33 protein-coding genes are annotated in these 42,628 nt (G+C 46.6%); 22 read left to right on the top strand and 11 right to left on the bottom strand.

The window, feature by feature from the left end:
* Nucleotides 1-220: 220 nt before the first annotated feature.
* Complete coding sequence (locus tag QUA34_RS12900) at nucleotides 221-1,087, bottom strand: HEAT repeat domain-containing protein (protein WP_333387032.1); 867 nt, start codon at nucleotides 1,085-1,087, stop codon at nucleotides 221-223.
* A gap of 215 nt (nucleotides 1,088-1,302) precedes the next feature.
* Between QUA34_RS12900 and QUA34_RS12905 the strand changes: the two genes are divergently transcribed.
* The 13 genes from QUA34_RS12905 (at nucleotide 1,303) to QUA34_RS12965 (ending at nucleotide 18,471) form a co-directional block, all read left to right on the top strand.
* The gene (locus tag QUA34_RS12905; RefSeq protein WP_333328007.1) at nucleotides 1,303-2,115 is read left to right on the top strand and encodes an ABC transporter ATP-binding protein; all 813 of its coding nucleotides are present in this window, start codon (nucleotides 1,303-1,305) and stop codon (nucleotides 2,113-2,115) included.
* A gap of 168 nt (nucleotides 2,116-2,283) precedes the next feature.
* Nucleotides 2,284-3,021, top strand: a complete 738-nt coding sequence (locus QUA34_RS12910) for an ABC transporter ATP-binding protein (protein ID WP_333387033.1) — start codon at nucleotides 2,284-2,286, stop codon at nucleotides 3,019-3,021.
* Nucleotides 3,018-3,878, top strand: coding sequence for an EamA family transporter (locus tag QUA34_RS12915; protein WP_333387035.1), 861 nt, complete (start codon nucleotides 3,018-3,020; stop codon nucleotides 3,876-3,878). Before QUA34_RS12910 ends, QUA34_RS12915 begins: the two co-directional genes overlap by 4 nt.
* Before the next feature lie 173 nt (nucleotides 3,879-4,051).
* The gene (gene cobN / locus QUA34_RS12920; RefSeq protein ID WP_333387037.1) at nucleotides 4,052-7,957 is read left to right on the top strand and encodes a cobaltochelatase subunit CobN; all 3,906 of its coding nucleotides are present in this window, start codon (nucleotides 4,052-4,054) and stop codon (nucleotides 7,955-7,957) included.
* 85 nt (nucleotides 7,958-8,042) lie between these two features.
* Nucleotides 8,043-9,677 carry a hypothetical protein gene (locus QUA34_RS12925; RefSeq protein WP_333387039.1) on the top strand — a complete coding sequence of 545 codons (1,635 nt, stop codon included), beginning with the start codon at nucleotides 8,043-8,045 and terminating at the stop codon, nucleotides 9,675-9,677.
* 394 nt (nucleotides 9,678-10,071) lie between these two features.
* Nucleotides 10,072-10,992, top strand: coding sequence for an NAD(+) kinase (locus tag QUA34_RS12930; protein ID WP_333387041.1), 921 nt, complete (start codon nucleotides 10,072-10,074; stop codon nucleotides 10,990-10,992).
* A 240-nt stretch (nucleotides 10,993-11,232) separates the two neighbouring features.
* Complete coding sequence (locus tag QUA34_RS12935) at nucleotides 11,233-11,718, top strand: hypothetical protein (protein ID WP_333082017.1); 486 nt, start codon at nucleotides 11,233-11,235, stop codon at nucleotides 11,716-11,718.
* A 169-nt stretch (nucleotides 11,719-11,887) separates the two neighbouring features.
* Entirely contained in the window at nucleotides 11,888-13,864 is a 1,977-nt protein-coding gene (locus tag QUA34_RS12940; protein ID WP_333328023.1) for a carbamoyltransferase, read from the top strand.
* A gap of 117 nt (nucleotides 13,865-13,981) precedes the next feature.
* Nucleotides 13,982-14,389, top strand: a complete 408-nt coding sequence (locus QUA34_RS12945) for an SxtJ family membrane protein (protein ID WP_333328029.1) — start codon at nucleotides 13,982-13,984, stop codon at nucleotides 14,387-14,389.
* Entirely contained in the window at nucleotides 14,390-14,554 is a 165-nt protein-coding gene (locus tag QUA34_RS12950) for a DUF5989 family protein (protein ID WP_190657062.1), read from the top strand. It abuts the gene before it with no gap.
* Nucleotides 14,555-14,558: 4 nt separating this feature from the next.
* Nucleotides 14,559-15,791: an SGNH/GDSL hydrolase family protein gene (locus QUA34_RS12955; RefSeq protein WP_333387043.1), complete on the top strand. Its 1,233-nt coding sequence runs from the start codon at nucleotides 14,559-14,561 to the stop codon at nucleotides 15,789-15,791.
* Between the two features lie 13 nt (nucleotides 15,792-15,804).
* Nucleotides 15,805-17,130: a hypothetical protein gene (locus QUA34_RS12960; RefSeq protein ID WP_333387045.1), complete on the top strand. Its 1,326-nt coding sequence runs from the start codon at nucleotides 15,805-15,807 to the stop codon at nucleotides 17,128-17,130.
* Nucleotides 17,131-17,136: 6 nt separating this feature from the next.
* A complete protein-coding gene (locus QUA34_RS12965; protein ID WP_333387047.1) occupies nucleotides 17,137-18,471 on the top strand; it encodes a hypothetical protein in 1,335 nt (444 codons plus the stop codon).
* A gap of 67 nt (nucleotides 18,472-18,538) precedes the next feature.
* On the opposite strand, the gene QUA34_RS12970 is transcribed toward QUA34_RS12965, so the two are convergent.
* Nucleotides 18,539-19,867, bottom strand: a complete 1,329-nt coding sequence (locus tag QUA34_RS12970; RefSeq protein WP_333082010.1) for a hemolysin family protein — start codon at nucleotides 19,865-19,867, stop codon at nucleotides 18,539-18,541.
* 416 nt (nucleotides 19,868-20,283) lie between these two features.
* Between QUA34_RS12970 and mfd the strand changes: the two genes are divergently transcribed.
* The 3 genes from mfd (at nucleotide 20,284) to QUA34_RS12985 (ending at nucleotide 24,929) form a co-directional block, all read left to right on the top strand.
* Complete coding sequence (gene mfd / locus QUA34_RS12975; RefSeq protein ID WP_333328042.1) at nucleotides 20,284-23,847, top strand: transcription-repair coupling factor; 3,564 nt, start codon at nucleotides 20,284-20,286, stop codon at nucleotides 23,845-23,847.
* A gap of 126 nt (nucleotides 23,848-23,973) precedes the next feature.
* Nucleotides 23,974-24,627 carry an S-layer homology domain-containing protein gene (locus tag QUA34_RS12980; RefSeq protein ID WP_333387050.1) on the top strand — a complete coding sequence of 218 codons (654 nt, stop codon included), beginning with the start codon at nucleotides 23,974-23,976 and terminating at the stop codon, nucleotides 24,625-24,627.
* A gap of 26 nt (nucleotides 24,628-24,653) precedes the next feature.
* Nucleotides 24,654-24,929, top strand: coding sequence for a hypothetical protein (locus QUA34_RS12985; RefSeq protein WP_333387052.1), 276 nt, complete (start codon nucleotides 24,654-24,656; stop codon nucleotides 24,927-24,929).
* On the opposite strand, the gene QUA34_RS12990 is transcribed toward QUA34_RS12985, so the two are convergent.
* Nucleotides 24,916-25,632: a heme oxygenase (biliverdin-producing) gene (locus QUA34_RS12990; RefSeq protein WP_333082007.1), complete on the bottom strand. Its 717-nt coding sequence runs from the start codon at nucleotides 25,630-25,632 to the stop codon at nucleotides 24,916-24,918. The genes QUA34_RS12985 and QUA34_RS12990 overlap by 14 nt on opposite strands.
* A gap of 235 nt (nucleotides 25,633-25,867) precedes the next feature.
* Nucleotides 25,868-27,808, bottom strand: a complete 1,941-nt coding sequence (gyrB, locus tag QUA34_RS12995) for a DNA topoisomerase (ATP-hydrolyzing) subunit B (RefSeq protein ID WP_333039081.1) — start codon at nucleotides 27,806-27,808, stop codon at nucleotides 25,868-25,870.
* Between the two features lie 257 nt (nucleotides 27,809-28,065).
* On the opposite strand from gyrB, the gene miaA reads away from it, so the two are divergent.
* A complete protein-coding gene (miaA, locus tag QUA34_RS13000; RefSeq protein ID WP_333387054.1) occupies nucleotides 28,066-28,968 on the top strand; it encodes a tRNA (adenosine(37)-N6)-dimethylallyltransferase MiaA in 903 nt (300 codons plus the stop codon).
* Between the two features lie 105 nt (nucleotides 28,969-29,073).
* Here miaA and QUA34_RS13005 read toward each other — a convergent pair whose 3' ends face one another.
* Together QUA34_RS13005 and msrP are read right to left on the bottom strand one after the other, a co-directional pair.
* On the bottom strand, nucleotides 29,074-29,736 hold the full coding sequence (locus QUA34_RS13005; protein ID WP_333387056.1) for a Uma2 family endonuclease: 663 nt from the start codon (nucleotides 29,734-29,736) through the stop codon (nucleotides 29,074-29,076).
* Between the two features lie 262 nt (nucleotides 29,737-29,998).
* A complete protein-coding gene (gene msrP / locus QUA34_RS13010; RefSeq protein ID WP_333387058.1) occupies nucleotides 29,999-30,982 on the bottom strand; it encodes a protein-methionine-sulfoxide reductase catalytic subunit MsrP in 984 nt (327 codons plus the stop codon).
* A 496-nt stretch (nucleotides 30,983-31,478) separates the two neighbouring features.
* Between msrP and QUA34_RS13015 the strand changes: the two genes are divergently transcribed.
* The gene (locus tag QUA34_RS13015) at nucleotides 31,479-33,530 is read left to right on the top strand and encodes a serine/threonine-protein kinase (RefSeq protein WP_333328063.1); all 2,052 of its coding nucleotides are present in this window, start codon (nucleotides 31,479-31,481) and stop codon (nucleotides 33,528-33,530) included.
* Here QUA34_RS13015 and QUA34_RS13020 read toward each other — a convergent pair.
* A complete protein-coding gene (locus QUA34_RS13020; protein ID WP_333387060.1) occupies nucleotides 33,505-33,669 on the bottom strand; it encodes a hypothetical protein in 165 nt (54 codons plus the stop codon). The genes QUA34_RS13015 and QUA34_RS13020 overlap by 26 nt on opposite strands.
* Before the next feature lie 219 nt (nucleotides 33,670-33,888).
* On the opposite strand from QUA34_RS13020, the gene QUA34_RS13025 reads away from it, so the two are divergent.
* From QUA34_RS13025 to QUA34_RS13035, 3 genes are all read left to right on the top strand, one after another.
* Entirely contained in the window at nucleotides 33,889-34,458 is a 570-nt protein-coding gene (locus QUA34_RS13025; RefSeq protein ID WP_333387062.1) for a tetratricopeptide repeat protein, read from the top strand.
* A gap of 55 nt (nucleotides 34,459-34,513) precedes the next feature.
* Nucleotides 34,514-35,422, top strand: coding sequence for a hypothetical protein (locus QUA34_RS13030; RefSeq protein ID WP_333328071.1), 909 nt, complete (start codon nucleotides 34,514-34,516; stop codon nucleotides 35,420-35,422).
* A 163-nt stretch (nucleotides 35,423-35,585) separates the two neighbouring features.
* A complete protein-coding gene (locus tag QUA34_RS13035) occupies nucleotides 35,586-35,879 on the top strand; it encodes a DUF3288 family protein (protein WP_333387064.1) in 294 nt (97 codons plus the stop codon).
* 86 nt (nucleotides 35,880-35,965) lie between these two features.
* Here the strand turns inward: QUA34_RS13035 and QUA34_RS13040 are convergent, their stop codons facing one another.
* The 3 genes from QUA34_RS13040 to secA form a co-directional block, all read right to left on the bottom strand.
* Nucleotides 35,966-36,235: a DUF2442 domain-containing protein gene (locus QUA34_RS13040; RefSeq protein ID WP_333108088.1), complete on the bottom strand. Its 270-nt coding sequence runs from the start codon at nucleotides 36,233-36,235 to the stop codon at nucleotides 35,966-35,968.
* Nucleotides 36,198-36,452 (bottom strand): DUF4160 domain-containing protein, encoded by a 255-nt coding sequence (locus QUA34_RS13045; protein WP_333288196.1) that lies wholly within the window; start codon nucleotides 36,450-36,452, stop codon nucleotides 36,198-36,200. The genes QUA34_RS13040 and QUA34_RS13045 overlap by 38 nt, the downstream gene beginning before the upstream one ends.
* A gap of 154 nt (nucleotides 36,453-36,606) precedes the next feature.
* Nucleotides 36,607-39,423: a preprotein translocase subunit SecA gene (secA, locus tag QUA34_RS13050; RefSeq protein WP_333328077.1), complete on the bottom strand. Its 2,817-nt coding sequence runs from the start codon at nucleotides 39,421-39,423 to the stop codon at nucleotides 36,607-36,609.
* Nucleotides 39,424-39,947: 524 nt separating this feature from the next.
* Here secA and QUA34_RS13055 point away from each other — a divergent pair.
* Nucleotides 39,948-41,858: an ABC transporter ATP-binding protein gene (locus QUA34_RS13055; protein ID WP_333387067.1), complete on the top strand. Its 1,911-nt coding sequence runs from the start codon at nucleotides 39,948-39,950 to the stop codon at nucleotides 41,856-41,858.
* Between the two features lie 192 nt (nucleotides 41,859-42,050).
* On the opposite strand, the gene QUA34_RS13060 is transcribed toward QUA34_RS13055, so the two are convergent.
* A partial coding sequence (locus QUA34_RS13060) for a sister chromatid cohesion protein PDS5 (protein ID WP_333387069.1) occupies nucleotides 42,051-42,628 on the bottom strand: 578 nt, incomplete at its 5' end.

The following is a 42,628-nucleotide window of genomic DNA, read 5'->3' on the forward strand; positions in this document are numbered from 1 at the left end:
ACTAGCTGCGACACAACAGTTTTAGCTTCTGCACCAATCGTCCCCAAAGCAGAGGCTGCACTACCTACGCACATTTGCATTGGAGTCTTTCAGCAGCGGAACTAGCTGCGACACAACAGTTTTAGCTTCTGCACCAATCGTCCCCAAAGCAGAGGCTGCACTACCTACGCACATTTGGATTGGAGTCTTTCAGCAAGACAATTAGCTGCGGCAGTGCAGTTTAAGCTTTTGCACGGATTTTATTCAAAGCAGAGGCTGTACTACTACGCACATTTGGATTGGAGTCTTTCAGCAAGACAATTAGCTGCGGCAGTGCAGTTTTAGCTTCTGCACCGAAACTTCCCAAAGCATTGGCTGCACTACTCCGCACAGTTGCATCTGAGTCTTGAAGCAGGGAAATTAGCTGCGGCAGTGCAGTTTTAGCTTCTGCACGCATCCTTGCCAAAGCATAGTCTGCACGGCTACGCACCTTTGCATCGGAGTCTTTCAGCAACATAATTAGCTGCGGCACAACAGTTTTAGCTTCTGCACCCATCCTTCCCAAAGCATTGGCTGCACGGCTACGCACATTTGCATCGGAGTCTTTCAGCAACAGAATTAGCTGCGGCACAGCAGTTTTAGCTTCTGCACCCATCCTTCCCAAAGCATAGTCAGCACGGCTACGCACAGTTGCATCGGAGTCTTTCAGCAACAGAATTAGCTGCGGCACAGCAATTTTAGTTTCTGCACCAACCGACACATCTGAGTCTTTCAAGGTTTTGACAAAGGCAGGAATAGCAGGAAGACGAATTTGTCTTAGAACCTCAGCAGCACTCTGGCGGACTGACAAATTCTGATCATGCAATGCTTCCATCCTATCAGGGATGGCTGGTTCACCTATTTTTCGTAACAGCCTAATAGCTGGATTAAGTGCCATTTCATCGTTACTCTTTAACTTCTCGGTGAGGGAGGGAATCTCTTTGGGATTAGCTGTGGGTTCGTCCTTAATTCCAGCCGCAGCATTGCGAGTCAACAGCAAAGGGGATGTGAAAGATAGAAACGACAGGGCAATTACGGCAACTAATCTGTGTCGGTAGTGCTTCGTCATGGGCTAAAATCCTTGTGTTTGATGAGCCGTCTCAGCCATTTGAATAATTGTGTATACATTCTCATCAAACTGTTTCAGGACTCCAGGCGATCTAAATTTGTGCTTGTCTGTGGTGAAATCGATCGCCCTAAATACTGCTTAAAAAGGGTGACTTTAAGAACATTCGGCAGTCTAAGGCATAATTAGATATCTTATATTCGTTCTATGATGTGTTTATGATTTCCGAACCCCTTACCCTCTCAACAAGCAATCCTGTTTTAGCAGCCAAAGGATTAACTCGTCGTTTTGGTGGTTTAATTGCTGTAAACAACGTATCTTTTACAGTTGAAAAACACGAAATTTTTGGATTAATCGGCCCTAACGGCGCGGGCAAGACAACTCTATTTAATCTAATGACTGGACTGATACCTGCTTCTAGTGGCAACCTGATTTATCAAAATGAAAATATTTCCCAATTGAAGCCTTATCAAATTGCTAATAAAGGTATTGCCAGAACTTTTCAAAATATCCGGTTGTTTGGGGAACTTTCTGCTGTGGAAAATGTGGCGATCGCCCGACACATCCACAGTCGATCGGGCAATCCCGTTTTATCTGTGCTGGCGGGGATTTTCGGCTTGCCAGCGTCTAACGCAATGGAACGCAAAACCCAGCGAAAAGCCTTAGAATTGTTGGATTTAGTCGGATTGGGCGATCGCGCGGGCGAACAAGCCAAAAACTTGGCCTACGGCGACCAGAGGCGCTTAGAAATTGCCCGCGCTTTAGCCTTAGAACCGCAAATACTCTTGTTAGATGAACCGGCAGCGGGCATGAATCCCAATGAAAAGCACAAATTAAGCGAATTTATCCGAGAAGTACGCCAGCAATTCAATTTAACTGTAATATTGATCGAGCATCATGTACCGCTAGTTATGGGGTTGTGTGATCGGATTGCCGTGTTGCATTTCGGTCAGCTTATTGCTTTGGGAGAACCTGCTGTTGTGAGAAATGACCCGGCGGTGATTGAGGCTTATTTGGGAGATGAAACGTAGAAATTGTAAATGTTTGCCTGCTCTGACGGGGAACGAGTAAAATTAATAGTTAGCCTTAAATGAATCTTCCAGCCCTCTTAAGAGGAATTTAGCTATGAGCCAGGTTTCAACCCCTGGTTCACTGCTGGAAAAGAGACAGTTTTGTTATCAAAAATCCCGTCACACAAAATGCAAGATAGCCCACCTAAAACAAACCAAAACATCCTCTTAGAAATCAAAAATGTTTCTGTAAATTATGGCGGAATTCAAGCCATACAAAATATTAATCTCACGATTAATGCAGGCGAGGTTGTCAGTCTCATCGGTGCCAACGGTGCGGGCAAAAGTACCACCCTGAGAGCGATTTCTAAAATAGTTAATTTGCGGCAAGGACAAATTATTTATAGCGGGCGCGATATTAGCCGCCGCCAAGCTCACGAAGTTGTGAAATTGGGAATCGCCCACAGTCCCGAAGGGCGGCGGGTTTTGGCCCAGCAAACTGTGTTAACTAACTTGGAATTGGGGGCCTATATTCGATCGGACTCGGCGGCAGTAAAAGCCGATTTAGATCGCCAATTTGAGATATTTCCGCGCCTAGCAGAAAGGCGCCGCCAGCTAGCAGGAACCCTCAGCGGCGGGGAACAGCAAATGCTGGCGATCGCCCGTGCTCTGATGAGTCGCCCGAAGCTGCTATTATTAGACGAGCCTAGTTTAGGGTTAGCACCTGCGATCGTCAAAGAAATTTTTGTAATTATTCAAAATCTGCGCTCCACAGGCGTTACAATCCTTTTAGTCGAACAAAACGCCAGTTTAGCACTGCAAATTGCCGATCGGGGTTACGTGCTAGAAGCTGGTAATATTACTCTCACAGGTATTGGAGCGGATTTGCTAAACGACGAGCGAGTCAGGAGCGCATATTTAGGATGATGTGGTTAATTTTGGCGAGTTTGAGCGCTTTTTTTGAAGCAGTAAAAGATGTTTTTAGCAAGCACAACCTGAAAGCAAACGACGAATATGTCGTAACTTGGTCGCTAACATTTTTTACAGCAGCCTTTTTAACGCCGTTGCTATTTATCATAGAAATACCTCCATTAAACCAACAATTTTGGATAGCTTTGTTAATCGGAGGCACCATGAACGCAGTCATTGCTCTCCTCTACATTAAAGCCATCAAACTGTCGGATTTATCCCTCGCCGTGCCACTGGTAGCTTTGACGCCCTTATTCATGCTGCTGACTTCACCGTTAATTGTCGGCGAATATCCCAACTTTTTTGATGGTATTGGAGTTTTTCTCATAGTCATGGGCTCTTATCTATTAAACATCAAAGAAAAATCTCAAGGCTACTTAGCCCCGTTCAAAGCACTTCTGCACCAACCAGGGTCAAAATTGATGTTACTCGTAGCTTTTCTCTGGAGTATTACCACAAATTTTGACAAAATCGGCGTGCAAAACTCTTCCCCAATTTTTTGGGTGTTCGCTTTATTGACGACTATGAGTGTCCTATTGCTGCCAGTTTTACTGCACAAAACCTCTAACCCCAAGCGCCAAATTATCCAGTACTTACCGATGCTAATGGCAACGGGCTTTTTCAATGCTTTAGGAGTCATTTTTCAGATGCAAGCTTTGACAATGACTTTAGTCGTGCAAGTAATAGCACTTAAGCGTACCAGCGTATTAATGGGTGTACTGTTCGGCCATTTCATTTTCAAGGAAAAAGATATTCAGGAAAGATTTTTAGGGGCTGCTATCATGATGGGAGGAGTTTTATTTATAACATTATAAAATTTTCATATTTTATGTAATTTGGTTCGCGGCCTCGGAATGCAAGTCCTCTCCAAAATCCTACGACTTACATTCCGAGGCTGCGAACGCTTTTTTCGTGGCATAATTAAGCGAGAGGCTGTGCCTCTGAGACTTCGTTTAAGTTCGACTTGTTATATATAGAGGAAAAATTAATGCACAAAATAGCCGCCACACCGGGAGGTTGGAACCCTCAAGCAGAAGGAGTAATTTTTATTCAGCAAACCCCCGCACCAATAGTATTTATTAGTGCTGCTGACACAGACATTCAAACACTCGCAGCCGCCGCATCCAAAATGCCGGGAAAATTTCCCCAAGTGCGCGCAGTAAACCTGCTTCAGCTGCAGCAACAACTAACAATTGATACTTATGCCGAGGAAGTTTTAGAACGCGCAGAGGTCATAATATTAAGACTTTTAGGAGGGCGTTCTTATTGGTCTTACGGGTTAGAAATTCTGCGGGAAACTGTGCAGAAAACTAACGCCTCGCTCATTGTAATGCCGGGAGAAGACAGTCCCGATCCAGATTTAATCAGCCATTCCAATGTATCGCTGTCAGCAGTCAATAAACTGTGGCGCTATTTCACAGAAGGCGGAGTCCAAAACTTTGTTAATGCACTAAAATTTGCCGCCGATACTTGCCTCAAAACTGCTTATAATCCGCCCCTACCTCAAACAGTTTCCCGCGTCGGAATTTACGAATGGGGCGGAGAAGCGGGGGCGTGTTTTGCAACTTTACAACCAGATTCAGATCCCCCTAAATCCCCCTTAACAAGCGGGACTTTGACAACTTCTTCCTCCCCCCTTATTAAGGGGGGCTGGGGGGGATCTCCGGGTTTACCAACTACATCTAAAGTCGGAATTTTATTTTATCGCGCTCATTATTTATCAGGAAACTTAGCACCAATTGATGCACTTTGTCAAGCTCTAGCAGAGCGAAACTTAGTACCAGTTCCCGTCTTTGTGTCTTCTCTGCGGGAACCAGATTTGCAAATAGAATTGCTGGAATATTTCCAACCCAAAGAATCAGAACCAATTCAATTATTGCTAAACACTACAAGTTTTGCAGTCTCCGGTTTCAGCAGTCAAGAACCGGCACAAAACAGCTTAAAATCCTTAGACGTTCCAGTATTGCAAGCAATCTTCAGCGGTGGCGGTTTGGAACAGTGGGAAACGGAACTTCAGGGACTTTCGCCCCGCGATGTGGCGATGAATGTAGCATTGCCGGAAGTAGACGGAAAAATCATTACTAGGGCTGTTTCTTTTAAAGCGGTACAGACTTGGAACAGCGAATTAGAAACAGATGTAGTAGGCTATGTAGCAGCGGGCGATCGCATTTCATTTGTAGCAGATTTAACCGCTAATTGGGTGAAGATGAAACAAACCCCAGCCACTAACAGACGCATTGCCATAATTCTCGCAAATTACCCCACTCGCAACGCCCGCTTAGCCAACGGCGTCGGCTTAGATACGCCCGCTAGCTGTGTCGAAATCCTCAAAGCTATGCAGCAAGCTGGCTATCAAATTGAAAACATCCCCGCTAGCGGCAACGAGTTAATTGAACTGTTAACTTCTGGGGTGACAAATGACCCGGAAGGACGCGAATTGCGGCCTGTTCATCAATCATTGGATTTGGCAGAATATGAAGAATATTTTGCTACTTTGCCGCAGGAAGTGCAAGATGGGATTTGTAAAAGATGGGGGATTCCGGGAAGCTATGCACAAGACTTTATAAGTAACAATACGTCTTTTCCGATTCCGGGTATTCAGTTCGGTAATGTATTTGTAGGAATTCAACCATCGCGGGGATATGAACTTGACCCCGCCTTAAATTATCATGCCCCAGACTTAGAACCCACTCATAATTATTTAGCTTACTATTATTGGCTGCGAGAAAAATTTGGAATTGACGCTATAATTCATGCCGGAAAACACGGCAATTTAGAATGGCTTCCGGGTAAAAGTATAGCATTGTCTAACAAATGTTATCCAGAAGTAGCGTTAGGCGCTATCCCGAATTTTTATCCCTTCATTGTCAACGATCCGGGGGAAGGTTCCCAAGCAAAAAGACGATCGCAAGCTGTGATTATCGACCACCTGACACCGCCGATGACTCGCGCCGAACTCTACGGGCCTTTGCAGCAGTTGGAGACCTTAATCGACGAGTATTGCGAAGCCCAAAGTTTAGATCCGTCCAGATTGCCAATGATTCGCGATCGCATTCTCGCCCTCACCAACAAAGAAAACTTAGATAAAGACTTAGGAATACAACTAAATAAATCGGAATTTACAGAATTTATCACCCGAACAGACGGCTATCTTTGCGAACTCAAAGAATCCCAAATTCGCGACGGATTGCACATTTTCGGGCAGTGTCCCGAAGGTAGACAGTTGAGAGATTTGATAATTGCGATCGCCCGCCATCCCACCAACGGGCGATCGGGCATAACCCGCGCCCTAGCAGAAGACTCAGGCTACGATTTCGACCCCTTAACCTGCGATCCAACGTCGATAATTCAGCACCGCACAGCAGGCGATTTAACAGCAGAACTCGAAGAAAAAGCCGCTGAATTAGTAGATAACTTAATCGAAAACATCCGCGTTAATTCGCGTTCATCTGCGGTTAAAAAAGTCCAAACAGGAGAAGCAACCCAACAAGAATTAGACTGGATAAATAACTATCTTTTACCTTCACTCCTCCAAACAAACCAAGAAATTACCAACCTTTTGCGCGGACTAGATGGGCGGCACATACCAAGCGGCGCATCCGGCGCGCCCACTCGCGGCCGACCAGATGTATTGCCCACCGGTCGCAATTTTTACTCAGTAGATATCCGCGCCATTCCCACAGAAACCGCCTGGAGAGTTGGCAGAGTTGCTGCTGAAACTTTAATCGAAAGATACACCCAAGAAAACGGCGAATATCCGAAAACTTTGGGTTTGTCAGTGTGGGGAACATCCACGATGCGGACGGGGGGAGACGACATCGCCGAAGCCTTGGCGCTGATAGGAGTTCAACCAGTTTGGGATGGCCCTTCGCGCCGGGTTGTAGATTTTGAAATCTTGCCAATTTCTGTTTTGGGGCGGCCGCGAGTTGATGTTACTTTGCGAATTTCTGGCTTTTTCCGCGATGCTTTTTTTAATTTAATTGATTTGTTTGACAGTGCGGTAAAAGCTGTGGCAGATTTAGACGAATCGGCAGAAGACAACCCTTTAGCCGCACAAGTTAAGGAAGAGATTTTGTATTGGGAATCTACAGGTTTGAGTCAGGAAGAGGCGCAAGGGCGATCGCAATTTCGAGTCTTTGGCTCAAAACCGGGTGCTTACGGCGCAGGACTTCAAGGCATCATTGAAGCTCAAAACTGGACAGACGACAGCGATTTAGCAAAAGCTTACATTAATTGGAGCAGTTACGCCTATACCTCCTCTAGTTCCTCAAATTTGCCGGGAGATGTAGCAGGAGTTAAACAGAGTGAATGGGGAGGTTCTGCACCCGAAGCATTTGAAAAACGCCTCGGCCAAATGCAAATAGTTCTGCAAAACCAAGACAACCGCGAACACGACATCCTCGACTCCGATGATTATTATCAATTCCAAGGCGGAATGACGGCTGCAATTCGCAATTTGCAAGGCAAAAATCCTGAAACCTATTTCGGAGACAATTCAATTCCTGAAAATCCAAAAGTGCGACAACTCACAGAAGAAATTGCGCGGGTTTATCGCAGTAGGGCTGTGAATCCCAAATGGATAGAAGGTGCGATGCGCCACGGTTACAAAGGTGCTTTTGAAATTGCAGCAACAGTTGATTTTTTGTTTGCTTACGATGCTACGGCAAATTGTGTAGAGGATTTTATGTATGAAGGAATCGCAGAGGCTTACATTTTTGATGAGAAAGTGCAGACATTTATTCAAGAAAACAATCCTTGGGCACTGCGAGATATGGCGGAGAGATTGCTAGAAGCTCGTCAGCGGGGGTTGTGGGAGAGTGCGAACCAGGATACATTGGATAAATTGAGGTCGATCGCCCTGCAAGCCGAAGCCGTCATCGAATCCCATACATAAATACTCAAAACGTCACGATCGTCGCAGCAGAGGAATCGCGGCTTGCGGTAATATCTAGTAATGTTTCGCGATCGCTGAAAGCTTTATGATTCGCCGCTACATTGCTAGCATCAGCACCAGCATCCTCAAACGTACCTGCGCCGCAGCCGCTGTATTAGCCGTAACTTTGGGATGTTCGTCAACGAAGCCACTCAACACCGCAGCGCCATCGGGTTCGATCGACGAATCCGCCGTCCTAGCGCAGTCCCCAACGTCTCTGTTAGCTCAAAACCCCAACAAAACCAGAAAATCCCTCAGCCTTCCCTCTTGCCCGCAAAACGATGCCTTCACGGAGTCAGTTAACTTTGCCACCCAAGCTTCTAATTTGGCTCAATCAGCCAATTCAAAACAAGACTGGGACGAAGTAGCTGCCCTGTGGGTGCAGGCCGTCGCCTGGATGCAAGCCGTTCCCCCCGGCAGTCCCAGACGGGCGTTTGCGGAGAAAAAAGTAATCGAGTACATGAGAAACCTGGTTTATTCCCAGCAGCAAGCGAGCGCAACCAGATCGCAAGCCAGTACAGTCAGCTTCAGCAGCGATTTGCTCAACGAACAACTACAACTTTACCTATCCTACGTTGCTGCGGTCGGCCCACCAGATGTTTTGATTGTCGGCAGTTCCCGCGCATTGCAGGGCGTCGATCCCAGACAGCTAAAACAATCTTTGGCCCAAAGGGGCCGTCCGGGCTTAAAAGTATTTAACTTTTCAGTCAATGGCGCAACTGCACAAGTCGTTGACTTTCAACTACGGCGGCTTTTGAAGCCCGGTCATTTGCCTCAAATGATTGTCTGGGCTGATGGTGTGCGGGCATTTAACAGCGGCCGGGACGATCGCACTTTTAATTCGATCGTCGATTCTGAAGGCAGCCAACTTTTAGCAGCAGGCATTCGCCCCCAACTGGAGTTGGAGGAACCCAACGAGATTCCGATGTGTTACAGATTCCCGCAACCCTGCGCTAACAACAATTTCCGCAAAGCATTTACCTCTATTGATCGACAGTCCAGTGGAACGGGCATCTTGCCCGTTGCCTCAAATGCTACAGGCGGGCAAGACACCCACCCCCCAATCAAATTCCTCTCCAGTGGAAGAACGGGCATTTTGCCCGTTGCCTCAAATGCTGCAAGATATGAGGTACAACCGATCGCAGCGGATGCAGCAACTCAAAAAACACAATTGATTCCAGTCTCGCGACGCACAACAGTAGCCCTCAGACAACTCAACCAATTGGCAGATTCGATCGACTCCAACGGATTCATGGCGATGTCGGGCACTTACAACCCCAACACTTATTATCGAGAACGCGCTTACGTTTCAGGTCAGTACGATCGCGACTACGAAAACTTTAACCTCGGAGGCAAACAAGCAGCAGCCTTTAACTCAGTTGTAGCATTTACCAAAGCTCGCAAAATTCCCCTAATTTTCGTCAATTTGCCCCTCACCGACGACTACTTAGACGGAACTCGCCTGCGGGCAGAACAGCAGTTCCGGCAGAGAATGCAGCAACTCTCGCGGCAAAAAGGCTTCGCTTTCCGCGACTTGTCGCAGCGGTGGCCGGGCCGCAATGACTATTTTGTTGACCCCAGCCACCTCAACCGCTTTGGGGCGATCGCCGTTTCTCGCTTACTCGCGGCCGATTCCAGCATTATCTGGCCACGGCCCAAATCCAGCCGCAGCGAGGGGTGAAGGAAGTTCGGCAACCGATTCTGTAACGGATGTAGCGGATATAACGGATGTCAGTCCGATGGAAGTCGGAAGAAGGAAGATGTGGAAATGCAGTCATAATATTTTTTATTCCCGGCTTTCTTTTTACCAGGCAGATCCTGGTAACGCAGATCCACAGGCTCTGCCTCGCAATACTCAAAAATAGTTTAAAATCTAACCTGATGCCCAAAACCAATTTGTGCGATCGAACATTTTAAGATATTTCACTCAGCCTAAAATCTAACAATCAAAAATCCATAGATTGTGAGCTCACTCTAAAATCTAACAATCCAAAATCCCAAATCTAAAATCGATAGGTTGTGAGGTCACTCTAAAATCTAACAATCCAAAATCCAAAATCTAAAATCGATAGGTTGTGCAACTAAAACAAGTAATTATCGCCCACAAAGCCAGAGATACCCTTAGCCAGCGGTGGGCAGAACAATGTGCCCGCCAATTAGAAAGTCGCGGGTGTCAGGTTTTAATGGGGCCAAGTGGCCCGAAAGATAACCCGTATCCGGTGTTTTTAGCTTCTAGTAACAGCCCAATTGATTTAGCGGTAGTGCTGGGGGGTGACGGTACGGCCCTAGCTGCCGCGCGGAATTTGGCGGCTGACGGCATCCCGATTTTGGCAGCGAATGTGGGGGGACATCTGGGTTTTTTAACCGAGTCTTTTGAGGATTTCCAAAATACTGAGGAGATTTGGGACAGACTTTCGGAAGATAGGTATGCTGTGCAGAAGCGGATGATGTTGCAGGCAACAGTTTTTGAGGGAAACAGAAGCAATCTCGAACCCCAAAGCGATCGATTTTTGGCACTAAATGAAATGTGTGTCAAACCTGCTTCAGCCGATCGAATGCCGAGCTGTATTCTAGAAATGGAAGTTGACGGCGAAGTAGTCGATCAGTATCAAGGCGACGGTTTAATTGTGGCAACTCCCACCGGTTCGACTTGCTACACCGCATCTGCCAACGGGCCGATTATGCACTCGGGAATGGAGGCGATCGCGGTTACTCCGATTTGCCCTTTGAGTTTATCCAGTCGGGCGATCGTCCTCCCGCCCGGTTCAGTCGTCAGCATTTGGCCTTTAGCAGATTACGAACTCAGTACCAAACTCTGGACAGACGGCATTTTGGGTACTGCAATTTGGCCAGGACACCGCGTAGACGTGCGGAGGGCAGACTGCGAAGCCCAGTTTATCATTTTGCGGGAAAACTATTCTTATTTCAACACTTTGAGGGAAAAACTTCACTGGGCAGGAGCCAGAATTCGCTACAGCAACAATCACCGCAATTAATCCGAATCATTCAATAGACATCTCCAGAAAAGCCAGTCTTGAACAGGCATCCTGCCTGTTCCACAATAATAATAATTATTGGATAAGTCTAATATCAACCCGCATTAACCTGTAGGGGCGAGTAAGCGTGAAAAAACCTGTTAAATCACCAACAATCTAGATACAAAAACCACCCTCAGCCAACCCATAATCTTTGTACTTTGTTAAGATCGCTCAATATCTTGACAAACAGCCTGATCTATGCAGCTTTTCAAAAAATCAACCCGACCTTTCAACCCTCAAGATACATATCCCTGTCCCGTGTGCCGCACCGGTCAAATTTATACCATGCCGATGATGGACGCCCTAGCTTGCAACTTCTGCCAGCACATTTATACCGCAAGCGTTGAAAGACAATCGCTCCAAATGGCAGATCGCCAACCGCCCGTAACTTGGCACTGGAACGGCAAACAGTGGATAGGAGCCCACCTCGAAGGCGTAGAATTCGGATGGCCCTACTGGGCAGCGGCTCTGGGTCTAATTTTCCTTCCCACTACTTTGCTGGGACTTTCAGCTTACTATTTTCCCCCGGTTCCCGGCAGCCGCTTGTCGTGGCTGCCCCTAGCTTGGACAGGCTTAGCTTTTTTGTCGCATTTAGGCATTGTGCTGTGGTTGGTAGGTGAATTTTATCAATTCCCGGTGGTCACTTACTTCAGAGCTTGGGGTCGCAGGATAAGCCGGCGCTAGCTTAAATGCTGTCCAACAGCCGATCGTCCGAGGGCTGCCCACCGACATCAATCCAGGTAAAATTAGAGGCGATCGCAAAATTCAATTCCCAATCAGCACTTATGCAGCTATAATCGTTAGCTATTCTAAATAGTCAAAAGCAAACGCATTGCGATTTGTGAGGAGAGCGATGAACATACTTGGAATCTCGGCGTACTATCACGACAGCGCCGCAGCCTTAATTCGCGACGGAGAAATTATAGCAGCAGCGCAGGAAGAAAGATTTTCCCGCAAAAAGCATGACGCCAGATTCCCTAAGAATGCGATCGCTTATTGCTTGAAAGAAGCGAACATAGATTTGCGGGAAGTCGATCGAATAGTCTTTTACGACAAACCTTTAGTCAAATTCGAGCGCCTTCTCGAAACCTATTTAGCCTACGCACCCCAAGGTTTTCGCTCTTTCCTAGCAGCCATGCCGATATGGCTCAAAGAAAAGCTTTACCTCAAAACCATGCTCAAAAGAGATCTGGCAGCAATAGCAAACTGCAAAACGAATAAACTGCCATCTCTGCTATTTACCGAACACCACCAATCCCACGCAGCATCGGCATTTTTTCCCAGCCCCTTTGAAAAAGCAGCCGTTTTGTGCCTCGACGGCGTGGGCGAGTGGGCCACAACCTCGGTTTGGTTGGGAGACGGGAACCAACTGACACCTCAGTGGGAAATCGATTTTCCCCACTCCTTGGGTTTGCTTTATTCAGCTTTCACCTATTACACCGGCTTCAAAGTCAACTCTGGTGAATACAAACTCATGGGTTTAGCTCCTTACGGCGAACCCAAGTATGTAGACAAAATTCTCAACTATTTAATCGACCTCAAAGATGACGGAACTTTTCGTTTGAACATGGATTATTTCAACTATACAGTTGGCTTAACCATGACAAACAAGAAGTTTGACGAACTATTTGAAGGGCCGCCGCGTCAAGCTGAAGGAAAATTGACTCAGCGAGAAATGGACATTGCAGCTTCCATTCAAGTTGTTACCGAAGAAGTTGTTTTGCGGCTGTGCAGAACAGTTAAAAAAGAATTGGATGTCGATTATCTTTGTCTTGCCGGCGGCGTTGCTCTCAACTGTGTTGCTAACGGCAGACTCTTGCGGGAAGGTATTTTCAAAGATATTTGGATTCAGCCGGCAGCCGGAGATGCTGGCGGTGCTTTGGGCGCGGCTTTGGCGATTTGGTATCAGTATTGCGAACAAACTCGCACTGTGAGCGCGAACTCGACAGCAAATAGTATAGAATCCCTCAAAACTGAACTGATCACGACAAACGTAGCGGTTGAGGAGAGGACTGAAGTTCTCACTGCAAACCCAGCGGTGGCAACTGTGGCGAAGTCGGTTGCTCATTTAACTTGTCACGATCAAATGCGCGGCTCATATTTGGGGCCGAGGTTTACTGACGCAGAAATTCTCGAATATTTGGATGCTGTCAAAGCCAGCTATCACCGATTGGATGATGCCGAATTAATGCCACAGTTGGCGGAGATTTTGGAACAGGGAAATGTGGTGGGATGGTTCCAGGGGCGGATGGAATTTGGGCCGCGGGCTCTGGGCGGTCGATCGATCATTGGCGATCCCCGCAGTGCTAAAATGCAGTCCGTGATGAACCTGAAAATTAAATATCGGGAATCTTTTCGACCTTTTGCTCCGTCAATCTTAGCCGAACGAGTTGCGGATTATTTCGAGATTGACCATTCTAGTCCTTATATGCTATTGGTAGCACCTGTCAAATCCAGTCTCCGCATTCCGATGACTCCCGAACAAGAGCAGTTGTTTGGCATTGAAAAGCTCAACATTCCCCGTTCCGAGATTCCGGCTGTCACCCACGTCGATTACTCGGCTCGCATTCAAACTGTTCACAAAGAAACGAATCCTCGCTACTATGACTTAATCAGCCATTTTGAAAAGCGATCGGGCTGTTCTATTGTGGTAAATACTTCTTTCAACGTTCGAGGCGAACCCATTGTTTGCACTCCAGAGGATGCTTACCGCTGTTTCATGCGAACCGAAATGGACTATCTGGTTTTGGAAAATTACTTGCTTCCCAAGTCCGAACAAATTCCTTGGAAACAAGATGATGCTTGGAAAAATGAATTTGAACTAGATTAATTATTAGTCAGTTGGCAGTGGGCAGTTGTGAGTTGTTAGTGGGCAATTGTCATTCTTCCTTCTTCCCTCTTCCCTCTTCCCTCTTCCTTCTTCCCTCTTCCTTCTTCCTTCTTCCCCATGAGCGACGAAATTAAAAAACTCGACAAAAAAGGCTTGCGCGATTTCGGGCTGCTAATTGGCGGCTTGATTGGAGTGCTGTTCGGTTTAGCAGTACCTTTACTGCGGCGGCATTCTCTACCTTGGTGGCCTTGGGCAATCTGCGGAGTGCTAGTGCTGCTAGCATTGGTGGCACCAAAATCGCTGAATCCCGTTTATCACGCGTGGATGCGCTTTGGACTTATTCTTAACAAAATCGAAACGCCGATCGTCCTAGGGATAGTTTTTTACCTGATAGTTTGGCCGATGGGAGTGCTCAAAAACTTTTTCGGCGAAGATGCCATGCGGCGAAAACTCAATCCGAAAATGGATACTTACCGCGTCCCAAGTAAAGCAAGAACAAAAGTTAGTATGGAGCGTCCTTTTTAAGTGTTTGAAGCAACTTTAGATTTTCTCAAAGATTTGTGGGCGTTTATGAAAGAACGCCAAAAGTATTGGCTGTTGCCGCTCATTGTGACTTTAGTCTTTTTGGGAGCTTTGATTGTATTGAGTCAGGGTTCTGTGATTGCTCCATTTATTTACACGCTGTTTTGAAATAATGAGCAAGTTGAAAAATTTGGGTGTCAATTTGGGCTTGACACTCGGTGGTTTATTGATGGGGGTGGTAATTGGCGAAATTGGATTGCGAGTTGCTAAAGTCGAGGGCTATCCAAAAATAGGAGATTTCGTAGACTCGGCGCCCACTCGTTTCCACACTTCCGATCCAAATTTGGGCTGGAAGCTGAAACCGGGCGCGTCGGGGGAGTGGAATGGGGAAGGTGCGAGTTTTGTGCAGGTGAATAGCGAGGGTTTGCGCGATCGTGAACACACAAAAGCAAAACCTCCAAATACTTTGCGCGTTGCGGTTTTAGGCGATTCTTTCACCGAAGCAATTCACGTACCTGTCGAACAAACTTTCTGGTCTAAATTGGAACGAAAGTTAGGCACCTGCGAAGCTGTTAAGGGACGCAAAAATGTTGAGGTAATGAATTTCGGGGTGCAGGGCTACGGTACTGCTCAAGAATTAATTATGCTGCGAAAAAAAGTATGGGATTACAGTCCTGATATTGTAATTCTTGCTTTTTTTATTGGCAATGATGTGATAAATAATTCGCCGCAATTGGAATACGATCGCTACCGACCATTTTTTGCTTATGATGCTAGCGGCAAGTTAGTACCGGATATGTCTTTTCGCAATCTGGCGCCGATCGACCGCAACGAAAGAGCAGTTTCCTTTGTAGACCGGATGCCCAGTTTGATCGTCAACAATTCGCGCATTTTGCAAGTCATTAAAAAGGTAGACTTAGATCGGAAAAAGCGGGAGTTGTCCGGGCATTTTACCACTTTAAGTACCCTGAACCTCAAGGAACCTCAAAATGCAGCTTGGGAAGAGGCGTGGAGGGTGACAGAGGGTTTGATTGTGACGATGCGGAATGAAGTCGTGCAGAAAAATGCTGATTTTTTGGTGGTGACAATCGGCGATCCGATGCAAGTTAGACCGGAGGCCGATCGGCGAAAAAATTTTATGAAAAAAAACAACATTCAGGATTTGTTTTATCCCGATAGGCGGCTGGAAAATTTGGGCGCGCGCGAGGGTTTTCGGGTACTAAATTTATCGGAACAGATCCAAGGTTACACTGAAAAATATCAAGTCTGCGCCCACGGTTTTGATAATTCTGTACCCTGTGGGGGTCACTGGAATGAACTCGGACACCGACTGGCTAGTATCCTGATTAACCGAAATTTGTGCGAAAATTTGAAGCAGTCTCAAGTACCCAAAAAACAACCGTAATCAGTCAAATTTCATGAAAGATTCAACGGCTTTGAAAAAAGGCAAAAACATATTAATTATAGTCGCGGTTAATTTGGCGATCGCCTTTATTTGTCTGGAAGCTTTATCGCTAGCTTTTTATTTTATCAACCAAAAGCAGTTTTTTTATACCAGAACTAAAGCCAAAGAAAAAGTAGTAGAAGATATTGAAAGGATCGGCATTAGACTTGATGAATCTATCGTAGAAAGACTGCACCCACTTTTTGGTTACGTGCTAAAACAAGGGGCTTTTACCAATAAAAAATTAAAGTTAAAAGTCAACAAAGACGGCTTTTTTTCACTCTACGAATATCCGTTTATTAAAACCAATAAAAATCAAGTTATTATCGGAGTTTTTGGGGGTTCAGTTGCGAATAACTTTGCAGTCGATGAATACGTAAATCGCAGATTGTCTAACAAATTGAAGAGTTATCCAGAATTTGCCAATAAGGAAATTATTGTCTTAAATTTTGGCAACGGGGGCTACAAACAGCCCCAACAATTATTAATTTTAAATTACTTTCTGGCGTTGGGTCAAGAGTTAGATTTAGTCATAAATATTGATGGTTTTAACGAAGTAGCACTGTCTAATTTAAACAACAAAGCCCAAGTAGAAATAGGAATGCCCAGCGTTCAGCACATACAGCCTCTGACTGGTTTAGCTAGCAACAACTTGTCACCGGAAGCGATGAGTTCGATCGTGCAAATTAACGAAAACAAAAAACAGTTGAAAGCAGGTATTGACAAATTGCAAACTTGTCAACTTGCTTTGTGTCACGCTGTCACCTCGCTACAGGTGAAACAATTAGTCAACAATTACCAGCAAGCCGTTGTCAAGTACGATTCGCAAGTCAAACAATCCAGCCCAGACACCGCAAATAGCGGTATAGTATACATTCCCAAAGCTGACTTTGTTTTGCAGGATGCCGCTGCTTTTGACAAAATGGCATCGATGTGGTATCAATCGTCGATCGGGATGAATCAAATTTTATCAAGTAGAAAGATTAAGTATTTTCACTTTCTCCAGCCCAACCAGTATTATCCCACTAAGCGAGCGTTTACCGCCAAGGAAAACGAAATTGCGATCGACCAGAAGAGTCCTTACATTGAAGGTGTGAAAAAAGGTTATCCAGTATTGTTGTCCAAAGTCGATGATTTGCAAAAAGCTGGGGTTAATGTTTTTAGCGCAGTGAATATTTTAGACAATACAAAAGAAACGGTTTACAAAGATGCCTGCTGCCACTATAATTCTGTCGGAGACGAAGTATTGGCCAACTATGTTTCTAGTTCCATTATTAAAGTAGTAAGAGAGTCGAAATAGAGGTTTATGAAAGATTTAAATTTTCTCAGAAAAGGACAAGGATTTCTAAAAATAGCTTTGATTAACTTAGCGATTTTACTGGTTTTCCTCGAGCTTGGCTCCTTGGCATGGTATTTTGTCAAGCACAAGCAATTTTTCTATACTAGAGAAAAGACGCAAGATAAGTCGGCTTTAGGAATTAATTTAGAAGGAGTACGGCTGAATCAGTCTATTGTTGAAAGGTTTCATCCTTTTTTTGGGTTCATTCAGAAACCCAGCGCTGATTTTAGACCTGGTTTTAAAGTCAATAATTATGGATTTATTTCTCCTTATGATTACCCATTGAAAAAAACAAATAAAAATCAATTTATTATCGGAGTTTTTGGCGGTTCTGTGGCTTCTAATTATGGAGTATTTGAAGTTCAAAACAAAATTTTACCTCAATACCTAAAGCAGCTTCCGGGTTTGAAAGATAAAGAATTTGTAATTTTGTCTTTTGCTACCGGAGGCTACAAACAACCGCAGCAATTATTAATTTTAAACTATTTTTTGGCTTTAGGGCAAGAACTGGATCTGGTTGTCAATATAGATGGTTTTAATGAAGTAGCACTTTCTAATTTAAACAATAAAAATCAAGTCGATTTGGCGATGCCAAGCATTCAGCATATTTTGCCGCTGACTAGCTTGGCGAATAATAGCCTTTCTACCAAAGCGATGAAAGCAACTATCAGAATCCAAGAAAATAAAGCTAGGATTAGTCAGGGTTTGGAACGCTTACAAAACTGTTCTTTAGCTGCGTGCGATGCTTTAACTTCTGTTTACGTTCAAAATCTAGTTAATAACTATAAAACCGATGTCATTAAGTTTGAGAAAGAACGGACTAAACAAAAAAAAGATGACAGTGGCAGCGTTATTTATATCAATACTAATAAGTCAGTTTTACAGGATTCAGTAGCTTTTCAAGAAATGGCGTTAAATTGGGCAAAAAGTTCAATTTTTATGCACAAAGTTCTGTCTGCTAGTAATGTGCCTTATTTTCATGTTCTTCAGCCTAATCAATATTATCAGACGAAAAGGGTGTTTGGTGAAGCCGAAAAGCAGATTGCTTTTAACAAGGATACTCCTTATGCTAAATCTGTACAAATTGGATATCCGGCTCTTTTCAAGAAGTTTCCGAATTTGGAAAAAAATAATATCACTCTAGTGAATGCGGTTAATGTTTTTGACAAGACTAAAGAAGCTGTTTATGTAGATAGCTGCTGCCACTACAATCAAGCTGGAGAGGTGGTTTTTAGCAATTATCTGGGCCGTTCTATTCTGGAATCTTTGCGGAAAGATGAGGCTAGAAGCAAAAAGAAGTAGGTCTGAAATATCCGCTGAATGGTGGATGTAGGGTGCGCCTAGCGCACCTTACCGCTGAGTTTAAATTTTAGGTTTTTGCTTGGGTTTTAGGTCGATCGCCCGTTGAGTCGATCGGCATTACCAAGATTTTATCAACTCGATTCCCGTCCATATCGACTACTTCCACGCGCAAACCGTTCCACTCAAAATGCTCTGCTGCTGTGGGAATTTTGCCCAAATTTGTAATCACAAAACCGCCCATTGTGTGGTAACTTCCTTTGTGTTCTGCTGACTCTTCGATTCCAAATAGCTCAAAAAAATCTTCGACTGCTAGCATTCCGTCTAACAGCCAAGAACCGTCTTCGCGCTGCACGGTTTGAGGTTCGTCAGCATCTTCAATCGAGGGAAAGTCGCCAACGAGTTCCACTAAAATGTCGTTGACTGTAACCAATCCTTGAATGACGCCGTATTCGTCTACTACCAAGGCAATTTGATTGCTAGATTGTTTGAAAAGTTCTAATACTTTTAAACCTCGCGTGCTTTCCGGTACAAATAACGGTCGTCGTAAAGAAGCGCTTAAATCTAGCGGTTGACCAGTTAAAGTCCGAGACAGCATATCAGTAACGTGTACTAAACCGACAACGTTGTCGAGTCCTCCCTGACACACGGGAAACCGAGAATGACCACTGCCGAGCATTTTTTGGCGGTTTTCTTCCACTGAGTCGTCGAGGTCGAGCCAGGTAAGATCGGGACGCGGAGTCATTAAGGCGCTGACTCGCCGATCGCCCAAACGAAACACTCTTTCCACCATATCTTGTTCGGCTTCTTCAAAGGTTCCGGCTTCTGTTCCTTGCTCGATCAAAACTTTAATTTCTTCCTCTGTAACTTGCGGTTCTGTAGAAGGCACAATCCCCATGATCCGCATCACTAAGTCAGTGGAATAACTTAACAGAAAAACCGCCGGAGCGCCAATTTTTGAGAGCATTCGCATGGGAATTGCTACGCTTGAGGCGATGGGTTCCGGGTTGTTGAGCGCTAGCCGCTTCGGCACAAGTTCGCCGATAATTAGGGTCAGATAAGTGATCGTTAAAACTGCTACTACTGAGGCGATCGTCTGAGAGTAGGGCGCGAGGGCAGGGATCAGCCGCAACAAAGGCTCTACCCTTCTAGAAATCGTCGTTTCTCCGAAAGCGCCCGACAGAATGGCCAGCATCGTAATCCCGATTTGAACTGTCGGCAAGAACTGATTGGGGGCATTAGCCAGATCCAAAGCTACGCGGGCATTGATCGAACCTTGGTTGGCCATCTGTTGCAGTCTCACCTTCCGTACAGAGATGATGGCCATCTCTGACATCACAAATAAGCCATTGAGGAAAACCAGTAGGAGAACAATCAGAATATCGGTACTTGGGGACATTTCTAAAATTTTCGGTAGTAACGGCAAAGCGCTGTGCCCGGTTAGTCGATTTTAGATTTTAGATTTTAGATTGACGACGCCGCCAGTATCTGGGGGATTTCCCTAATGTCTAAAATTCTTCGATCTTCACAACTTGAGTCGGGGGCTTGTATCCGTCTTTGGGTGCAGTCACAGGAGAGGTCTGGAAGCTGCGAATCTCGATCGCAAAATCGAAATTTTTTCTAAGCCTGGCCCTATATTAACGGAACTGGCTCGATCGCGATCGCAGGATCGACATATTAAAGCAGAAATCTATCTCTAGTTAAGTTCCCATGCGTCAACAGCAGAGCGGCACAATCATGGATGTTTGTCGTACAATCTCCTTAACAGGCAAAGGGAAAGAGCCTTCGCCGATCAGGGATTAAAATTAAAAGCGCATGACTTTCTCTTCAATAATTCGTACCCTGGGCCGATCGCCCCTAGCAACAGAACTCCTCAACAAGCTCAAGCGCCATCGCTACGTGCAACTGTCCGGCATCGCCCGTTTGCCTAAAGCTTTGGTAGCTTCCGCCCTCGCACAGCAAGAGGGGCGAAACTTATTGACCGTTACGGCTACTTTAGAAGAAGCCGGCCGCTGGGTTGCCTCTTTAGAGGCGATGGGCTGGCAAACCGTACATTTTTACCCGACTTCGGAGGCTTCACCCTACGAGCTATCTTACTCCGACGAGAACGAAATGACTTGGGGGCAAATGCAGGTGCTAGCGGATTTGGTCGAGAAACAAGAAACAAACGCTAATTCTAAGCCGATCGCGATTGTAGCTACCGAAAGAGCTCTCCAGTCTCACTTGCCCCCACCTGCTGCTTTTGAACCCTACTGTCTGACGCTGAAGCGAGGTGCGGTTCAAGACTCAAAGATACTGGATCGTCAACTGGTGTCGATGGGGTACGATCGGGTGACTCTGGTGGAAATGGAGGGCCAGTGGAGTCGCCGGGGTGATATTGTCGATGTGTTTCCGGTAGCGGCGGAGTTGCCGGTGCGGCTGGAATGGTTCGGAGATAATTTGGAGCAAATTCGGGAGTTCGATCCGTCTTCCCAGCGATCGCTCGATAAGGTCGATCGATTAGTTTTAACTCCCACTAATTTTAACACAATTATTAAAGCAGTTTTATCTGAAAAAAATATTGACGAAATTAACCAACTAGGCTCTGTAGACCCAGAAAATGAAGCCGAAAAATTTGTCCGCAGGCTGTTGGGTTTAGCGTTCGAGCAACCTGCATCTTTGTTGGATTATTTGACAGAAAATACTTTAGTTGTTATTGACGAACCGCAAGGGTGCGAAGGTCACAGCGACCGCTGGTATGAGAATGCACAGGAACAGTGGAATAATTGCAATCGGGAATCGGCAGTTGCTGGTGAGGCTACAGAAAAATTGCCAATTGCTAATTTTAAAGTTCCAAAAATTCACCGCACGTTTGCTGAATCTATGGCAGATGTCGCAGCTTTCGAGCGGCTAGAACTTTCAGAATTGGCAGAAGATTCTACTACTAAAAAAATTCAAAACTCTGCCGAGAGTGACCAGCTACCGTCTGCGATTAATTTGGCTTCTCGGCCTGTGCCGGTGATGCCTCACCAATTTGCGAAGCTGTCTCAAATGCTCAGGGAAGAGCGCGATCGGGGTTTTACCATTTTTCTGGTTTCGGCTCAACCGAGTCGATCGGTTTCTCTGCTGTCGGAACACGACTGTCCGGCTCAGTTTGTGGTGAATCCACGCGATTATTTGGCGATCGACAAGTTGCAATTGCAGCACGTTCCGGTTGCTTTGAAGTACAGCGGGCTGGCCGAATTGGAAGGTTTTATTCTGCCGACTTTTCGGATAGTTTTAATTACCGATCGGGAATTTTACGGTCAGCATTCTCTCGCTACTTTTAGCTACGTCCGCAAGCGCCGTCGTGCTGCTTCTAAGCAAGTAGACCCGAATAAATTAAGCCCTGGTGATTATGTGGTTCACCGCCAGCACGGAGTGGGCAAATTTATCAAGTTGGAACGTTTGACGATCGATCGCGAAACTCGCGAATATTTGGTGCTTCAATACGCTGACGGTACTCTGAGAGTGGCGGCCGATCAATTGGGCGCTTTGTCGAGGTTTCGGACTGTAGGCGATAAAGTACCGGATCTCAACAAGCTGACAGGCCAAACTTGGGAAAAAACTAAAACAAAGGTTCGCAAAGCTGTTAAAAAATTGGCAGTGGATTTGCTGAATCTTTATGCTAAAAGAGCTAAACAAACAGGTTACGCTTTTCCTCCTGATATGCCTTGGCAACAAGAATTAGAGGATTCTTTTCCTTACCAGCCAACGCCGGATCAGTTGAAGGCAACTCAGGATGTGAAACGCGACATGGAGGGCGATCGACCGATGGATCGCTTGGTCTGTGGCGATGTCGGTTTTGGTAAGACAGAAGTTGCTCTGAGAGCAATTTTTAAGGCGGTTACGGCGGGCAAGCAGGTGGCTTTGCTCGCGCCGACGACGATTTTGACCCAACAGCACTATCACACGCTCTCTGAGCGTTTTTCCCCTTATCCGATCGAAGTTGGTTTGCTCAATCGCTTTCGGACGGAAACCGAGCGCCGGGAGATTCACAAGCGTTTGGCGACTGGGGAATTAGATGTGATTGTCGGTACTCAAGCTGTTTTGAGCAAGGCGATTAAATTTCGGGATTTGGGCTTGTTGGTGGTGGATGAAGAACAGCGGTTTGGAGTTAAGCAAAAGGAAGCAATTAAATCTCTCAAAACAGAGGTAGATGTTCTGACTTTGACAGCAACGCCGATTCCTCGGACTTTGTATATGTCCCTGTCGGGGATTCGCGAGATGAGTTTGATTGCGACTCCGCCTCCCAGCAGACGCCCGATTCAGACGCATTTGGCTCCCTATAACGCAGAAACGGTGCGATCGGCAATTCGTCAAGAGTTGGACAGGGGCGGTCAGGTGTTTTACGTGGTGCCGCGGATTGAGGGGATTGATGAGTTGGCCGCTCAGTTGCAGGAGATGGTTCCGTCTGCCAGAATTGCGATCGCCCACGGTCAAATGGAGGCGTCGGAACTAGAATCAATCATGCTGACTTTCAGTGCGGCAGATTTCGATATTTTGGTGTGTACGACGATTATTGAGTCGGGTTTGGATATTCCGCGAGTCAATACTATTTTAATTGAAGACGCGCAGAAGTTTGGTTTGGGTCAGCTTTACCAGTTGCGGGGACGGGTGGGACGCGCGGGGATTCAAGCTCATGCTTGGCTGTTTTATCCCAAGCAGAACCAACTTTCTGATGCTGCAAGGCAGCGGCTGCGGGCAATTCAAGAGTTTGCCCAGTTGGGTTCTGGCTATCAGTTGGCTGTCCGAGATATGGAAATTCGCGGTTCGGGTGATGTTTTGGGTACTGAACAATCTGGTCAAATGGAGGCGATCGGTTTTGATTTGTATGCTGAAATGTTAGAGGAAGCCATTCGGGAAATTAAGGGTCAGGAAATTCCGAAAGTTGAGGACGCGCAAATTGACCTAACTTTGACGGCGTTTATTCCTGCCGATTACATCGCAGATTTGGATCAAAAGATGAGCGCTTACCGGTCGGTGGCTTCTGCTAATACTCCTGAAGAATTACAGCAGATTCAGGCTGATTGGTGCGATCGCTATGGGCCAATTCCTCTGCCAGCCCAGCAACTTATCCGTGTGGTCGAACTCAAACAAATTGCTAAAAAAATCGGTTTTTCTCGTATCAAACCGGAGAATAAGCAGAACATAGTTTTGGAAACGGCGATGGAAGAGCCTGCTTGGAATTTGCTCAAGGCTAATTTGCCGGAACATTTGCGCTCTCGTTTTGTCTACAGCAAGGGGAAGGTTACTATTCGAGGTATGGCGGTTTTAACGGCCCAAAAGCAATTGGATAATTTGATTGATTGGTTGGGTAAAATGCAGGGCGCTTTGCCGGAAGCAAATGTTGGATTTTAATATATAATCCCCAAATCTAGCGCACTGCCGAAACCACAGAATAATACCGAGGGAACCGGAAAAAATATTACTGCTGTTTTCATGATTGTTTTAGCGACAGAAAGGATTAAAATCGTGAAAAGGTTAGTGAGTATTTTTTTGGCTATCGCCCTACTGCAAGGAGTGCCTATGGCGGTTCAATCTCAAGAAATAATTGACCCGATCGACCGGGTTGTGAGTGCAGGGTTGATGAATAAAGATGCCAGTGGCAATTTTAATGCTGAGGGTCTTGTCAGTCGTGCTGATTTGGCGGTGATTTTAGTAAAAACTTTTGGTTTGGAACGGCGGAAAACCGCTCAGAAACCGGATAAAGAATTGCCGGACGTACCGAAGAGTTACTGGGCTTACAGTGCGATTCAAACTGTTTTGAAAACGGGAACAATGAGTGGATATCGCGACCGAATGTTTTTCCCTAATCAAAGGGTGACTCGCGCGGAAGCTTTAGCGATTTTTGCTCAAGCTTACGGGGTTTTTCAGTTTCCTGATGCCAGCATTTCCGAAATTTTAGCTAAGTATCCCGATGCAGGTGAAATTCCTAATTGGGCTAGAAAGTCTCTAGCTACTGCACTTTATGAAGGGTTTGTTAATGTTGATCTCGCAACTAATAAGATTAATCCTTTGAAGCCGATGACTCGCTGGGATATCGCTTACGCTTTGAGTAAGTATTTGGAGCGGCAAGTAAGGCCCACTTCTTTGCCTGTCCCGGACGAGGAGCCTCCTAATCGCGGCGTGGGAAGGTAAATATAGTAAGTTTCCTTTGCATGAGAATGGGTAATTGGGCATTGGGCATTGGGCATTGGGCATTGGGCATTGGGCATTCTTCCTTCTTCCTTCTTCCTTCTTCCTTCCTTCTTCCTTCTTCCTTCTTCCTTCTTCCTTCTTCCTTCTTCTATAAAAAGTCGATCGCCCGCAATTCAAACACTATGCAAAATCCCGGAGATTTGGTGACTGTAAAAGCAGCCATCAAACCCCCAGGATTTAAGTTTTTCCTCTTAAACGAGGCTCAAATTATTGCCAATGAGTGTTGGCTCAATCAGCAGTAGCCAATTCGGTACTGGCGCCACCGCGCTTCCGCGTCAGAGTATTGAAAAGCATCTGACCAACTGCTTTAATCAAATTGCCTTCTAACTCCATGAACATCTTCATGTTCATGCCAAAAGCTGCATTAGCTTCGTCAACAATTCGTTCTGCTGTTGCTTCGTCAATCGGCAGTTCATTCATTGCCTGACGGTAGTTAGCCTTGAATTCTTTTTCATCAGGAATATCCTGGAATTCATAGAAAGCAGTGCCTTCTCCCTCGGAAAGATTCATCCCGCGCTGGGCAATTCCCTTCAGGATTTGTCCGCCGGATAAATCGCCCAAGTAGCGAGTGTAAGAGTGAGCGACTAACAGTTCCGGGGCAGTCGCCGAAATCTCGCGAATTCGCTCCACATAAGCTTTAGCTGCAGCTGACGGAGCTACTTGTTCGCGCCAATTCGCACCGTAGTAGTAAAATAAATCTTGCTCTAAGCTTTGTTTGCGATTCAACTCAGAAAAGTAAATTTTTGAAACAACCGGATGCTGCTTTTGGCGTTCCATTTCCTCTTCCATTGCCGAGTAGACAAAGTAGAGGTTTCCTACTAACTTCCGGTAAGAAGTTTTTTCTACAACGCCTTTTAAAAAACACTTGACAAAACCGACGTTTTCTGCCATTGTGTGGGACTTTTTCGTTCCCTCACGCAATTTGGTCGCTAAATTGATGCTCATGCTATACTGTCCAACCTTCTATTTTTGTGGTAGCTGATGGATGCGCCAAAAATCTAAAATTTACCTAAGTGTTTACCTTAGATCGATTTGATGAGAGATTGTATTAATTTTTATAACAAAAGTTGGCAGTAGTCAGTAGTCATCAGTCATCAGTCACTAACTAATGACTAATGACTAATGACTAATGACTCATCCTCGCCAGCAAACAACTGTCAACTGTCAACTGTCAACTAACTTAGATGTCCAAGTCGAGGAGGTTGAGTTTGGGGCCGTAGGTTTCGATGAATTCGCGGCGGGGGGCGACACGATCGCCCATTAAGATCGTAAAGATGCGATCGGCCTCAGCAGCGTCTTCAATCTCCACTCGTTTCAGCGTCCGAGTTTCTGGGTTCATCGTTGTATCCCACAACTGTGTCGGCATCATTTCACCCAAACCTTTGAACCGCTGAATGGTGTAGTTAGCATTCGCCGGAAATTCATTGCGGATGAGATTGTTCATTTCGCGATCGCTGTAACAGTAGTAATGATTGCGTCCCCGTTCCACTTTATAGAGAGGAGGACAAGCAATATAGATGTAACCTTGGTCTACAAGTGCGCGCTGATAGCGGTAGAAGAAAGTCAGCAACAGCGTGCGGATGTGAGCACCATCTACGTCAGCGTCAGTCATAATTACGATGTGGTGATACCGCAATTGACCCGGATCGAATTCTTCGCCTTTGATGCCCAAACCCAGGGCTGTAATTAACGATTGAATTTCGTTATTTTTGTAGATTTTGGCGTCGTCGGTTTTCTCAATGTTGAGAATTTTACCGCGCAAAGGCAGGATTGCTTGGAATTGGCGATCGCGCCCTTGTTTTGCCGATCCGCCTGCAGAATCCCCTTCCACCAGGTAGATCTCAGACAGGGCGGGGTCTCTGGAGCTACAGTCCGCTAATTTTCCAGGCAAAGGAGACGATTCTAAGACTGATTTTCGGCGCACTAAATCGCGGGCACGGCGGGCGGCTTCAGCGGCTTTAAATGCCTGAATTGCTTTTTCCAAAATAGCGTCAGCTACTTGGGGGCGAAACTCCAAATATTCTGTTAATACTTCGCCTACTAAGGAATCGACAATTCCCCTAACTTCTGTATTTCCTAGCTTAGTTTTAGTTTGGCCTTCAAATTCCGGGTCTGGGACTTTGACCGAAATGACTGCTGTCAAACCTTCGCGAACGTTTTCGCCGGCGAGGTTGGGCTCGTTTTCTTTGATTTTGTTGCGCTTGCGGGCGATCGAATTCATCGTCCGCGTCAAAACAGCCTTCAAACCTTCTAAGTGCGTGCCACCGTCGATCGTCCGAATGTTGTTAGCAAAACCTAGAACGTTGTCGCTAAAAGCATCAACGCACCACTGCAAAGCCACTTCTATCTGCACGTTGTTGCGTTCTCCTTGCACGTAGATCACTTCTTCGTGCAGAGGCTGCTTTTCGCGGTTCATGTAGGCGATATATTCCTTGATTCCGCCCTCATAACAGTATGTTTCGACGCGAGGTTCGCTACTTTTAAGCAGTTCCAAACGGTGGTCGCTAAACGTAATTCTCACGCCCGCATTCAAGTAACCCAATTCTCGCAAGCGCCCTGCGAGTATAGTGTAATCAAATTCAATGCCAGTGCTAAATATTTGAGTATCTGGCAAGAAAGAAACTGAAGTGCCGGTGCGAGTACCTTTGTTGGGCTTGGCAGTAAGTTCAGTAACTGGATTGCCTCTTTCGTAGCGCTGTAAATGTTCTTTTTGGTCGCGCCAAACTGTCACTTCTACCCACTCGGACAGCGCGTTAACAACAGAAATACCTACACCGTGCAATCCTCCAGAAACCTTGTAGCCACCACCGCCAAATTTACCGCCGGCGTGGAGTACAGTCATTACTGTTTCTATTCCCGATTTGCCAGTCTTGGCAACGATGCCGGTCGGAATACCCCGGCCGTCGTCTGTCACGGTAACGGAACCGTCGGCGTTGATGTCAATCTCGATGTGAGTGCAGTGGCCAGCCAGCGCCTCATCTATGGAATTGTCCACAACCTCGTAAACTAGATGGTGGAGTCCTCGCGGGCCGGTGGTACCGATGTACATCCCCGGTCGTTTACGGACTGCTTCGAGACCTTCGAGAACTTGAATCTGGTCGGCGCTGTAGCTGCTGGTCATACAAAAATAGCTCCAATAATGAGGCCTAAAGCCCCGAAAGCTTCTAAAATGGGAAAACTCCTAAAATTATAGCACAAAACCGTTAAAGGCGATGCTAGGGCTTTCTGAAGGGAAATTTATCGGGGGGACGGAGGGGAATAGTTTTGATATTGCTTCCCGACTCCCCAGGCGTAGCGCGGTGAATCAGTGTAGGAGAGACGGGAAAGCATGGAGAGGAGAGGATTTGAGAGTTTTTATAGGGAAACGTGCGACAGCTTATGCCTAAATTAATTACGATTTGTGGGGCGACGGCGACGGGGAAGTCGGGAGTGGCTTTGGCTTTGGCGGGGCGACTGCAATCCTCGATCCTGAGTGCGGACTCCCGTCAAGTGTACCGCGAATTTGACATCGGAACAGCAAAACCGACGGCAGTCGATCGCACTTCTGTACCGCATCACTTAATTGACATCTGCGATCCGACGCAAACGCTCACAGTCGCAGATTACCAGCAACAAGCTCAAAAATTAATTGCTGATGTCGATTTTCCTGTTTCTCCTCCTCTGTTGTTGGTGGGAGGGACGGGCTTATATATTAAATCGATCGTGCGCGGTTTAAAAATTCCGAGGGTAGGGCCGATGCCCGAATTGCGATCGCAACTTGCAGAACTCGGACAATCTCAATGTTACGCGATGTTGCAGCAGGTCGATCGCTCTGCGGCTGAGAAAATTCACGTCAATGACCCCGTAAGAACTTTGAGGGCATTAGAAGTATTTTATGTCACCGGTCGCTCTATTTCCGAACAACAGGGCGAAAATCCTCCCAATTATCCTATTTTACAAATTGGGTTGGATTGCGCGATCGATGTTTTGGTCGATCGGATCAAACAGCGCACCGAACAAATGCTAGAACGCGGTTGGATTGCTGAAGTTGAATATTTGTGTAAAAAATACGGCTGTGACTTGCCACTGTTGAACACGCTGGGATATCAGGAAATGAAACAATATTTGGCTGGCGACATTAAGCTTGAAGAAGCTAAAGAATTAACAATTTTGCACACGCGACAATTTGCGAAGAGACAGCGGACTTGGTTTCGTGCTTATCCGGAAATTGAATGGTTTGATGTTAGCACGCCAGATTTATTGGAGCGAGTTTGGCAGAGAGTGCAGGAGTTTATCAATTGATTTTTATCGAAATTAAAGATTTTTTCAACCGCCGATTAACGCTGATTAACGCTGATGTAATTTAAATTAATTTGCTAGTTTTTAAACTACAGTCTGATTTTTGCGTTAACTTTGAATCGGCAAAATCTCTCTAATTCTTTGCCGAAACAAACGCACAGCCGCCCGCTGTCCGACTGTTCTGCTTTGTTCGATGAAACCCGGAATTTCGGCAACGGGTAAAAATGGAAAAGCTAAACTGCGATCGCACATTTCATATTTTCCCTCCACAAGTTGATAAACTTGCAGAGATTGCCGGCGATACCTCCAAAGTTCGGGAACGCCAAGAGCAGCATATATGGAATCTTTATTAACTGAAGAATTTGTGTAATCTGACTCTATTGCTAAATCCGGCGGCGGGTCATTTGGCAAATTGATATTTCTGCCTCTAACTAAAGATTCATTTTGAATGTAGAAACAGGAATCAGGTTCGACAGCACGAGTTAAATCTTCTCGTTCAAGAGTCAGGGAACCAAGACTTCTAAGTTCAATTTCCAGCTCATCTACAATAGCTTCCACAAAGCTTTCTATCAGTCGTTTGGGTTCTTCGTGTTCTTCCAGTGGCATCCTGATTTCTAATACTCCTTCATCGTAAGCAATTCTCCAAGCTCTATCGTCCCCAACATCTGCCAGCAATGCTTTAAAAGTTGACCAACTGACACCTTTTAAAATAACTCGGTTTTCTGCTGGGGTAGTTTGCTGCTCGATGGGAGTTGATGTTGTTGTTACCATTTAACAATTCCTTGGTAGCTTCATCAATTTTTATTGTAGTCGATCTCCTGCAAAATCAAGGTAAAATTTACAAACAAAGTGCAGGTATAGGGTAGTGATAGGGCATTGCCGTGTCCTGTATTTCATTTTGCTGAACCGAAAAAAAATCTTTTTTTTTATTAACCGCAGAGAACGCAGAGGGCGCAGAGAAAGAGAAAAGAGATAAATTAATAATTTGAGAAGCAGAAAAGCCTGTTTCTCAAATTACATCTCGCGTAGTTAATTAACTGTACAAACTCGCTACATATTCGCCGTAACCGTTATAGGGCAAAGTCGGGCGAGTTTCCCACGACCAACTGTTACCGGGGCCGACTATCCGTTCGCTGGCCTGCGACCATCTGGGGTGCGGTTTGTCGGGTTCGACATTTGCTTCAAAGGCGTATTCGTTGGGGCCGATTGTATTCCAAAAAGTGGCGGGCTGTTTTTCGACAAATTCAATTTTTACGATCGACTTTGCGCCCTTAAAACCGTATTTCCAAGGAATCACTTGCCGCAGCGGCGCACCATTTTGTTTTGGTAGCCTTCGGCCATACAAGCCTGTGGCAAAAAATGCTAAATCGTTCGCCATTTCTTCAATTCGCAGACCTTCGGTATAAGGCCAAGGATAAAATTGCGACATCAAACCGGGCCCGGGGGTTATTTTGGGGTCGTAAAATGAGGTGAAGCGAACGAATTTAGCCTGCGATTGCGGTTCGACATCCGCCATCAGTAATTTCATGGGAAACCCGACCCAAGGAACTACCATCGCCCAGGCTTCTACGCAGCGAAATCGATAAACTCGTTCTTCGATAGGGAATTTCTTTTCGAGGTCGTCAATATCATAAGTTCGGGGATTTTTTACTAAACCGCCTACTTCTACTTTCCAGTTTTCTGTTGGCAAAGCTTGAGCGGCTTGCCAAATAGATTTTGTGCCACCGTATTCGTAAAAATTGTTGTATTTTGTAGCTAAGGCTTCGTCGGTAATCGCTCGATCGACTTTTGCAAAGGCGGGATTCCGGCTCAATTCCGAATATGCTTGAGTTGAGCTTTGCTCCAGAGCAGTTTTTGAGCTAGCATTGCTTTGGCAGCCGGTCAGCGGCAGCAGCGAAGCTGTCACGCCTGCGCCAATTAAGTTTGTCATGAAGCGGCGGCGGTTGAGAAAGGCTGTTTCTGGAGTAATTTGTGGGTTGAGAATTTCCCAAGGTTTGGGAACGCGAATTAATGGCATAAGTAATAGTTAAAAGTTAGTAGTTAGTTGGGCGAAAATTGCCTCAGTTTTCATTTGTTAGTCGATTGGAGATTTGTAGTTTTAGATTGACTCCAGAGGACAAAGAATCGCGGATATTTGGCAATGCCTCGCGATTGCTTTGCTGCGATCGCAATGCAAGTATTCGCAATGACAGTATAGCTTAATTCGGTAACAACTGAGATATTGCACCATTCTCAATAACAGGCTTTCCGACCTGTTCCACAAAGAATGATTTTCTTGTGGGGTAGGCATCCTGCCCGCCCGTACGATCAACCTATTAAACCTCGCTCGCAGGAAAGTCAGCAATAATTTACGTGCGATCACCCGCGTGCAATGGTGGCGAAAATCTGGGAAACAATTATGATCAAGCAAAGATTCCAATTATTTAATTTGTCCACAGGAAGCGGCACGCACCGCCCCGCTTTCCTCCCCCACAAGCAAGTATGTCGGACGGGGGTCTCCAGCGGAAAGACAAATGAGTTACTGCACCAATCCCAATTGCCAGAATCCCCAAAATCTCGATCGCGCGACAGTCTGCAAAAGTTGCGAGTCGAATTTGCTGCTAAAAGGTCGCTACCGAGTCTTTCACACCCTCGGTCAAAGTCTCACTTGTCGCACCTTCTTAGCAGTCGATGAAGACCAGCCTTCGCAACCCCGCTGCGTCATTCAACAGTTCTGCGGCTCAGCAGCCGCAGACGGTGGCACACAGCAAAACCGGACATTTCGCGGCTCGGCGTCAGTTCTCGACGAGTTGGGGAAACATCCCCAAATACCGAAACTGCTGGCATCTTTTGAAGTCGAAGGCTGCCAGTATTTAGTGCAAGAATACATCGAAGGGCGTAATTTAGCCGATCGGCTTTCAGAAAAAGGTGTTGTTAAAGAAATTCAAATTTGGTATCTGCTGAGCGAATTGTTGCCAGTCCTGCAATGTGTTCACGAACATCAACTGATTCACGGAGATATCAAACCGTCCAATATTATTCACCGCAAAACTCCCCAAGCATCCCCAGCTTTGGCAGGGAAAGAGGATCTACATCCCCTGTCCCAAGAAAGTTCCTCTGGGCTAGTTTTAGTCGATTTCGGCGCGGCAATTCCGGCTAATAGCGGGCCGCTGAAAACAAAAACGGTGACAGGTTCTGCGGAATATGCGGCCCCGGAACAAATTAAAGGCCAAGCGATTAAGAGCAGCGACATCTACAGTTTGGGTGTCACTTGCATTCACTTGTTAACGGGAATGTCGCCCTTTGATTTGTTTGACATCAAATCCGAAAGTTGGACTTGGAGAGATTATTTGAAAGTACCAGTTTCGGCGCGACTCGGCCGCATTCTGGATAAAATGGTGCAGCGAGAACCATCAAAACGCTATCGCTCGACCGAGGCAATTCTCACAGACATGAAATACGGCCCGGCACCGGTAGACGTGATTCTCAGCAAACCCAAGTGGACTTTGGCCATGTGGGGAGGAACTGCGGTTGCCCTGCTGTCCGTAGTGCTGGGTGTTCGCTTGCCATCTCCTGCACCGCAGGCTTTCACTTCTTCTGAGCCTGTTTCTAGCATTCCCGAAATTCGGTTCAATCCGCCCCCGATGCAGGATTTCAACGGTGAGGCATCGCAGTCCCGACCCGCAGTGCGGACTCTGGCGGATCAAGACAAAAACCCGGTTTGGGCTGTAGCAGTAGCTCCCCAGGGCCGCGTAATCGTCAGCGGGAATAACGACGGCACAATTCACTTGCGGCACAAGCGTCACGGCAAGCTGCTCAAGGTTTTAACAGGACATTTGGGGCCGGTGTGGTCGGTGGCAGTCAGTCCCGACGGCAGGACGATCGCCAGCGGTGGCGTTGACGGTACGATTAAATTGTGGAATTTCTATTCGGGCAAGTTAATTCGGACGTTGGACGGACACACAGACGGCGTGTTCTCGGTGGTTTTCAGTCCCGATAGCCAGACAGTGGCCAGTGTCGGTAAGGACAAAACTTTGAAGCTGTGGGAAGTCCAAGGCGGGGCCGAGTTGGAAACTCTCAAGCAGGTTTTTGACGAGGTGCAGTCGGTGGCTTTCAGCCCCGATCGAGAAACTTTGGCGATCGGCCGCAGCGACGGTAAGATCAACCTGTGGAACTGGCAGACTGGGGAATTGAAAGAAACTCTTTGGGGTCATTCCGAGGCGGTTTGGTCTCTGGCCATCAGCCCGGACGGTCAAACTCTCGCCAGCGGCAGTTGGGACAAGACGGTGAAGCTGTGGGATATCAGCGCAAATAATCACTCCGGGCAGCCTAACGGTTCTCTGCTACGGACTTTGATCGGCCATTCCGACAAGGTTAAGTCCTTGGCTTTCAGTCCCGACGGAGACAAACTCGCCAGCGCGGATTTGAGCGGGACTATCAAGCTGTGGCGCATGAGTTCCGGCGAAATCGCGGGCACGCTGAAGGGTCATTCTACCTGGGTGGATTTGGCTTTTAATCCTCAAGACAAAACTCTGATCAGTGGCAGTTTTGACGACACGATTAAGGTGTGGCGACTGTCTCCTTAATTTTTTCGATCGCCCGTTCAATTAATTTTTGAACAGCTAGGGCGATCGAACATTTAGCTAATTTATCTAAACACTTCCGACAGTTTCCAGGCTGACGCATGGGTGTTACAAACCCGGTTTCTAAGCTGTTGGTAATCAAAAACTGTCCGAACTGTTGCAGGACTTACGCACAGCCTCAATATATAGTGTTTTGTAGGGGCAAACCCTCCGTGGTTTCCCCCATACCTGGAATGATTGCGTAAGTCCTATGTTGGTACAAAAACAAATTTAAAATATCAAATAGTCACAATATCCCTAGAAATCGCGGTTGCTAACTAACACTTGTGGTAAAGTAGTTTCGGCTGTTAAAGTAAAATCTATGACCGCAAATTCCGAGTTAGCAGAGCAGTATTTGTCAGCGGGCGATAGCCTTCAGAAATCAGGAAAGCTTGAGGAGGCGATCGCTGAATATCAAAAATTACTAGCCATTCAAACGGAGAGTGCGATCGCACTCAACAAGATAGCAGAAATTTATTATACGCAACAAAAATATGTAGAGGCGATCGCCTCCTGTTACCAAGCACTTCGCCAGCAACCCAATTTCGCCGCCGCCTACAAAACCCTAGGTAATATCCTGCAAGCCCAAGGCAAAATAGACGCGGCAATTCGCGCCTACTCCAAGGCGATCGAATTTGATCCTAATTTTGTCGAAGCCTATGTTAACTTGGGCAGTATGTTTTACAAACAAGGCCAGCTCGATGAGGCCATAAGTTACTACCAAAAATCTATCGTTCTTCAACCAGATTTAGCAGTCGCTTATTGGAATTTAGGCAAAAGTTTGGAAGAACAAGGGCGAATCAATGAAGGTTTATTTTATCAAAAAAAAGCTCTAAATTTACAGCCGGAGTTAGAAGCGAGAAGCAATTCAGTAAAAAGTAACACTTACTGAAGAGGAATGTTATAGTCAAAATAATTCAATCATTAACGATGCAAGCTGGATCAACATGGAAATTAGCCAGAATCCGCTCGAGTTCCTAACGGCTAAAGTACAAGAAACTGTTGCCGATACCCAAAACTTAGCCAACCAAATCGCTGCTAAAGTTGAGGAAAATGCAACTGTATTAACGGCGTGGGTACAATCAGCGCCAAGTTCAATGGTTAGTGCCGGGGCGATCGCCACTCAAGAAGCTTTTAAAATAGCACATAACATCCGTTTTGAGAACCTGCCAACCACTCTGCAATTCAAATTTGCTAGGGCTGGTATGCGTGACGGCATCCGAAATGTGCAAGAAGCAGCAAAAGTATTTGAATCCATACCCGCCCAAATTCGTGCCCAAGGGCCAGAAGCAATTCGCAACTTCTGTCAAGATAAAGATTGGAGCCACATCCAAGCGCACGTCAATGGAGGCGGAAGCGAAGCTACTAACGGGATTTTTGAATATTTTTGGGTGAATCGTGCTCGCGGTGGTGTAGACATGACTGCCGCAGAATTAGCAGTCGCTAAGCAAGTTTTAGCGGATGCAGCGTTTAAAGCAGCAGTTGCCGAAATCGTGGGGGCTGCAATGAAAGGGGCGATCGCCGCAGCAGTAATTGAGTTAATATTTTCTATCTTAGAAAACTCGCTATTGTGCGTTGAAGGCCAAATTACCCAGTCAGAGTTAGTCGAACAAGTCGCCAGCGCCACCGCCAAAGCTGGCATTGCTGGCGGTGTTATTACTGGTATTCTGTTAACGCTGTGCATGATATTTCCCCCGATTGCCGCGCTTTTAGGTGCCGCAGCGATGCCCTTGGCGGTTGCAGGTATTGGTTTTATGGGAATTCGCGCCTGGGAAATATTTTGTCACGGCGATCGACTATTTGGTATTACTGAACAAACACAAAAATTTCTGGCGATGACTGAAGCGATAATTTAAACAGTTGACAATTGACAGTTGACTGTTGACTGTTATGATACCCGCATCAAACAGTTTATGAAACGCGGATTTAAGACTCTATTCATTAGGTTATTTATGTCCGCACTTTTGGGTGACGGTTGCTTGTAGCAACATTTTCTGATGATTGGGAAATATAAATAGTATGGATTCAGTAGAAAAAACTCAAGATCAGCAGCATCCGCAATACAAGCGCGATCGAGCCAGTGTCGATACTTTATTAGGAGGAGAAGCAACCGACTACAATTTATCGGAATTAGCAAGATTAATAATTCGCTACCGAGGCTTTCCCGGCGCCCGAGATATTCAATCAGACTTAAAAAAAGTCCTGCAACAATGGAATTATACCGAAGAAAGTCTTTACGAACAAACCCGTAAAATTCACACGAAAGGTGAAGTTTACAGGAAACAAAAAAGCGATCAAGAAGATTGGCTTTAATCTCAAATCTACCTTAAATACCTCCTTTATCTCTTACGTGAGAAAGGCTATATTACGAAAGCTTAGAAGTGAAATAGCGATCGAAATTAATGAGTAATTTTAGGCCTCGGAGCCGGTGCACCTCGCAGCATTCCTTCTGTACTGAGGTCTTCATCAATTTCTTCCCAGTGAATGCCATAGCCTCCTCCACATACTTCCCATTTTTCCCTTTGATCGGGCGTTGCATGAAACAATCTTGGATACCAAATTAAAGGGACGGTAATGATTCGTCCATCCATCAAATCAACACTAATGGTTTCTTCTGTAAAATGAATGTGCTTAACTCTCTCGTCCGCTCGAATCGCCAAAATACCCATACCAAGCCTCCAATAGCGTTTGTTTATTTTCTTGTACTACCGACTGTATTTTACGAAGTTCTTTAGCACTAAAACCAAGGTTGTTTCCTAAACTGACTGGCTCCAACCAAAATTTAACCGATGATTTGTCTCTGTCAATATGAACATGAGGTGGTTCATTTGGTTCATGGCTGTAAAAGTAAAGTCGGTAAGGGCCTATTCGTAAAATAGTGGGCATAATTCCAGGTTATACAATATTTCAATGCGAATATCTGTATTTGGTCTTCTTTTATTCTTCTTCCATGACACTGGTGGTGTAAAATCAACTGGTTCCTAGGAAGAGCCTGGGAACCAGTTGCAGTCAACAGTCAACAGTCAACTGTTAACTATCTTCAAACCATCTCTGGCGAAACTTGCATAGCCGGCTGCGGCTGGAACTGGAACAGCGAATAAACCACATTGCGGCGGATATCGGTCATCATGTCCAAAAACAGCTCGTAACCTTCAGTTTTGTACTCGATCAGCGGGTCTTTTTGCCCGTAACCGCGCAGCCCTACAGACTCGCGCAAAGCATCCATTTGTTGCAAGTGTTCCCGCCACAAAGTATCAATTTGCTGCAAAATAAAGAACCGTTCCGCATCTCGCATCAATTCAGCTCGGATTGCATTAACTTCCGCTTCTTTAATGTCGTAAGCATTGCGGACTTGTTCGTGCAAGAAAGTTTTAATTTCCTCAACGGACAAATCTTCTAGCTGATCCGGTGTCATGTCAGCGAGTAGATAAACAAATTCCTTCACCTTGCTCACAAGTTTGTCGAGTTCCCATTCTTCCGAAGGTAAATCGGGATTGATGTATGCTCCTACGATGTCGTCCATCGTCTGTTCGGCATACTTAATTACCTGTTCTTTGGAGTCCAAACCTTCTAATACTCGGCGACGTTCCGCATAGATTGCTCGACGCTGATTGTTCATCACTTCGTCATATTCAAATACCTGCTTGCGGATATCGTAATAGTAGGTTTCGACTTTTTTCTGAGCGCCTTCGAGGGAACGAGTCAGCATTCCAGATTCGATCGGCATATCTTCCTCAACACCGAAAGCCTTCATCAAACCGGCCACCCGTTCGCCACCGAAAATCCTAAGCAAATTGTCTTCCAAACTCAAGAAAAACCGCGTAGAACCAGGGTCTCCTTGGCGTCCCGCCCGGCCGCGCAATTGATTGTCGATCCGGCGCGATTCGTGGCGTTCGGTACCGATGACGTGCAAGCCTCCCAACTGCACGACTTCATCGTGTTCGGTGCTGGTAAAAGCATCGTATTCCCTGCGAGTTAAATTGTAAGCTTCCCGCAATTTTTGAATTACCGGGTCTTTTGTCGGCGCTTTTTCCGAAGCTATAGCCACGATATCATCGGCTTGCAATTCCGAGAGCGATCGCTCCCCGTACTCCTTCACCGCCAATTCCACCGCCGCCTTGAGCATTTGCTCGGCATCTTTCGATAGCTGCGTCGGGAAAATCTGTGCCGAAGCTTTCCAAGACTTAACCTTTTTGGCCGTTTGACCAAAACCTTGAGCTGGGGGGCGGCCGCCAATACCGGGCACTTGCACTAGCGAAAACCCGTCCTCATCATCGGGCCGCACAATCCGGGGCATAAGATACTCGCGCAACTTCAGGCGGCCCATGTACTCAGAATTACCGCCCAAAATGATGTCTGTACCGCGCCCGGCCATGTTCGTGGCGATCGTCACAGCGCCTTTGCGTCCGGCTTGAGCGATAATTTCCGACTCCCGCTCCACATTTTCCGGTTTAGCATTAAGCAAATTGTGAGGAATTTTCCGTTCCAGCAGCAGCCGCGACAGCAACTCCGACTTTTCCACGCTCGTAGTGCCCACCAGCACCGGCCGACCGATTTCGTGCATTTCCGCGCAGTCTTGGGCGATCGCATTCCACTTACCAGCCTCCGCCTTGTAAACCATATCCGAAAGGTCAGTACGGCTGGTAATCCGGTTAGTGGGAATCAGCGTTACTTCCAGATTGTAAATCTTCTCAAACTCCGTCTCTTCAGTCTTCGCCGTCCCAGTCATCCCCGACAGCTTCGGATAAAGCAAAAAGAAATTCTGATAGGTAATCGTCGCCAGCGTCTGAGTTTCCGGCTGAATTTCCGCCCGTTCCTTCGCTTCGATCGCCTGGTGCAAACCGTCACTCCAGCGCCGTCCCGGCATCACCCGACCGGTAAACTCATCCACAATCACCACCTCGCGATCGGGAGTGACGATGTAGTTAATATCCTTAATAAACAATTCCTTCGCCTTAATCGCATTAAAAATGTAATGCGCCCAAGGGTCAGCCGGGTCGTACAAATCCGTAACACCCAACAACCGCTCAGCTTCACCAAACCCTTCATCGGTCAATAGCACATTCCGAGCCTTTTCGTCAACCTCGTAATGTTCTTCATTTTCCTTTCTCAGAGCAGCAGCTACCTCAGCCGCCCGTATATACTTCTCACTGGGGCGTTCCACCTGGCCGGAAATAATTAAAGGCGTCCGTGCTTCATCAATCAGCACCGAGTCAACCTCGTCAATCACGCAGAAATTAAAAGGACGCTGCACTACATCTTCCATGACAGTAGCCATGTTGTCGCGCAAATAATCAAAGCCGACTTCGCTGTTAGTGGCGTAGGTAATATCGCAGCTATAATTTTTCTTGCGTTCCACCTGATCCATGCCCTGCTGAATCAGTCCCACAGTCAATCCCAGGAAGCGGTGCACCTGTCCCATCCATTCCGCGTCCCGTCTTGCGAGATAATCGTTGACGGTGATGATGTGTACGCCTTTGCCGTTGAGGGCGTTAAGGTAAGCTGGCAGCGTCGCCACAAGAGTTTTACCTTCACCGGTTTTCATTTCGGCAATTTGGCCTTTGTGCAGGATGATGCCGCCGAGGAGTTGGACATCAAAGTGGCGCAGTCCCAAAACCCGCTGTCCCGCTTCCCGCACCACTGCAAAAGCTTCCGGCAAGATTTCGTCTAAGATCTCTTTTTCTTCGTTGAGAGATTTAGCTTTTGCCAGACGTTCTTGAAACTCGGCCGTTTTCCCTCGGAGGTCGTCGTCTGAGAGTACGCGGAAGTCTTCTTCCAAGATATTGATATCAGCTACCCAAGGCTGAAATTTTCTAAGTTTGCGCGCGTTGGGATCGCCTAGCAGATTTTTAAACATGGCAGGAGAGGCAGATTTTTAATAATTTAGCTATTAGCTTTCAGGGTTACGGGCTGTAGTGTTAGCCACAACATATACCCTCCCCGATTGTAGCAACCATTGACCCTCCTGGGCCGTCGCTGGGGGCGATCGACCGATTTTGGATTTTCGATTTTAGATTTTAGATTGAATAATAGATCGATTTTAGATTTTAGATTTTGGATTTTAGATTGAATAATTGAGTTCTGTTCCCGGTTGTTAAGGGGATGGAGGGCCCTAATCGTCAAACAGCAGACTGACCGCATTTTTGGTGAAATTTCCGGAACGGCGATCGGGTTTTAATCGAAAAAGCGATCTCGCTTGCAATTTAGCTACCCTAGAACAAGGAAACTATACTTAAATGTTGCACCAGTCTAATAATCTCACGTTCCATCTGCCTTACTTGACAACAAAGGTTGTAGCTCCAAGTTGATTTCTAGCTTCTCTGACTGGGGTGAAACTTCCTAATTGGTGCATTGTCTTACTTAGAGACACCCAGCACATTTATGACTTTTCCATTCAAAGCACGTTTGAAGGGCCAGAAGAATTCACCAACAATGGTGCGGCCGTTAATTAACCAGCATTGGTTGGTGCGGATCGTTCTGCGCTCCATTTCCTACTTCCGCAAAGACTTATGGCTGATCATCATACTCTTGCTTTTGATCGGAGCATCAGTGCTTTTCAACCTTCTCAACGCCTGGCCGATCGCGATTCTAGTCGATACGGTTTTGTCGCCAACTCCGAAATCCGACTGGATTCATACACTGTTTCTTGCTCCGTTCGGTGAAAGCACGCTGAACCGGATTTTCGGAATGGCGTTCGTCGCGATGATCATCAGAATCCTGAGCGATACCGTCTTCATGCTTCGCAGGATGTTGAACTACCGCATCCAGTACAACGGAACCTTGCGCGTTCGTACCGAACTCTACGACAAACTACAAGCGCTGAGTCTCGGTTGGCATGGCGGACGATCGCAAGGTGACGCAATCTATCGGTTGAGCTACGACAGCCTCGGACCCTGGGGGGTGATCGATACGCTCATCGGCTCCACGGCTGCATCGGTGACGCTGACGGCGATGATCTGGATCATGCTGTCGCGCCACGTCCTTCTCACCGTGTTTGCGCTTTCGTTCACTCCGCTTTTAATACTGGCGAATTGGTACTTCGAGGGAAGGATTAGGAGTCGAGCCCTGGAGTCGAAGCAGACCGATGCGGTGATGACCTCAACCATGCAGCAAGCTATAGAGTTAATCGGGCTAATCCAGTCTTTCGGTCGAGAAGCAACGGAGTCGCGGCGCTTCGGGCAGGCGGTCGAACGCAGCGTCAAGGCGTCCATGCGACTCAATTGGCAAGAAAACCTCTATCCGTTAGCGGTTCAGGTAGTCTTCGCCCTGGGAAGCGGAGTAATCTTAGGCTACGGCGGATACTTAGTCTATCGCGACCAGTTCTTGCGTCCGGTGCAGGGCGGCGTGACCATTGGCGATCTACTCGTATTCATGGCATACCTGGGGCAGTTCTGGGACCCGATAGGTTGGGTGTTGGGCTTCACCACTAAGATCCAGACGTTTGTTGCTTCATGCGATCGCGTCTTTACGGTCATTGACGAGCCACCTGCTATAAAGGATGAGCCTGATGCGAGATCGCTTCCTGTTCATCCCTGCACATTAACACTTGCGGATGTGAGCTTCGAGTACAACTCTGGGCAACCCGTTTTGCGAAACATCAATGCTAGTATCGAGCCGGGTCAAATGGTGGCGTTTTTAGGCCCTAGCGGGACAGGAAAGAGTACGCTGCTCAATCTTTTGCCCCGCTTCTACGACCCGACATCGGGCAGCGTCCTCCTCGACGGTGTTGACCTTCGCACCCTCAAGATTGCCGATGTCCGCAAACACATGGCGCTCGTCTCCCAAGGTAGCCCGCTTTTCCCCGGAACGATCGCCGAGAATATCGCCTACGGTCGCGCGGATGCAAGACTCTCCGATATTCGGGAGGCGGCGGTCGAAGCTGGAGCAGTTGAGTTCATCGAAACCTTGCCGGAACAGTATGATACTTTAATCGCTGAGGGCGGTCAAAACCTATCGGGCGGACAGCGACAGCGCCTAGCTATTGCGCGAGCACTCATCACTAACGCTCCCATACTCATCCTCGATGAACCCACGAATGCCCTGGACTTGAAGCACGAGCAGTGGGTCTTAGAGACTCTGCAACGTCTACGCCGCAAAAGAACGATCGTCTTGGTTACGCACCGACTCGAAACTGTTGTAGACTGCGATCGGATTTTTGTGATGCAAGACGGCGAGATTGTTGAATCTGGCAGTCACTCCCAACTCCTTAACCAACAGGGACTCTACTACCGAATGTTGGGCTACGACCCAGTAAAATCAACAGGAGTTACGCCCAAACCCTCCATAGAGTAGGGACACGACATGACTCTTTTCAAACAATTTTAGATTTTAGATTTTAGATTTTAGATTGAATAATTGACCTCTGTTCCCGGTTGTTAAAGGGATGGAGGGTTCTAATAGTCAAACAGCAGACTGGGCGATCGCATTTTTGGGGAAAGTTCGGGAAGTGCGATCGGGTTTTACTGGCGCAAAAGCTAAATACTTCTAAAAAGGCACTGGCGATCTATTTCCCTCACCCGCCACCAAATCCCACAACACATCAATACCTGAGCCGACATATTTTGCATCCTGATGCTGCTCAACCCATTGCACAACAGCAGGCAAAACCTCACTAGATTTCAGGCCCAACTTACCCAAGGCTTCTACTGCTTCACGGCGCACCCACTCAGACACATCTTCGAGACGTAGCAGCAAGGCACTGATGACGGCTTCTGAATCATTTCCCAACTTACCCAAGGCTTGTGATGCCCAGCCACGAACATCCTCGTTCCTGTCTTCGAGACGTAACAGCAAGGCGCTGATGATGGCTTCTGAAGCATTTCCCAACTTGCCCAAGGCTTCTGCTGCCTGGGCACGGACCTTATAGTCCCCATCTTCGAGACGTAGCAGCAAGGCACTGGTGACGGCTTCTGAAGCATTTCCCAAGTTACCCAAGGCTTCTGCTGCCTCGGCACGAACATCCTCGTTCCTATCTTCGAGACGTAGCAGCAAGGCGCTGATGATGGCTTCTGAAGCATTTCCCAACTTGCCCAAGGCTTCTGCTGCCTGGGCACGGACCTTAT

Source organism: Microcoleus sp. POL10_C6 (genome assembly GCF_036701585.1).
Taxonomy (GTDB): domain Bacteria; phylum Cyanobacteriota; class Cyanobacteriia; order Cyanobacteriales; family Microcoleaceae; genus Microcoleus.

Coding starts and splice junctions, on each gene's coding strand:
- QUA34_RS12900 (WP_333387032.1), bottom strand. CDS start 1,087: ATGACGAAGCACTACCGACACAGATTAGTTGCCGTAATTGCCCTGTCG.
- QUA34_RS12905 (WP_333328007.1), top strand. CDS start 1,303: ATGATTTCCGAACCCCTTACCCTCTCAACAAGCAATCCTGTTTTAGCA.
- QUA34_RS12910 (WP_333387033.1), top strand. CDS start 2,284: ATGCAAGATAGCCCACCTAAAACAAACCAAAACATCCTCTTAGAAATC.
- QUA34_RS12915 (WP_333387035.1), top strand. CDS start 3,018: ATGATGTGGTTAATTTTGGCGAGTTTGAGCGCTTTTTTTGAAGCAGTA.
- cobN (WP_333387037.1), top strand. CDS start 4,052: ATGCACAAAATAGCCGCCACACCGGGAGGTTGGAACCCTCAAGCAGAA.
- QUA34_RS12925 (WP_333387039.1), top strand. CDS start 8,043: ATGATTCGCCGCTACATTGCTAGCATCAGCACCAGCATCCTCAAACGT.
- QUA34_RS12935 (WP_333082017.1), top strand. CDS start 11,233: ATGCAGCTTTTCAAAAAATCAACCCGACCTTTCAACCCTCAAGATACA.
- QUA34_RS12940 (WP_333328023.1), top strand. CDS start 11,888: ATGAACATACTTGGAATCTCGGCGTACTATCACGACAGCGCCGCAGCC.
- QUA34_RS12945 (WP_333328029.1), top strand. CDS start 13,982: ATGAGCGACGAAATTAAAAAACTCGACAAAAAAGGCTTGCGCGATTTC.
- QUA34_RS12955 (WP_333387043.1), top strand. CDS start 14,559: ATGAGCAAGTTGAAAAATTTGGGTGTCAATTTGGGCTTGACACTCGGT.
- QUA34_RS12960 (WP_333387045.1), top strand. CDS start 15,805: ATGAAAGATTCAACGGCTTTGAAAAAAGGCAAAAACATATTAATTATA.
- QUA34_RS12965 (WP_333387047.1), top strand. CDS start 17,137: ATGAAAGATTTAAATTTTCTCAGAAAAGGACAAGGATTTCTAAAAATA.
- QUA34_RS12970 (WP_333082010.1), bottom strand. CDS start 19,867: ATGTCCCCAAGTACCGATATTCTGATTGTTCTCCTACTGGTTTTCCTC.
- mfd (WP_333328042.1), top strand. CDS start 20,284: ATGACTTTCTCTTCAATAATTCGTACCCTGGGCCGATCGCCCCTAGCA.
- QUA34_RS12985 (WP_333387052.1), top strand. CDS start 24,654: ATGGGTAATTGGGCATTGGGCATTGGGCATTGGGCATTGGGCATTGGG.
- QUA34_RS12990 (WP_333082007.1), bottom strand. CDS start 25,632: ATGAGCATCAATTTAGCGACCAAATTGCGTGAGGGAACGAAAAAGTCC.
- gyrB (WP_333039081.1), bottom strand. CDS start 27,808: ATGACCAGCAGCTACAGCGCCGACCAGATTCAAGTTCTCGAAGGTCTC.
- miaA (WP_333387054.1), top strand. CDS start 28,066: ATGCCTAAATTAATTACGATTTGTGGGGCGACGGCGACGGGGAAGTCG.
- QUA34_RS13005 (WP_333387056.1), bottom strand. CDS start 29,736: ATGGTAACAACAACATCAACTCCCATCGAGCAGCAAACTACCCCAGCA.
- msrP (WP_333387058.1), bottom strand. CDS start 30,982: ATGCCATTAATTCGCGTTCCCAAACCTTGGGAAATTCTCAACCCACAA.
- QUA34_RS13015 (WP_333328063.1), top strand. CDS start 31,479: ATGAGTTACTGCACCAATCCCAATTGCCAGAATCCCCAAAATCTCGAT.
- QUA34_RS13025 (WP_333387062.1), top strand. CDS start 33,889: ATGACCGCAAATTCCGAGTTAGCAGAGCAGTATTTGTCAGCGGGCGAT.
- QUA34_RS13030 (WP_333328071.1), top strand. CDS start 34,514: ATGGAAATTAGCCAGAATCCGCTCGAGTTCCTAACGGCTAAAGTACAA.
- QUA34_RS13035 (WP_333387064.1), top strand. CDS start 35,586: ATGGATTCAGTAGAAAAAACTCAAGATCAGCAGCATCCGCAATACAAG.
- QUA34_RS13040 (WP_333108088.1), bottom strand. CDS start 36,235: ATGGGTATTTTGGCGATTCGAGCGGACGAGAGAGTTAAGCACATTCAT.
- QUA34_RS13045 (WP_333288196.1), bottom strand. CDS start 36,452: ATGCCCACTATTTTACGAATAGGCCCTTACCGACTTTACTTTTACAGC.
- secA (WP_333328077.1), bottom strand. CDS start 39,423: ATGTTTAAAAATCTGCTAGGCGATCCCAACGCGCGCAAACTTAGAAAA.
- QUA34_RS13055 (WP_333387067.1), top strand. CDS start 39,948: ATGACTTTTCCATTCAAAGCACGTTTGAAGGGCCAGAAGAATTCACCA.